Here is a 45,711-nt window from a genome sequence, read left to right on the forward strand (position 1 = left end):
TGCCGCCCGGGTGGCGGTGCGTGGCCCTGGGCTCGCGTCCGAGCGACCGCCGCTGGCGACTTCGTCGCGGACGCGTCGGCCGCTCGGACGCGAGCCGGGTCGCGAACGGGCAATGCCAGGTCTCGCTTCGCTCGGAACCGGGGGTGGGCCGATGTGGCTGCGTCAGGAGGTGGGGACGGTATCGTCTGGTCGGCATCCGGCACTCGACGGGCCCTGGTGGCATGGCGAGCTGGGAATTGTGTTTGTGAACGGCGGCGGGCGCGGGTCAGCATAGTTGGCTGAATGATCGCTGGTGGGAGCTTTCGGCGGGGACGGGTTCCCTCATGCGATCGACTGGGGCTGGCTTCTGATCAAATCTCGACAAATCTCGGCCCGCATCACGATCCAGTATCTGCGTGTTTTCGGGGAGACTGCGAATCCTGGGTGGCCGCGGCGCCGCCTCGGTGAGTGGGACCACACACGACCAAGTGTTCGAGATGCTGTCCGGCCTGAGCGCGAATCCTGGGGTGAGTGCCCGGTTCCTGCCATGAATGGAATATCTTGGGTTCCAACACGACATCACCGCCAGAACGCGATAGGGTCACCGCACCATCACATACTGCGAACGGCCGGATTTCGGCAGTTGAAAGCCCCGGGCCTTGCTTAGGCGAGGGGTGTCGAATATCGTCCACCGAGCGCAAGTGTGACCAGAACGTTGTAGCGCCATCACTAGTACCGAAATGTCGGGATTCGGTGCGCTGTGATGTGTGTCTCGTTGGCAGCACGGGTGCTGTTCGGCCCCACAAAGGTGGCGAGCGGCACCACAACAGCAGAAAGAGAGCAGAATTCATGCGTTTCGGCAGGGCGGCCGCGCCGAAGAGAACCAAGTCGGGACGGCGACGCGCACCTCGTGGTTGGCGTAATCGAATTCTGGCTGTCGGTGCCGCTGTAGTGGCGCTACCGATCGCCGCCGGGCTGGCGATCCCGACTGTCGCCACGGCGGCACCGTCGGTGCAAGCGCCGGTACTGCGGGCTCCCGCGGGCGGCTACGAGGACCTGATGGTCCCCTCCAGTATGGGCCCGATCAAGGTCCAGGTGCAGTGGGCTTCGCGCGGCGGCAACGCGGCGCTCTACCTGCTCGACGGTCTGCGGGCACGCGACGACCGCAACGCCTGGTCGTTCGAGACCAACGCGATGCAGCAGTTCGGCAACGACAACATCACCCTGGTGATGCCGGTCGGCGGCCAGTCCAGCTTCTACACCGACTGGTACGCGCCGTCGAACCTGAATGGCCAGAAGACGACGTACAAGTGGGAGACCTTCCTCACCAAGGAACTCCCGACCTTCCTGGAGGGCTACGGCGTCTCGCGCACCAACAACGCGGTCGCCGGCCTGTCCATGGGCGGTAGCGGGGCGCTGGCCCTCGCGGCCTACCACCGCGACCAGTTCAAGTTCGCCGCCTCCTACTCGGGCTACCTGAACATCTCCGCGCCGGGCATGCGCGAGGCGATCCGCATCGCGATGCTGGACGCGGGCCGCTTCAACGTCGACTCGATGGCCGCCCCGTGGAGCCCGGCGTGGCTGCGGATGGACCCGTTCGTCTTCGCGCCGCAGCTGCGGGGCCTGCCGATGTACATCTCGGCGGCCAGCGGTCTGCCGGGTCCGTACGATCAGCCGAATTCGGCGGTCGGCGTGTTCAACACCAGCACCGCGATGGGGCTGGAAGCCCTGTCGCTGGTGAACACCCGCGCGTTCCAGGCCCGCCTGAACTCGCTGGGCATCCCGGCCCGGTTCGATTTCCCGGCCGCGGGCACCCACACCTGGAAATACTGGGAGGGTCAGCTGTTCGCCTCGCGGAACATGATCCTCGACGCCACCGGCGGCTGGTGACCTAGTTCGCCGCTTCGCGCCTTCAGGCCGCACCGAATCGGTGCGGCCTGAAGCGCGTTTCGGGCAGGCTCGATCGAACCGGCTCGATAGCGTTCGGCACACGCAGGTGGATTCCTGGCCCAGCAAATCAGGCAATCCGGTCTGCTCGCAGCGCGTGTCTTCCCGAAACACCGCCAGTGCGGGAGTACAAAGCTCTTGTGGCAGGGATTACATGCGGTAAATGGGGGAGGCGCGTACCTCGCGGTGCTCGTCCGGCCCGCGGGCGGCTCATGCTGCTTGCCGCCGCCATGGTGCTACCGCTAGCCGCGGGTTTGCCCGTCAGCGCCCCCGCCACCGCGCAGCCCACCGTGGCCCTCGCTCCGCCGCTCGTCGAGAAGGTCGTGTGGCTCACCGACCGGAGGGTCTCGCTGTGGGTCAATTCGCCGTCCATGGGGTCGCCCATTCAGGTGCAGCTGCTGCTGGCGCGGGACTGGAACGCCCGTCCGGACGCTAGATTCCCGGTGCTACTGCTGCTCGACGGCCTGCGCGCCGCCAACGACGAGAGCGGTTGGACGAAGGACGCGGGCGCGGTCGACTTCTTCGCCGACAAGAACGTCACCGTCGTGCTTCCGGTCGGCGGCCAGTCCAGCTTCTATTCCGACTGGCTAGAGCCGAACAACGGTCACAATTACAAGTGGGAAACCTTCCTGACGAAGGAACTTCCTCCGCTGCTCGAGAGTAAGTGGCGGGCCACGGAAGTGCGTGGCATAGAGGGCCTGTCGATGGGTGGAACGGCCGCCATGTTCCTGGCCGCGCGCAATCCCGGCTTCGCGAAGTACGCCGCCTCGTATTCCGGTTTCCTGACCACAACGACACTGGGCATGCCGCAGGCCATCCAGTTCGCCATGCGCGACGCGGGCGGATTCGACTCGGCCGCCATGTGGGGTCCGCCGACGAGTTCGGAGTGGGAGGGACACGATCCGTACGCGCTGGCGGACAAGTTGAAAGGGATCAGCCTCTACATCTCCAGCGGCAGTGGCGCGACCGGTCCCTACGACCATGCCTCCGGAATTCCCGGGCTGAGCACCAACGTCGCGGGCATGGGCCTGGAGCTCCTGTCCCGACTCACCTCGCAGAACTTTGTGACCAAGCTGGGCAAACTTGCCATCCCAGCTCAGGTGAACTACCGCCCGTCCGGCACGCACTCCTGGCCGTACTGGGATTTCGAAATGCGCCAGTCCTGGACACATGCCGCGGCCGCGCTCGGCGTGGACCCGGGCAAGCTCGCCTGTGCGGCGGGCGGCGCGATCGGCGCGGCGGCCGCCGGGAACGGCTGGCTCGGCGAGTGTCTCACCGGCGAGTACCAGTTGGCCGGTGGCGTGGCACAGGACTTCAAAGGCGGCCGAGTGTTCTTCTCGCCTGACACCGGCGCGCACTCGGTGGGCGGCATGATCGGCGCCGGCTACCAGGCCGCCATGGGCCCGGCCGGTCTGCTCGGGCTGCCTACCGACGACGAGCGTCCGCTACCGGACGGCCGTGGCAGGCTGCAGACCTTCCAGAACGGCTCGCTGTACTGGACGCCGCAGACCGGCGTCCAGGCGGTGCGCGGCGCGATTCTGGAGGAGTGGGGCAGGCAGGGCTACGAGCGCGGCCCCGCCGGATATCCGATCGCACCGGAGATCCAGACGCCGAACAAGGCCGGCGCGGTGCAGGCCTTCGAGAATGGACCGTTTTACTACAACGAGAAGACCGGTGTGCATCGAGTCCAGGGCCTGATCTTCGGGAAGTACGCCCAGATGGGCTACGAGAACAGCTGGTTGGGGTTCCCGGTCGCCGAGGAAGAGCCCCTGAAGGATCTCGGCCGGTTCAGCCGCTTCGAGGGCGGCAATGTCTACTGGAGTCCGGTGTCGGCTGCCTGGGCCGTGCAGAACGGTTCCGTCATGGACGCCTGGCGCGACGCCGGATACGAGAACGGCAAACTCGGCTACCCGATCAGCGACCAGTTCCCGATTCCTGGCGGTGTGCAGCAGAACTTCCAAGCCGGATTCATCACGGTGCGCGACGGCACACCGGAAGTCCACAGCCTCTGAAAACAGACCGGTTTGTCAAGGATGGCTGCCCTTCTGGAGTGGCCACCACGAGCGAGCTGCAGGGGGTTGCTAGTACGCAGCGCCGCACGGGGCAGCCACCTCCACCAAGCGATCGCCTGCCGGGTTCCCGGTTCCGAGCGCAGCGAGACCGAGCATTGTCCGTTCGCGGCCCGGCTCGTATCCGAGTGACCGCCGCGTCCGCGACGAAGTCGCCAGCGGCGGTCGCTCGGACACGAGCCAAGAGGGGGCCGCGAACACGCAGTGCCGAAGGCGCTGCAAAACAAACACAGCTAGCCTTGTGGTCGACCCGACCCGCTTCGCGAACAGATCGAGGACAAGAATTCATGCATCGGACCCGTGGAAAGGTAGTCGGCGTGGTTGCCGCGATCGCAGCGACCGGCCTGCTCGCCGCGTGTGGTGACAATGATTCGACCGTATCGAGCACGCCGACGCGCACCACGACGGCGACGCAGCAGGCCACCTCGTCGACCACCGCGGTCGCCACTGGACAGCCCGCGCCGGAGCAGCCGCCTACGAGCGCGGAGACGCCCGAACGGCCGCAGCCGGTGCCTACCGAGGCCGCTCCACCCGCGGACACCTCGAAGCTCACCGACAAGGACAAGAGGTTCCTCGACGAGCTGCGGAAGCAGGGCATCACCCCGGCCACGCCCGACATCGCGCTGAGTATCGGCGCGTACGTCTGCCAGGGCACCGCCGCGGGCGCGTCCGATCAGGATCTGATGACCTTCGTCACCGCGATGGCCGGTTCGGATCCGTCCTTCGATCCGGCGAAGATGCCGGTCGAGCGGGCCGGGCAGATCTACATCGCCACCTCCAAGGCGACGTACTGCCAGTGAGTGCGCGCAGCCGTTCGACATCCCGCCGGTCCAAGCCGGCGGGATGTTTGATCTTGATCGGCATCGTCGTGCTGATCATCCTTGTCGTCCTGCTGCTGTGGTATCTGCTAGCGGGGCGGTTGCGGCCACCGGAGCCGGGACCGAAGCCGCCGGAGCGACCGACCTCGCAGCCGGCGAGTTGTCCTGACGTGCAGATGATTTCGGTGCCGGGCACGTGGGAGTCGAATAGCTATGATGATCCGCACAACCCGGCCGCGAACCCGCTATCGCTGATGCTCAACATCTCCGATCCGGTTGCGCAGAAGTTCCCGACCGAGCGGCTGGACGTGTACACCGTCCCGTACGTCGCGCAGTTCTCCAACCCGATAGCGATTCCGCCGGATGGCCAGCAGTCCTATAACAACAGCCGCTCCGAGGGCACGAAGCGGATGGTCGACGCGATGGTCGCCCGCAACAAGGAGTGCCCGCTGACCACCTATGTGCTCGCCGGATTCTCCCAGGGCGCGGTGATCGCAGGCGATATCGCCGCGCAGATCGGTGCGAACAATGGCCCTGTGCCCGCCGACCTGGTGCTCGGCGTGATGCTGATCGCGGACGGCAGGCGTACCGGCGACACGGGGCCGGGCCAGGCGATCCAGATCGGCACGCCCCCGCCGGGCGTGGGTGCCGAAGTCGCGCTGAATGGGCTCAACGTGCCGGGCATTACGATGACCGGTCCGCGTCAAGGGGGCTTCGGCTCGCTGGCCGACCGTACCTACACGATCTGCGCCCCAGGCGATCTGATCTGCGACGCACCGAGGGAGGCGCTGAGCCCATGGAACATCGTGGTCAGCGTGAACACCCTGGTCCGCGCGGTGGGCAATCCGGTGCACAGCCTCTACAACGGCTTCGTCGTCGACGCCGACGGCACCACCGCGACCCAGTGGACGGCCAACTGGGCCGACAGTCTCATCGAGACAGCGCCGCATCCGGCGCATCCGTGAAAATTCACAGCACGTGAGATACCCCGCAGGCGGATGGCGTGACAAGCGCAACTCGAGTTGGGCAGCACGCTGTAAAGTGCGCTGGTGATCGCGACGCTGGGCAACGCCGCAGGCACGGGCGTCGCGCCCGAATCTCCCCAGAGCCAGGAGCATGAGTTCATGACAGATGCCGCCGCTAGCGATCGCTTGCGGGTCGCTCGAAACGGCGCCGCACCGGCCACCACGGCGAGCCGTGAAGCGGACGCTGCGTTGACCGCGCTGGGCACTCCGTTGCGTCCGTTCCGCTTCGCGGCGGCGGGCGAGGGAAACAAGCAAGAGGGCGGTGCCCGCAAATTCGTCCAGACGGCACAGCAGGCCGAGGAGTACGGCTTCGACACCTTCGTCGTGCCCGACCACCTCGGTGAGCAGATCGGACCGATCGCCGCGCTCGGCGCACTCACCCAGGCCACCGAGAAGATTCGCCTGGGAACCTCCGTCCTGGCGAACGGTTTCCGGCACCCTGTCGTGCTGGCCAAGGACCTGGCCACAATCGACGTGCTGTCCAAGGGACGGCTCGAGGTCGGTCTCGGCGCGGGATGGATCAAGGAAGAGTTCGAGAACGCGGGCATCTCCTACGAGTCGCCCGGCATCCGGCTGGAGAAGCTGGACGAGGCGTTGACCATTCTCGACGTGCTGCTGCGTGGCCAGGAGTGCACCTTCGACGGCAAGCACTACCAGGTGCGCGGAATCAAGGGCACGCCACGGCCGCGGCAGGGCCCGCGCCCGCCGATCTGTACCGGCGGCGGCGGTCCGAAGATGCTGCGGCTGGCTGCCAAGCACGCGGACATCGTCTCTGTCGTTCCGGTCACCACAAAGAACGGCAAGGGCCTGCTGTCCGGCATCACCATCGAGAAGGCTGTGGAGAAGGTGAACTTGATCAAGGAGGCCGCCGGTGACCGGTTCGCCGACATCGAGCTGAACTGGGCCATCACCGCTGTCGTGATCACCGATGATCGCGAGAAGACAGCGGAGATGGCGCTTTCGGCGTTGGATAGGGGACTACACCCGAATCTCGAGGTGGATGTCCAGCTTTCCGTCGAGGACATCCTGAACTCGCCCTATGTGGCGATCGGCACATTCGAGGAGATTGCCGAGCAGATCCGACGTGTGCGCGACCTCACCTCGATGTCGTACGTGGGTGTATTTCCCACTCAGATGGACGCGTTTGCCCCCGTGATTCCCCTGCTGCGAGACGAGTGAGCCGGCCTGCTCTGTAACATGACTCTGATTTGAGTAAATCTAGCCGATAGCGGTCACCGCGCAGACCGCACAAAATCTGCAGGCCGGCTCTGCACTTGGAGCAACCCGCGGGCGAAAGCGAGTCGGGGCCACACAGGCAACAGCGGCGATCTCGCCGTCTTGCTGCGTGCGCCTCGGAGGAGAAGAAGGAATGGAAGAGACTTTCGACGACTACCTGGACGAAACCGGGAACATTCGCATTCCCGAGGATCACACCCTGGTTGATCACGTCGAGAAGCACACCCGGAACGACGCGAACACCCTGGCATATCGCTACATCGACTACTCGCGGGAGCGCGACGGCGAGGCGCAGGAGCTGACGTGGCGTGAGTTCGGTATTCGGCTGCGCGCGGTGGCCGCTCGATTACAGCAGGTGACCAACCCGGGCGACCGGGTCGCTATCCTCGCTCCGCAGGGCTTGGACTATGTGATCTCCTTCTTCGCCGCGATCTACGCCGGCACCATCTCGGTGCCGCTGTTCGACCCGGACGAGCCCGGCCACACCGATCGTCTGCACGCTGTGCTCGGCGACTGTGAGCCGTCGGCCATCCTGACCGCCAGCTCCTCGGCGGCCGGGGTCCGGCAGTTCTTCCGCTCGCTGCCCGCCGCGCAGCGCCCGCGCATCATCGCCGTGGACGCGATTCCGGACGGTGTCGGAGAGAGCTGGGTGCGTCCGGACGTCGCGGTAGACGACATCGCCTACCTGCAGTACACCTCGGGCTCCACCCGGGTGCCCGCCGGTGTCGAGATCACCCACCGCGCGGTGGGCACCAACCTCTTGCAGATGGTCGACGCGATCAACCTGGACTGGAACTCGCGGGGCGTCACCTGGCTGCCGTTGTTCCACGACATGGGCCTGCTGACGGTGATCCTGCCCGCTGTGGGCGGCAAGTACATCACCATCATGTCGCCGAGCGCGTTCGTGCGCCGCCCCTATCGCTGGATCAAGGAGCTGGCCGCCGCCAACGACGGCGCGGGAACCTTCGCCGCCGCGCCGAACTTCGCGTTCGAGCACGCGGCCGCGCGCGGTCTGCCGAAGAACGGCGAGGCGCTGGATCTGTCGAACGTCATCGGACTGATCAACGGCAGCGAGCCGGTCACGACCTCGTCGATGAAGAAGTTCAACGAGGCATTCGCCCCGTACGGTCTGTCCAAGACTGCCATCAAGCCGTGCTACGGCATGGCCGAGGCGACGCTGTTCGTCTCCGCCACCAAGGCCGAGGACGAGGCCAGGGTCACTTATGTCGACCGCACGGAACTCAACGCGGGGCGCATGGTGAAGGTCGAGCCGACCGCCGAGAACGCGATTGCCCAGGTGTCTTGTGGTTATGTCGCGCTCTCGCAGTGGGCCGCCATCGTCGATCCGGAGTCGGTCGACTCCGACCGCGGCGGCAAAGAAGTGCCCGACGGCCGGGTAGGCGAGATCTGGCTGCACGGCAAGAACATGGGCATCGGCTATTGGGGTCGTCCCGACGAGACCGCGGCGACCTTCCGGAACAAGGTCACCCAGCGCCTGACCGAAGGCAGCCACACCGACGGCACCGAGCCGGACGCGGACTGGATGCGCACCGGCGACTACGGCGTCTACTTCGAGGGCGAGCTCTACATCACCGGTCGCGTCAAGGACTTGGTGATCGTGGACGGCCGCAATCACTACCCACAGGACCTGGAGTTCTCCGCACAGGAGGCGAACAAGGCGCTACGGCCCGGCTTCGTCGCCGCGTTCTCGGTGCCTGCCAACCAGCTCCCCGCCGAGGTGTTCGAGCAGGGCAGCCATTCCGGCCTGAAGTTCGACGCCGACGACGCCTCCGAGCAGCTGGTCATCGTCGCCGAGCGCGGACCGGGTGCGGGCAAGGCCGACCCGCTGCCGATCGCCGACGCGGTGCGGGCCGCCGTCTCGCTGCGCCACGGTGTGACCGTTCGCGATGTCCTGCTGGTACCCGCAGGTTCGATTCCGCGCACATCCAGCGGCAAGATCGCCCGGCGAGCCTGCAAGGCCGCCTATCTGGAGGGAACACTGCGGGGTGGTTACACCCAGCAGGCGTTTCCCGATGCACTGGAAGAGTGATTGCCAAGGGCGGCCTCGGACCGACCATCGTTGCTCGGCGCCGACCTTCCCACGCCGAGCGTCAATTGACGGTACGCCCGGTACGTAGACAGGTAGCTTGAGGAATTGATGGCTGACAACGAGGGCACGCCCACACAGACGATCGAGACCCCGCCCGCCGAAGCGACCGCCCATGCGGCAGCCGGGAGTTCGGCCGAATCCCCGAAGGGCGGCACGCAGGCCGACCTGTCGGTGGCGGAGCTGCGCGAGTGGTTGCGCAGGTGGGTCTCCGAAGCGACCGGACAGCCGATCGAGCAGATCACCGTGGACCGGCCGATGGAGGAGTTCGGGCTCGCCTCACGCGACGCCATCGCCCTGTCCGGTGATATCGAGGAACTGACCGGCGTGATGCTGACGGCCACGGTTGCCTACCAGCATCCGACCATCGCCTCGCTCGCCGAGCGGATCGTCAACGGTGAGCCGGAGGCAGCGGAGGAATCATCCGACGACGCCTTCTACACCGCGGGCTACACGCCGGGCGCCGCGCACGACATCGCCATCGTGGGTATGTCGACGCGGCTGCCCGGCGCGGGCACCACGCCGGAGTCGACCTGGGAATTCCTGATCGGACGCGGCGACGCCATCCGCGAGCTCCCTGACGGCAGGTGGGCCGAGTTCTCCAGCGACCCGGTGGCGGCCAAGGCGATCGCCGAGGGCAATAGCTTGGGCGGCTATCTCGACCAGGATGTAGTGAAGGGCTTCGACGCGGAGTTCTTCGCGATGTCGCCGATCGAGGTCGAGCGGGTAGATCCGCAGCAGCGCCTCATGATGGAGTTGACCTGGGAGGCGTTGGAGCACGCGAGGATTCCGGCGAGCGAACTCAAGGGTGAGCCGGTCGGTGTCTTCATCGGCACCTCGACCAACGACTTCATGCTGATCGCCGCGCTCGGGCTCGGCGAGGAGGACCCGTCCGCGCCCGCGTCGGCCGCCGCGTACGGCTTGACCGGCAGCTCGTCGGGCATCATCTCCAACCGCGTCTCCTACTTCTACGACTTCCGCGGACCATCGGTCGCCGTCGACACCGCGTGCTCGTCCACGCTGGTCGCGGTGCACCAGGCGGTGCGTGCGCTTCGTGATGGCGATGCCGACGTCGCCCTGGCCGGTGGCGTGAACATGCTGCTCGCGCCGATGGCTACGCTCGGCTTCGACTCGGTTGGGGCGGTCGCGAAAGACGGCCGGATCAAAGCGTTCTCCTCCGACGCCGACGGTATGGTGCGTTCCGAAGGCGCCGGGCTGGTGGTGCTCAAGCGACTCGCCGACGCCGAGCGCGACGGCGACCGGATCATGGCCGTCATCAAGGGCTCCGCGGTCAACAACGATGGCCGCTCCAACGGCCTGCTCGCCCCGAACCCTGACGCTCAGGCCGACGTGCTGCGCCGGGCTTACCGGGACGCGGGCGTCGTGCCCTCGACCGTCGACTACATCGAGGCGCACGGCACCGGCACGTTGCTCGGTGACCCGATCGAAGCCGATGCGCTCGGTCGGGTGGTCGGCCGCGGCCGCGAGGCCGACAAGCCCGCGCTGCTCGGCTCGGCGAAGACCAACTTCGGTCACCTGGAGTCCGGCGCCGGTGCGGCGAGCCTGGCCAAGGTGGTGATGGCGTTGCAGCACAACGTACTTCCGCCCAACATCAACTACGAGGGGCCGAACCCGTACATCCCGTTCGAGCAGGCGCACCTGAAGGTGGTCACGGAGCCGACCGAGTTCCCGCGCTACAGCGGCACCGCCACCATCGGCATCTCCGGTTTCGGGTTCGGCGGCACCAATGCGCACGTCGTGCTGCAGGAGTACGTGCCGAGTGCGACGGAGGGCTCTGTCCCGGCGGCGGCGCCCGAGGTTGCCGACGTCGAGGCGGCGCTGGACGAGACCACCGATGTGGTCGCGGAAGCCGCCGCCGTCGTCGCGGACACCGAAACCTCCTCGTCCGTTGCCGAATGGACCGCCGAGCGCACCGAGCCGCTGCCGATGATCCTGCCCGTGTCGGGCTACCTGCCTTCGCGTCGTCGCCGCGCCGCCGCCGAGCTGGCCGACTGGCTGGAGTCCGAGGCGGGCGCGCGGACCCCGCTTGCCGATGTGGCGCGCTCGCTGGCCAAGCGCAGCCACTGGCGCTCGCGCGGTGTGGTACTCGCCAAGACACACGAGGAAGCGATCGCCGGACTGCGAGCCATCGCGGCGGGCAAGCCGGGCGTCGGCGTGTTCACCGCCGATGCTCCGGCCGCCATGGGCCCGATGTGGGTGTTGGCCGGTTTCGGCGCACAGCACCGCAAGATGGGTAAGCAGCTCTACCTGGAGAACTCGATCTTCGCGAACACCGTCGACGAGGTCGACGAGCTGGTGCTGGACGAGGCCGGATACTCGGTGCGCGAGATGTTTCTGGACGACAGCCAGGACTACGACGTCGGTACCTCGCAGGTCGGCATCTTCACCATCCAGATCGGTCTGGCCGCGCTGCTGCGCGCGCACGGCGCCGAAGCCCAAGGCGTGGTCGGCCATTCGATGGGCGAGGTCGCGGGTGCCTACATCGCGGGCGGCCTCGACCTCGCGGACGCGGTTCGCGTGATCTGCGCCCGCTCCCGCCTGATGGGCGAGGGCGAGCAGATGATCAGCGACGACGATGTGCGCAACATGGCGCTGATCGAATACAGCGCCGAGGACGTAGCGAAACTGCTGCCGGACTACCCGGACGTCGAGGTCGCGGTATACGCGGCGCCGACCAACACGGTGATCGGCGGTCCACAGGATCAGATCGCCGCGATCGTCGCGCAGGTGGAGGCCGCGGGCAAGTTCGCCCGCGTGTTGCAGACGCGCGGCGCGGGCCATACCTCGCAGATGGATCCGCTGCTCGGTGAGCTGGCCGCGGAGCTGGCGGGCATCGAGCCGACCAAACTGAAGCTCGGCCTGTACTCGACCGTGCACAAGGAGAAGTACATCCGTCCCGGTCAGGACCCCATCCACGATGAGGACTACTGGGTCAAGAACATGCGCCACAGCGTGTACTTCACCAATGCGGTGAAGCTCGCGGTGGACACCGGGCACACCACGTTCCTGGAGTTGGCGCCGAATTCGGTGGCGCTGATGCAGGTTCTGGGTACCACCTTCGCGGCGGGCGTGCACGACGCGCAGCTCATCCCGACGCTCAAGCGCAAGGAAGACGAGTCCGCGGGTGTCATCGCCGCACTCGCTCAGCTCTATGTGCACGGCCACACGGTGGATCTTCCCTCGCTGCTGCCCACGGGCGACTACGCCGACATTCCACGAACCACGTTCCTGCGCAAGGAATACTGGCCGAAGGCGAAGATGTCCGTGAGCGGCACCAGCCGGGTGCCCGGAGCGCACGTCGCGCTGCCCGACGGCAGGCACGTCTGGGAGGTGCAAGCGTCGTCCGTCACCGATCTGGTAGCACTGGTGAATTCCGCTGCGGCGCAGGTACTCAGCGATGTTTCGCTGAGCGCCTCGATCCCGCACGGCGCGATCCCGGCCGCGGGCACGCTCACCACGACACTCACCCCGCACCCAGGTGGTGCGTCGGTGCAGGTGCACGCCAATGAGAACGCCGCATTCCGGCTGCTGTTCGACGCGGTGGTTATCTCGAGCCAGCCCACCCACTCGGTGCCGCTGCCGGAACCCGTTGTAGCCGAGTCGGTTCCGGCCGCTACGGCGGTGCAGCAGGGCGACGCCGACATCGAGATCGTGGAGACCTTCGGCGCGCGGTGGGATCCGAACGGCACGCAGACCGTGGAGGAGCGGCTCGCGCTGATCGTCGCCGAGTCCATGGGCTACGCGGTCGAGGACCTGCCGATGGAGATCCCGCTGATGGAGCTCGGTCTGGACTCGCTGATGGCCATGCGGATCAAGAACCGGGTCGAGTACGAGTTCGACATCCCGCAGCTCCAGGTCCAAGCCGTGCGCGACGCGAGCCTCCATGAGGTCGGCAAGGTGCTGCGCTACGCCATCGAACACCGCGACGAGGTGCAGGCGATGGCTGACAAGCAGGCCGCCGACAAAGCCGCGGGCGGTTCGGGCGAGCTCACCGTCGACGGCGATTTCATGGCCGCGGCCAGGGCTGCCCTCGCCACCGGCGCGGACCCGGTCGCCGCGGTATCGGAAGTGGTGTCCGCGACGTCGGCCACCGAGACCACGACACCGGGCACTGCTGCCGCCGCATCGGACGCCGCTGTCGCGGCGCTGGAAAACGCTGCGCCCGAAGCCGACTCGGGCCAGGTCGCAGAGCCCGCTCCCGCGGTGGCAGCGGCGCCGGCGACACCCGCCGCGCTCTTCGGCGGCAGTCAGCCCGCCGATGAGGACAGCGTCCCGCCGCGCGACGCCGCCGAACGCCTGACCTTCGCCACCTGGGCGGTGGTGACCGGTAAGTCGGCCGGAGGGATCTTCGACACTCTGCCGATCCTGGACGAGGACACCGCCGAGAGGCTGGCGGCGCGTCTCAGCGAGCGGGTCAAGGCCGAGATCACCGTCGACGACGTGCTCGACTGCGAGACCATAGAGCAGCTGGCGGGCATCGTGCGCGAGCTGGAGGACAGTGGCGCCGATGTGGACGGTTTCGTCCGTCCGCTGCGCGCGCGGACGGAAGGCTCGACCGCGGTGCCGGTCTTCGTGTTCCATCCGTCGGGCGGCAACACACTGGTCTACGAGCCGCTGCTGAAGCGCCTGCCCGCGGACACACCCATGTACGGCTTCGAGCGAGTCGAGGGTTCCATCGACGAGCGGGCTCGCCAGTACCTTCCCGAGCTGCGCAAGATCCAGGGTGACGGTCCGTTCGTGCTCTACGGATGGTCGCTCGGTGCGGTGCTGGCCATGCAGGCCGCGCAGTTGCTGCGCGCCGAGGGCGCGGATGTGCGCATGGTCGGCCTGATCGATCTCGCCATCCCCACCGCGGGGGAGGACAACAGCCCTGACGAGCGTGTGCGCCGGATCGAGCGCTACCAGGCTTTCGCGAAGAAGACCTACGGCGTCGAGGGCGAATTGGACCGCGAGCAGTTGGAGACGCTGGCCGGGGCCTCGGACGAAGAGCAGTTCAAGATGATCAGTGATCTGATCAAGATCAGTGGCGCGAAGATCCCGGGCGGTGTACTCGAGCACCAGCGCACCTCATGGATCGATAGCCGTCATCTCGCCAGGACCCAACCGTCCCACTACGACGGGGATGTCGTGCTCTACCTCGCCGACCGCTACCACGACGGCATGATCGAGCTCGAGCCGCGCTTCGGCGAGCGAGTGCCGAACGGCGGCTGGGACGACTACCTGACGAACCTGGAGATCGTCCACATCGCGGGTGATCACCTGCAGATCATCGATGAACCGCGGATCGGGAAGATCGGGGCCGACCTGACCGCGAAACTCGCCGCGATCGAGGCGAAAGGGGCGAAGTGAGCACTACGGCCGAGAAACTCGCCGACCTGCGCAAGCGACTGGAATTGGCGCAGGAGCCTGCGGGTGAAGCGGGGGTGGCCAAACGGGCGAAGAAGGGAATCCCCAGCGCCCGCGATCGGATCAACATGCTGCTCGATCCGGGCACCTTCGTCGAAATCGGTGCACTCGTACGCAAGCCGGGCGATCCGGCAGCGCTCTATGGCGACGGCGTCGTCACCGGCCATGGCCTGGTCGAAGGCAGGCCGGTGGCGGTGTTCTCACACGACCAGACCGTCTACGGCGGTTCGGTCGGCGAGATGTTCGGTCGCAAAGTGGCCGGGATGCTGGAGTACGCGGCCAAGGTCGGGTGCCCGGTGGTCGGCATCAACGACTCCGGCGGCGCGCGTGTGCAGGAGGCGGTGACCTCGCTGGCGTGGTACGCCGAGCTGGGGCGGCGTCAGGAGCCGCTGTCGGGTTTGGTCCCGCAGATCTCGATGATCCTCGGCAAGTGTGCGGGCGGCGCCGTCTACGCCCCGATCAACACCGACGTAGTGGTGGCCACCGAAGAGGCGTACATGTTCGTCACCGGCCCGAAAGTGATCCGGGAGGTGACCGGCGAGGACGTCAGCCTGGAGGAGCTCGGCGGCGCGCGCAGCCAGGCCGAATACGGCAACATCCACCACGTCGCCAAGGACGAGGTCGCCGCGTTCGAGTGGGTGCGGGATTATCTGAGCTACCTACCGACCAGCTGCCAGGAGCCTGCGCCGATCGTGAACCCTGGTCTGGAGCCGGAGCTCACGGACAGCGACCTCGAGCTGAACTCGATCATCCCCAATTCCGACAACGCCGCGTACGACATGCACGACGTCTTGCTGCGCATGTTCGACGACGGCGCGTTCCACGAGGTCGGCGAGTCCGCGGGCCGCAACATCATCACCGGGTTCGCCCGCGTCGACGGGCGCAGCGTCGGTGTCGTCGCCAACCAGCCGATGGTCTATGCGGGCGCGCTGGACGCGCGGGCGTCGGACAAGGCGGCGCATTTCGTGCGGCTGTGCGACGCGTTCGAGATTCCGCTGGTGTTCGTCGTCGACACGCCCGGCTTTCTGCCTGGTGTCGAGCAGGAGAAAATCGGCGTCATCAAGCGCGGGGGGCGGTTCCTGTTCTCCTTCGTGGAGGCCACGGTGCCGAAGGTGACCGTGGTGATCCGCAAGTCCTACGGCGGCGGCTATGCCGTGATGGGTTCCAAGCAGCTGGGGGCTGACGTGAATCTGGCGTGGCCCACCGCGCGCATCGCGGTGATGGGCGCCGAGAGCGCGGTCAGCCTGATCGGCGGCAAGCAGCTGGAGGCCGCGCCGGAGGAGCAGCGGGCGGCCATGCGCCAGCAGATGATCGACTTCTACAACGCCACTATGGCGACGCCGTGGGTGGCCGCCGAGCGCGGGTACATCGACGCGGTCATCGAGCCGTCCACCACCCGGCTGGAGCTGCGCCGCGCGCTACAGCTGTTGCGGGACAAGAGTCTTGCCCGCAACCCGCGCAAGCACCACCTGCTCCCGTTGTAGCGCCGACGGACCACGATCGGGCCGCACCCATTGGGGCGCGGCCCGATTCGCGTTCTGTGCGAAGAAAGATCAACCGATGCTGGCGGATTCGATGACGACGTCGTCGACCGGAACATTTTGGTGCATGCCCGCCGAGGAGGTGGAGACGGCGGCGATCTTGTCGACCACCTCGGTGCCCTCGGTCACCGCACCGAAGACGGTGTAGCCCCAGCCCGACGGGGTGGGGGCGGAGTGGTTGAGGAACTCATTGTCGGAGACGTTGATGAAGAACTGCGCGGTCGCGGAGTGCGGGTCGTTGGTGCGTGCCATCGCGACGGTGTACTTGCTGTTCTTCAGGCCGTTGTTCGCCTCGTTCTGGATCGGTGCCTTGGTGCCCTTCTGGCGCATGCCGGGCTCGAAGCCACCGCCCTGGATCATGAAGCCGGGCATGACACGGTGGAAGATCGTGCCGTTGTAGTGGCCCGCGTTCACGTATTCCACGAAGTTGCGCACCGTGCCCGGCGCCTTCTGGTCGTCCAGTTCGAGGATGATCGGTCCGTAATTCGTCGAGAGATTCACCTTGGTCATACCCCCACCTTTCCATCGGTGTCGCTATCGGTCAGCAGTACGGGGTCCCTTACCGCGCCGGGGCGTGCCGGTAATGGCATTTTCCGGTCTGCCGGGCACGCCATTCTGGCAGTCGGCCGCGAATAAGCTGAGACCCCGCAAATTCTCCGGGCCACGCTCTGCCCGCGCGGAGACGCGGGCAGATAGCATTGCCAACCGTGCCCGACGCCGCTACAGCTGTACTGACGAAGCCGCCCGCCGTTCCGGCGGTCACGCCGAACGATTTCCGCACCGCGCGAATAATCGCTCTGGTCGCCGGGGTGCTCGGCGCGCTGTTCGCGCTGGCGACGCCGTTCTTACCGGTCACGCAGACCACCGCGGTGCTGAACTGGCCGCAGAGCGGGACGCTCGGCAACGTGCAGGCGCCGCTGATGTCGCAGGTCCCGATCGAGCTGAACGCGACGATTCCGTGCAGCACTATCGCGCAGTTGCCCGAGCGGGGCGGCATGCTGCTGGCGACCGCGCCGCCGCAGGGCGACCGGGCCGCGCTGGAGGCCATGTTCGTCCGCGTCTCGGAGAGCTCGGTGGACGTGATCGACCGCAACGCGGTGGTGGTGTCGGCCGACCGGGAGCGGATGGGTGAGTGCACGTCGCTGACCATCAGCTCGGACAGCGATCGCACGCGCGCGGTATTCGACGGGCTCACCAGGCAAGTCGAGCAACCGGTCGCTGGTGCGGCGCCGGGGGTGACCGAGATGGTCACGGCGCCGGTGGAAGGTCAGCTGAGCGGCGATCTGCGTCCACAGGTGGTCGGGGTCTTCTCCGACCTGAAGGGCGCGGCGCCGGAGGGACTGGCGTTCCACATGACCGTGGACACCCGTTTCTCATCCGGCCCGACCGCGATCAAGCTGATTGCGCTGATCGCGGCGGTGCTGTGCACACTGGTTGCGTTGGCGGCGCTGGCTCGGCTCGACGGCAGTGACGGGCGCGGGCACCGCCGGTTCCTCCCGGCGAACTGGCTGAAGCCGACCTGGGCGGACGGCGCGGTGATCAGCACGCTGGTGCTCTGGCATTTCGCCGGCGCGAACACCTCCGACGACGGCTACATCCTCAGCATGGTGCGCGTCGCTCCGCATGCGGGGTACATGGCCAACTACTTCCGTTGGTATGGCGTGCCGGAGGCGCCGTTCGGCTGGTACTACTACGTGATCCAGGTCTTCTCGGAGATCTCCACGGCCAGCCCGTGGGTGCGGTTGCCGGCGCTGGCCTGCGCGATTCTGTGCTGGATGGTGATCAGCCGCGAGGTCGTTCCTCGGCTCGGCCGCGGTGTGCGCAGCAGCAAGGTCGCGTTGTGGACCGGTGGTCTGGTCTTTCTGGCGTTCTGGCTGCCGTTCGACAACGGTCTGCGCTCCGAGCCGATCGTCGCGCTCGGCGCACTGCTGACCTGGGTGTCGATCGAGCGAGCCATCGCTACCGGCCGCCTGCTGCCCGCCGCCATCGCCGTGCTCGTCGCGGCGTTCACTCTCGCGGCGGCGCCGACGGGTCTGATGTGTGTGGCGGCGTTGCTCGCGGGCATCCGTCCGCTGGTGCGCATCGTGGTGCGCAAGCACCGGCGGTTCGCCGCCGACGGGGTGGGGCCGTGGGGCTCGACGCTGCCGCTGCTCGCGCCGATCGCGGCGGCCGGTGTTCTCGTGCTCACCGTGGTCTACAGTGACCAGACCTTCGCCGGTATCCAGGAGGCCAACCGGGTGCGTCAGGTGACCGGGCCGAACCTGGCTTGGTACGAGGACTACCTGCGCTACTACTACTTGTTCGTGGAGACCGTGGACGGTTCGCTGTCGCGCCGTTTCGCCTTCCTGGTGATGCTGTTGTGCCTGTTCACCACCATGCTGGTGCTGCTGCGCCGCAGGCAGGTCCCTGGCATCGCGAGCGGGCCGACCTGGCGGCTGATGGGCGTGGTCTTCGGAACCATCTTCTTCATGATGTTCAACCCGACCAAGTGGACTCACCACTTCGGCGCCTACGCGGGCATCGCGGGGTCACTGGCGGCGGTCACCGCGGTCGCGGTCTCGGCGAGTGCGCTGCGGGCGCGAAAGAACCGGGCGATCTTCCTCGCCGGGTTGCTGTTCGTGCTCGCGGTCGCGTTCTCCGGCATCAACGGCTACTGGTATGTGTCCAGCTTCGGTGTGCCGTGGTTCGACAAGCGCATCTCGCTGCACGGCTATCAGTCGAACACCGTGATGCTGGTCCTGTTCGGCGTGGCGCTCGCGCTGGTGGGTTGGTACGCGCTGCGCGAGGACTACACCAAGCCACAGCCGTCACCGAAGTCGCCGCGCGGCAAGCGGATTCGCAAGTTCGCCGCGATCCCGCTGACCGTGGTCGCCGCGCTGATGGTCGCGTTGGAGGTGCTCTCGCTGGTCAAGGGGGCGGTCTCGCAATACCCGGCGTACTCGCTGGCCCGCTCGAACATCGACGCGCTCGGCGGCAATACCTGCGGACTCGCCAACGACGTCCTGGTGGAACCGAACCCGAACGGTGGCAGGCTGGAGCCGATCATCGATCCGGCGCATCCGCCGACCGATCCGGCTGACCCGCTCGCGGGTGTCGATCCGGTCGGTTTCGACCCGAACGGCGTGCCGAACGATCTGTCAGCCGACAGCGTCGAGGTGAAGCCGGGCACCGGCAACACTTCCACCCAGTCGGTCGGCGCGGCGTTCGCCGAGGGGCAGAGTGCTGGTACCGGAGGTGGTCAGGGCGCGCGCGGCGTGAACGGCAGCACCGTCGCCCTGCCCTTCGGCCTCGATCCGGCGTCCACGCCGATTCTCGGCAGCTACCAGAACGGCGTGCAGCAGCCCGCCAACGTCACCTCCAGTTGGTATCAACTGCCCGCCCGTTCGGCGGACAAACCGCTGGTGGTGATCTCGGCCGCAGGTCGCATTCTCTCCTTCGACGACACCGGCGCGATGAAGTACGGTCAGTCGCTCACCGTCGACTACGGCAAGCACCTGCCCGACGGCAGTGTGCAGAAGCTCGGCACCTACCTGCCGCGCGACATCGGCCCGTTCCCGTCCTGGCGTAACTTGCGGGTGCCTCTGGACGAGATCGCGCCCGACGCCGACGCGGTGCGCATCGTCGCCAACGACCCCATCCTGATCGGTGACCAGTGGCTGGCGTTCACTCCGCCGCGCATGCCGAAGCTGCAATCGCTCAACAACCTCCTCGGTTCCGAGCAGCCGATCCTGCTGGACTGGGCGGTCGGCCTACAGTTCCCGTGTCAGCGGCCGTTCTACCATGAGAACGGCGTCGCCGAGGTTCCGGGCTACCGCATCCTGCCGGACCGCCCGCTGGCCATCAGCTCGACCAACACCTGGCAGGCCGAGGAGTTCGGCGGCCCGCTCGGCTTCGCGCAGATGCTGGGCAAGTCGACCACGGTGCCGACCTACCTGAAGGACGATTGGGCGCGCGACTGGGGTTCGCTGGAGCGGTACGACCAGTACGACCGCAACGCGGTCCCGGCCAGGCTGGACACCGGCACCGCCACCCGCTCCGGGTTCTGGTCCCCGGGCAGCCTGCGGGCGTTCTGACCCATTCCCGGCCCCCGAAACAGGCGACCATCCCGTCACACCACTCACGGCCAATATACACACCTAAGTGTGTATATTGGCCGTATGGCTCGGCTCAATGTGTATGTTCCCGACGAACTGGCTGAGCGCGCCCGTGAACGGGGGCTGAATGTTTCCGCGCTGACACAAGCCGCGATTCTCGCGGAACTGGAAAAGAGCGCGACCTCGGCTTGGTTGGCCGAGCTCGCAGACGACCGCCCCGAGGTCTCGCATGAGGCCATCCTTGCCGCCCTCGATTCCGCGCGCGACGAGTTCGGCCGGTGACCGATTCCGAACAGATCGTTCTAGATGCCAGCGCGATGGTCGATGTCCTTGTGCGCAACGACCGCACAGCCGCCGTAAGCGCGAGGATCACGACGACCGTCATGCATGTCCCAGCCCACTTCGACGCCGAAGTCCTCTCCGCACTGGGGCGACTGAACCGAGCCGGCGAGCTGACCGACACCGACGTCGAGACCGCACTGAGCCGCCTCGCCCGCGCGCCACTGACCCGCCACCCGCTGCTGAACCTGACCAAAGGTGCTTGGGCTCGACGGGCCGCGATCAGGCTGACCGATGCTCTCTATGTCGAACTTGCCGAACAGCTGGACATGCCGCTGATCACCACGGACGGACGGCTGGCTCGAGCGTCCTCACGCGCCGAGGACATTCGCGCTGCGGTGGAACAGCGAGAATGAGTTCGGTCGTGCGGACACCTACCTGATCCCGATCGGATCGTCGGTCTGCGAGCCTGCCGGTAGGCTCACGGCATGACGAGCGGCGGACCCAGTGACTGGTACCGCTGGATTCCGGAACAGATCACCGCGCGGGACTATGAATTGCTGCCTGCCGACTTCTGTCGAACTATCGAGGTTGTCGACGGCCATATCGTGAAGTGCGAGAGCCCATCACGGCTGCACAATAGGGTGGCGCGGCGTATGGCGGCGGGGATGGAAGCGGCACGGAAACCGGAGCCGTGGTTGATGGTCGAGACAAACGTGGACGTCCGGCTCAGCGACGTTCCGCTCAGCCTCCGTCGTCCGGACGTCATCGTGTATCGCTGTCTGGACGATGATGCGAAGCTCTACGCCGGTGACACCGTGCTCGTGGTGGAGATCGTCTCGCCTGACAGTTCGCACCACACTGATACGGTGGAGAAGAAGGCCGCGTACGCGGCGGCCGGTATCCCGGTATACCTCATAGTGTTTCTTACCGAGGCAGGCGACGGAATCGAGCAGATCGAGGAGTACCGGCTCTCCGAAGCTCGCTATCACCTTGTGTGCCTGCATACTCGCCGACTGACCCTGGACGTGCCGATATCCATCGACGTCGCTTTTGGCGAGCTGACGACAGGGTAGGAAGCCCGATACCCCGGACACAGGGCCGCCGCGCAGGTAACAACCCTGCGCGGCGGCCCTGCCATTTGCACCGGTGCGAAACCGGGCGCTCACACCTTCAGTCGAAGACCGAGTTCGCGCCGGAGCACCTCTTGCGAGGGGAGGCGGTTGAGCACGCGCAGCACCGCAGGCCGCAGCTCCCGTTGTTCCTCCTCGTTGAGCAGTCCGACAAGATCGCGCAGATCCATATCATCGAATGCCGTGGTCATGGTGCTCAGATTACGACGCGTTCAGTGATTCGTCCTGCATTGCATCACCACAGGTGGGAGCACTTTTGCATACCGTACAACCGGTTTGGTGCTAGGCGCCGTCGTAGCGCGCCCGCGCCGCGAGGACGTCGTCCATCCGCTTCTCGGCCCACGCTTTGACGGCGCTCATGACCGGCTGCAGGCTGTGCCCGAGCGGGGTGAGTTCGTAGTCGACGCGGAGCGGAACCTCCGCGGTCTAACTCGATTGCTGGTGGAATCGCCAAGCGTCGCGCACTATGTCGACGATGTCCAGCTTCTCCGGTTTCCATCCGAGTTCGGTCTGTGCCAGCTCCGATGACGCGTACAGTGTTGCCGGGTCGCCCGGCCGCCGCGGCGCGGTCTCGACATCGAACGGCATGCCCGTGACTTCACGAATCGCTTCGATCACTTGGCGATTCGAGAACCCGATGCCGTTGCCGAGGTTGTAGATCTTGTGCTCGCCTGGGTGGATGACATCCAGGGCGAGCAAGTGCGCGCGGGCGAGGTCGGTGATGTGGATGTAGTCGCGTACGCATGTCCCGTCGGCTGTCAGGTAGTCGTCTCCGAACAGGCTGAACTTGTCCGCGCGGCCGATCGCGGCGTCCAGCGCCAGGGGGATGAGGTGGGTTTCGGGGTCATGGCGTTCGCCGATCATGGTGCCGTCGCCACAGTCGTGTGCACCGGCGCCGTTGAAATAGCGCAGCGAGATAGCGCCGAAGGTCTCGCTGGCGCGCGTGAATGAGGCAATTGCGCGGTCGATGGCGAGTTTGGTGTCTCCGTATGTGTTGACCGGGTTGGTCGGTGAGGTCTCGACCAGAGGCAGCTCGGTCGGTTCGCCGTAGACGGCGGCGGTGGAGGAGAACACGAGCTTGTTGACCTGGGCGGCGCGCATTGCGTCGAGCAGGGCCAGCGAGGCACGCGTGTTGTTGTCCCAGTGCCATTCGGGATGATGCATCGACTCGCCCGCGGCGATGAGCCCGGCGAAGTGCAGGACCGCGTCGAACCCGGCCCCGGGGGTGAGGACTTCCGCGATGTCGTGCACGCGCAGTTCGATGAACTTTGCACCGTCTGGAATCTGCCGATCATCGCTGCGGGAGAGGTCGTCGACCACGACAAGCGCGGACGCGCGCCTGCGCGGATCCAGCCAGCGCCTACTCGAAAGGGCACTCGAGGACGCACCAAATTGCGTCGCGGCGAGGTTCGCGCGGGCTATGGGCAGCGAGCCTGAAGGCCCCAACGAAGCCGATCCACGTTTGCCCAGAGCGGTTACGCTGGCGAACGACACCCGCGGTCGGCTTCCATCGGTCGCGCTGGGTGTTGATGAACTTGATCAAGTCAGGGTGCCCGCCCGGACCGCCGCTGGAGAGGTCGTCCTCGTGTCACTCCCACGTCGCACAGTAGTCACCGGTATCGGGGTAGGCGCGCTAGCTGCGGCCGTCGGCGTCAAGCCCGCGGCCGTCCTTGCAAACACCCCCCAGATCGACCACGTAGAACACTTTCGCAAGCTGCGCCTGTCCCTCATCGAGAGCGACAACCTGTACGGATCGCGTGATGTGATCCCGCTGATGGAACAGGGCATCGAGAGGATGGGTCAGCTCGGGCGTGCTGGCGTTGGTGGTCCGACCGCGCTGCAGCGCATGCGGATCCTGTATGCGGAGACCACTGCGTGGCTGCATCAGGATTGCCGTTCGTGGGAGCGCGCTCAGTACTGGACGGATCGCGCGTTGACGTGGTCGCACCAGTTCGGTGACGACTACTTCATAGCGGCGACGCTCATACGGAAGGCTCAGATCGCAAACGATATGGGCGACGGCACCGAAGCGCTCGAGCTGGCCGAGGCAGCCGAGCGGGCCGCACCGCCTGGTACCCGGTTCGGTGCTGTCGCTGCGACTTTCGCTGGTTACGGCTCGGCGCTATCGGGTGATCGTGCAACTAGCGAACGCGCTTTCGACAGGGCGCGGGCTCTCGCCCACGATGCGAACGTTGATCCAACGTGGGGATTCTTCCTCGATAACGCGTATATCGACGTTCACCAGGCGCACGGACGAGCAGCACTCGGTGACTACCGAAACGCGATCGACCAGTTCGGCGCCGCGATCAACAATATGCGGTCGGGCTTCACCCGCGACCAAGCTGTGTATATCGCGCGCCAAGCGGTTGCTTATGCCAAGGCCGGCGAGGCCGAGCCCGCTGCACAACTGGGTCAGGCCGCGATGCAGGTTGGCGTCAGCACGGGATCGGAGCGAATCCTGCACAACATTCGCCAGCTCAACGACCTGCTGGACCCAGCGAGCGCCCGGACCGAGATTGTCGAGTTCCGTGCGGCGGCTAAACAGTGGGAAGTCGTCGCATGACCCGACCGTTCGTATTGCTGTCGGTGGCAGTCAGCGTTGACGGCTATATCGACGACACGAGCCCCGAACGATTGTTGCTGTCTAACGCTGACGATTTCGACAGGGTGGACCAGGTGCGCGCGGACTCGGACGCGATCCTGGTCGGCGCCGAGACGCTGCGGAGTGACAACCCGCGTCTGATCGTGAAAAGTGAAGCGCGACAAGCGCAACGCGTCGCGGCTGGAAAGCCGGCGCAGCCACTGAAAGTGACGGTCACCGCAAGCGGGAACCTCGATCCAGCCGCGAAGTTCTGGCACCACGGTACCGAGCAGCAGAAGCCGGTCGTCTACACCACAGCGGCGGGCGCGGAGACGCTGGCCGACCGGCTCACAACACTCGCCGATGTCGTACTACTCGGCACAGCAGTCGATTTCGGTGCGCTGCTCGACGACCTCGGAGCCCGCGGTGTCGACCGGCTCATGGTCGAAGGCGGCAGCCACATGCACACCGGGTTTCTGTCGGCCGGGCTCGCCGATGAGCTGCACGTCGCGATCGGCCCCAACCTCGTCGGCGACTCGGACGCACCGCGGTTCGTGAACCCCGCGACATTCCCGGGCGGACCCTCCCGCAGGATGCACCTGCTCGACGTCACCCAGATCGGTGACGTCGCCCTGCTGCGTTACCGGCCGAAGCAGATCGACGGGGGATCGACCTTGACCGCCACCACTGGATGAGTCGAGTCATCGTCGCGCGGGTCGCCGTCGGCGATCTCACCCTGTAGTCGACCGATACCGTGCCGTTGACTCCGATGGCGATCACATAGAAACGGTCGACGGCGTCCGGGGTCGTCTGGCACTCGTGCCTTGACCTCGCCGAGAACTGAACCGGAACAGCAGGGCGGGGCGCACGATTCGTGCACCCCGCCTGCTCGTCAGCGGACCCGGATCGGATCGTCGGTCGCCAGCCCGGTGCGGGTGTCGACGGTGACATTGACGGTGGCGGGTCTGGCGTTCGGATCGTAGGGCGTGAACTTCTCCAGCGAGCCCCAGTCTCGCGCCCAGTCGTGGCCGAGGTAGCTGGGTATGGTCTGCGACTTCAGCAGCAGGCCGGTCCAGCCGAGTGGTCCGCCGCCGATGTCGTCCTGCCAGGCGTTGGAGGCGTCGGAGCCGACCCGGTCGGGCAGAATGCGCCAGCCGGGGATCTCGGCGACACCGTCTTTGTGGTTGAACGGACGCTGGCAGGGGAAAGCCAGGCCGACGTGCCAGTCCAGCAGCACCGGCTCCTGGGAGCCGACCACGGAATTCAGCCTGGCCAACTTGGGCAGCCTGGGCGGCGTGACGGCCAGCCACTGCTTCTGGGTGATGTCGTTGTCGACCGCGACCAGCCGCACCGCGTTCACCTCGGCCGGCAAGCGGTCCAGCGGTACCCGTAGGTTGCGCCAGGACGGTGCCGGACCGATGTCCAGCGGGTCGATCGATCCGAGCGTGCGGACCTCGCCGTCCGCGCCGCGGACGCCGTATTCGAGATGCAGTTCCTGGCCGTAGGTGAGCACGCCGTCCGCGTCGACCGTCCGGATGCGGCCCGCCGCGGTGATCGACAGAACCTGGTAGGCGGGGTCGTTGCGCATGCTGTCGGTCAGGTCGAGTCGGTACCACTGCGTGGTCAACCCGGCCTGCTGCTGCTCGCCCTCCTGATAACTGCCGAGGACCGGGGTTTTGGCCGGGTCGAGCCCGAACGGCAGCGCGACGGTGCTTCCGTTGATGCCCGCCTGCGTGGTGGTGCCGCCTCCGGTACCCGCGCCGGTGGTCTTGGTGGTCTTGTTCTCCGAGTCCTTTTCCACCGAGTTCGCGCCGCCGCTGACCGTCTCCTCGGCGTCGGCGGTGAGGTCGCGCGCGACCCCGTTCGGCGTGAATCCTTTGTTCTGGGCGGCTAATCCATCCGCCGCGGAGCCGGAATAGGGCTGCAGCAGCGAGTCCGCGGTATCGGTCTCCACCAGCACCTCGTTCGCCATCGCGCACGAATCACCGCGCAGCGATTGCAGATTCGACTTGGTAATCGAGTACGCGGGATACTGCGTTGCCGCGGCCTTGGCCAGCGAGGCGACCTCGAACAGCACCAGAAGGGCGGCGGCGATGGTCAGCGGCGCCGAGGACCACCGGTCGAAATGCCGTGGCGCCGAGACGCTCTCGCGCCGGTACGGCTCGCGGTAGTGCTGCCAGACGGCCGCAAGCAGGGCCACCCCGCTGAGTCCGAGGAACAGCGTGGACAATCCCTTGCCCGCGATCAGCGGAGCCTTGTCCCACCATGGCACGCCGTAGCTCGAGACGTACCACCAGCCGTTCGAGCCGGTAAAGGTCACCGCGAGCAGGAAGAGCACCGCGGCCCCGAACAGCGCGCGGTTGCGCGGTGAGCGGATGCCGGTGCTGCCCACCGCGACCGCCGCGAGCGCGGCGAGCGACCCGGCAAGCCCGGCATAGACGCCGAAGTGGTGGGTCCATTTGGTCGGCGTGAACATCATCAGGAACAGCGACGCGAACACGATGCCGAGAATGCGCACCGACGGTCCGCGCGAGGTGCCTGGAATGCGTCCCTTTCGCAGCACCTGCAGCACGCAGACCAGCAGGCACAGCAGCATGACCAGCACACCGAACCGCCGCGCCAGCGAGCCGTCCGGCGAGAGCATCAGCAGCGAATCCCAGCGGGTGCGCTCATCGAACCATGCCACGTTCGGGCCGACGATCGTGCGCACCCTGGTCGCCTCCAGCACCGTCGACAAGGTCTGGTCGGCGAAGATCACTACAAGGACCAGCGTTCCCGCGGCCAGTCCCGGCGCGAGCAACGCGGCGAACCGGAAGACGGTCGTGGTGAAGGACGGCCGCCGCGCGCCCGCTGTGGCGTTCACCGCCGCGTCGGCCTCGACGGAACCGGCGGCCGCCGCGTCGGCATCCGGGCCGGTCCGCGCCGGGATGGCGCCGCGCGCCCGCTTGATGATGATCAGCAGCACCGGCCGCGAGCCCGCGATCAGCGCCGCGATGCAGATGAGGCCGGTCGGTCCCGCCGCGAGCGAGAAAGCGGCGATCAGCACGGCGACGGCGGCGGGCAGGAGGCGCCCGGTAGCGATGGCGCGTTCGATCGAGCACCAGGTGAGTAGTGCGCCCGCCGCGATCAGCGGCTCCGGGCGCAGGCCGTTGTCGTAGGGCAGCCAGAACGCCAGGAACACCAACCCCGCCGTCCACAGCGCCACCTTGTTCCGGCGGACGCGGGCGCCGAGCCGCGGCAGCACCTCCCTACTGATCACCAGCCAGCAGACGATACCGGCGGCCAGCGTCGGGAGCCGCATCCACGGGCTGGCGTCGGAGATCCTGGTCAGCCAGGCCAGCACCTCGTAGGACCAGCCGAACGGAGCTTCGGGCACCGCGAACCACCGGTAGTAGTTCGCCATATAACCTGCGTGGCCGGATGCGCGCGCCATGTTCAGGATGTAGCCGTCGTCGGAGGTATTGGCCCCGATGAAGTGCCACAACGCCAGCGTGCCGAGCACGACGGCGTCCGGGACCGTGACCCGCCACCAGTGCGCGGGCAGGAACCGCCGCGGCCTGCGACCGTCGCTGGTGTCGAGCAGGTGCAGTGCGACCAGTGCGATCAGCGTGAACACCGCGGCCGCGATCATCGCGGCCAGCTTCAGCCCTGCCGGCGTCGAGGAGAAGCGCGAGTCGATGTCCGCGTGCAACTGCGCGCCGCCGAGCCGGCCGGCGTCCAGGTCGGTGAATACGCCGACCACCTGCGGCCGGATGTCGCGGCCGACCGTGGACCGGAACGGCGTGCCGTCCTGTCGGGACACCCCGGTGAGTTCCGCGGTCGTCGCGGCCGCGCTCGACTCGACGGTGAGCGTCGCACACGAGCCGACCTCGGCCAGCGGCGCCGACAGCAGCGGGACGTCGCGGAGCACCACCGACAGCACACCGTCGGCGACCGAGACCACCAGTCCTTTGGTCGGTGCCTGGCCGGACGCCACCGGAACAGTGGAGAGCAGCGTGCCCGATGCCCCGGCCTCCCGAACCAACGCGCAGGGCAGCGTCGCGCTCAACCGCAGTGGCTCGTAGGACACCAGCGGCGCCTCGACGTTCGCGGTGCCCGGCTGGGGCCAATCCAATGTCGCCTGATCCTGCTGCACCGGCAACAGCGGTGTCAGCAGCGCCAGCACGAATCCGAGAAACCCGGAGACGAGGGCGATCAGGCGGTTACGGGTGAACGCTCGAGGAGATCGGTCCGGTCGCACGGTGGTTGATGCTATATACCGCGTACTGTGATCGGCGACTACCGCAGCGGGTGAACGTCCCACAGCCAGACATCCTGGACCCGGGTCGGCGCGTATCCGAGCAGCTGCGTGACGGTTTCGCGCAGCACATCACCATTCGGGGTCGCCGGTAGCACCAGCACGTCTGCCTGCCAGAACCGCAGATCGTCCAGCGCCAGCATGCGTGTGTCAGCGTCGATCGGCGGCACCGCACCGGTGTCCTGCGCGCTGACCAGCAGCGCGGTGGTCGGGCGGGTATCCGGGCCGTAGATTCCCTTCTTCGTCGTGCCGGTCGGCCCCACGAAGTAACCCCCCGCGAGCGGGAATGCGAAGTCGGCGTCGGCCTGCCAGCGCAGTGCCCGCGCGTCTGGCGGTCGCGGTGGCGGAACCATGACCACCGAACCGTCCGTGACGTACCGCCGTACCGTCCTGTCCGCGAAGAACTCCGGCGTCGGCGCCCGGTTGGTGACCGGGAGGATGGTGGGGGTCAGCGGCAGCAGCGCGCACGCGAGGACACCGAACCAGGCCAGCGGCTTCCAGTCGACCGCGGACTGCTTCCACGTCGTGACCGCCCGCTCGGTGGCCAGTGCGAGCACCGCCGCGATGGCGGGGATCGCGGCCATCGTCAGCCTGGTCTCCAGCACCGTGTTCAGCAGCGGCACATGTTCCGCCCAGCGCCACGGCAGCTCGATGCCGGTGGATTTCTTGCCGATCGTGGCGACCGCGCCCAGCGAAAGCACGCCGAACACGGCGATCACCGCGCCAGCGGCCCGCACCACCCGGTCGCGCCACAGCAGCGCCACCGTGATGACGACCAGGAGCAGCAGGGGCCATCCGAAGTACGCGTTCTGTTCGGTCGGATTGATCGCTACGTTCTGGCCTGGGGAGAACACACCACCCAGCGATTCGGACGGGAACTGCACCAGCGCGTCGACGTCGTTGCCCATCGGGCCGTGGTCGATCGACCGATAGCTCTGCGGTCCGAAGAATTGCCACCACAAAGGAATCTCGGTAAGCATCATCGTGATCACCCCGGCAAGCGCCACGGTAGGGGTGATCCCACGCAACACGCGCCCGGCGGTGCGCGGCGCGTGCGAGTAGTAGACGAGGGCGAACAGTCCGAAAGCCAGCGCGAAGATCAGCAGCGGCTCCTCGCCGAGCGCGATCTGCAGTGCGACGAGCAGGCCGAGCGCCACGGCATCGCGGACCCGCCTGCGCGGCCGATCCCAACCACTCATGACCCCGCCTCGCTGGCGCTCGGCCCCGTCATGCGCGCTGCGCGCGGTATCGATGATTCGCTCCCTCACAAGTGCTCGCCGCGCCATCCGGATCAGCTGACCGGCGATGATCGGAAGCAGAGCCAGCACAACGAAATTCGGGTGCGCACTGGCGTGCGAGATCATCGCGGGGGCGAACCCACAGAACAATCCACCGATTCCGGCCGCCACCCGCAAGTCGACGAGCTCGCGGGAGAACAGCCGATACCAGGCGAACGCGGTCCCGGCCAACCCGAGGGTGAGCACGAGCACGAATGTGACGGTGGGCCCGAAGAGCAGGGTGACCGGGGTCAGCGGAACGCCGACGCCGAAACTGGCCGTGTTGGCCATCATGTTCACCCCGGCCGGGAAGTTCTGCAGGTCGGTGCCGAGCGGGTTGCGCAGGGTCGCTACCGAGTGCGCGGTCACCGCGAAGAACCATTCCCACATCGTCTGGTCCTGACCGCTCTTGATCAGGTACCCGCTATCCGTATCGCGCCACTGACCCGACAGCACCGTGGCAGCCAGCGCCAGATACCCGGTCGCGACGAGCAGATCGATGCGGTGGAATCGGATTCGCGGGAGCGGACGCCTGGGCGGCGCGTGCAGCGGTCTGCCGAACACGCCGGTCGGTGTCGTTTCCTCGGTCGCGACCCCTCCCGCCGCCGACGCCGCCTGCCCGGCAGTTTCGACGTCCTGTGCCCGTTCCACCTGCAAATCGCTCCTCTATAGCGCTGGATCAGCCGCCCAACGTACCCAACCACGCCGTGCGTGGGCTGACAACCGGAGAGTCCGTCCATGGTCTCCGGATTTCGACCTCCTCATGTAGCAACGGATTCGCGGCTTCCTGCCGGAAACGCTTACCGGTGAACGGTGACGAGGGTGAACGGGCCGATATCGGTGGTGGTGAAACGCGGGTCGGCCAACAGCTTCTTCGGGAAGCTCACCGTGTAGCGCGCCACGTTCGGGTCGTTCGGGTACACATCCTTGGCCAGTCGCAGCGTGTAGGTATCGCCGGTAGACCGGAACAGGAACGCGTCCGGCGCGCGCCACGGGCTCGCTGCCAGTGCGTCCAGCAGCGCGTCCGGCGTCTTCAGCTTGCTCCAGGCCTCGATGGTCGCCGCCCGGCCCGCGAAGTCCGCGAGCGGGTTGGCGTAGTGCGAGGTGAGCGCTTGGAAGCCGAAGTAGGGATAGAAGGAGAGGAAACTGGTGTCCGCGGTGAGCACCACCGTGTCCGAGCGCGGACGGCCGGTCTGTGCCGTCAGTGCCGCGTCCACTTCGCGATAGAACGACACCGCCGATGGGGCGCGTTGGTCGGCGCGCTTCCCGTCGCCGTCGGTGTCGGTATATGCGGTGGTGATCTCTGCCGCGAGGATGTGCGGAATGTTCTGAGTGAACGCAAGCGCGCCGATGGTGGCGACGACCACCACCGTGAGGCGAAACCGGCCGGGTTCGTTCAACGCCTGATAGATCGCCCGCGCGCCCTCCACGAACCCGAACGCGCCCGCTGCGGCGAGCAGCACGAGCAGGATCGGCTCCAGCCGGAACGACAGCAGCGTGGTGCCCGCCGCGGTCGCCACCATGGACAGCAGCGTCCAGAGGTAGATCGCCAGTACGCCGATCGCCAGCGCCTGTGCCCGCCGTGACGAGGCCGCACGCAGCACCAGCCACACGGTGCCGAGCAGGCACAGCGCGCCGAGCAGGGAGAACTCGAACATCGGCAGCGGAAGTTCCGCACCGGACTCGGGCAGGTAGTGCAGTGCGGTGCCGGAGCTGGCGGTCGGGCCGCGCAGCGCCTTCAGCAGGTATGGCGTCCACACGATCAACGCGACCAGCCCGGCCACCACCCCGATCGCCACCAGCCGCACCAGCGGCGGCACTGCGGCGCGCCACGCCGAGCCCTTCGTGCTCTCGCCGCCGTGGTCGCGCTTCGGATGATCGGCCACGTGCTGTTCGCGTACCGCGAAGGCGGCCGCCACCAGCCCCATCAGCCCGATCGCGAACGCGGCGACACCGAAGTAAAGAGTGTAGAACGTGGCCGCCAGACCGAGGAAAAGGCCGGTGCCGATGACCGCGCCCCAGCCACCGGCGGTGCCGCTGACTCGCGCCGCCTGATCGCCATCCGACGCTGTCGTGCGGGCCCCGACGTTCTCCAGCGGCCGGTACAGTGCGCCCCAGGCCAGAACCAGCGCGGGCGGGAGCAGGATCACGATGACCGCGCTGTAGGCCTCCGGGGCGGCGTAGGCCACGGTGACCGCGGTGATCGCCGCGGCGACGCCGACGGCCCAGTCCGCGCGAATCAGCTTGGACCACAGCACGAGTGCCACGACCGCGGCCACCGCGAGGAAGCCGATCGCGTACGGCTTGAACACCTCCCAGCCGTCCATCCCGAGCAGGTTCGCCACGCGCCCGCCGATCCAGAACCAGCCCGACGGGTAGTACGGCGGCAGGTCCGCGTACGTCATGTCGCGCAGCGCGGCGGAGTCGGTGAGCCGGGTGAGGAACTCGGTGCGGAACTCCTGGTCCACCGACACGCCGAACAGATACAGCTTGGTCGCGGCAAGCGGCATGCCGAGGGTGACCGTGACGAACGTCGAAAGCCCCACCCAGGACAGTAGTTTCGCGATCCACGGCCACTTGTGCAGCCGCAGTAGGGCGATCGCCGCGGCCAGCAGCGCGGCCGCGACGACCTGCCCGACCGTGGTGAGCGCACGCGTCACGTTCGAGGAGTTGAAGGCGGGCCACTGCACCATCGAGAACGCGACCAGACCGACGGCGGCCACCGCGGCGGCGACCAGCGCCGCGAGCGCCGCCTCGCAGACACCGGAGGCGATCTGTCGCATGAGCGACGCCAGCCGTCCCGGCGCTGGTGCGGGACCATCGGAGCGCGGCGGCGCCGCGCCGGGCGCGGTCACCGTGGTCAACGGACCGTTCCGTAGCTGATTGCGGCGCTGTGTGCTCGCGGCCCTCTCGCGGCCCGCGTCCGACTGACCGAGACCAGCGCCTGCGGCGCATGCGCTTCGGTCGCTCGGGCGGGAGCCGGGCCGCGAACGTGCTCGTCGCACTCGATTACTCGCATGGCGCCTCCGGATTCACTGGGGTCGACTCCGTCAGACGATAGGTGCCCGCGTGATCGATGATCACGCGGGCACCTCGGTCCGAGTCCGATGGCAGGGATCAGATCGGCAGTCTGCGGAAGATCGGCCGCGGGATGTGCCGCAGGATCATCATCACGTAGCGGAAGGGCCCGGGTGCCCAGACCAGATTCTTGCCCTTCTGCGAGGCCGAGACCGCCAGCACCGCGATGTCTTCCTTGTCGATGGTGAGCGGAGCCTCTTTGACGTGCGCCGAGAACCTGGTCCGCACCATGCCCGGCCGGATCACCAGCACGCGCGGGCCGTGTGGGCGCAGCGCCTCGCCGAGTCCGAGGTAGAAACCGTCCAGGCCGGCCTTGGTCGACCCGTAGACGAAGTTCGAGCGCCGTACTCGTTCACCGGCGACGGAGGACATGGCGATGATCCGCCCGAAGCCCTGCGCCTTCATCTTCTCGCCGACCAGCACGCCGACGGAAACCGCTGCGGTGTAGTTGATTTCGGCGACCAGTACGGCCTTGCGCTGGTTCTGCCACAGTTCTTCCGGATCGCCGTCGATGGCGAACGCGACGATGGCGACGTCCACGTCACCGGTGTCCCAGGCCGCCTCGATGACCTTCGGGTGGCTCTCGGTGTCGAGCGCGTCGAAATCGATGACCTCGACTTGGCTCGCGCCCGCCGCCTTCATCTGGGAAACGGCTTCCTCGCGCAGCGGATCGCCCGGCAGTGCCGCGAGGATGATGCGCGCCGAACCCTTCCTCAGGTACTCCGCGCAGATTGCCAAGCCGATCTCCGAGGTGCCACCCAGCAGAAGAATCGACTGGGGATTACCAACGGCATTGATCACTGCAGCTCCAGTCTTCTCGCCATATCGGACATGAAAACGCCTGTGGGATCGACACTGCGGCGGATCTTGATCCACTCGTCGATCCGCGGGTACATCCGGTGGAACGTCTCCGCCGTGGTCCGCGAGTCCTTCGCGGTGTACAGACGCCCACCGAACTCGAGCACCCGCCGGTCCAGCTCGCCGACCAGTTCGTTCAAGCCCGGCTTGATCGGGAAGTCGACGCAGATGTTCCAGCCCGGCATCGGGAAGCTCAGTGGAGCCTGGTTACCCGGACCGAAAAGCTTGAACACATTCAGCGCCGAGTAGTGCCCAGACGCCTGGATGTCGACGATGATCCGCTTGAACTCCTCGACCGCCTCGGTCGGCACCACGAACTGATACTGCAGAAAGCCGTTGGAGCCGTAGCCGCGATTCCATTCCGCGATCATGTCCAGCGGGTGGTAGAACTGTGTCAGGTTCTGCACCTTGCCGGTGTAGTTGCCGCCCATCCGGTAATACGCCTCGCCGATGGACATGAGTGTCAGCTTGTTCATGGTCCAGTTCGGGAAGATGTCCGGCACCGTCATCAACTGCGGGGCGTCGAACTTCAGCGGCTTGCGCTGCAGTCGCTTGGGCAGCTCGTCGAGCTTCGCCAGCCTGCCGCGCGTGATGGTGGCCCTTCCCAGCTTCGGAAGCGGGCTGATCACGTCGAACCACGCACTCGAGTACGTGTAGTTCGCCTCGCTGCCGTCGCTGTGCGCGGCGATCGTCTCGTCGAGGGTCGTGGTCTTCACGCCGTCGTTGAGGAAGTAGGCGGTTTCGGTCGGCACCATCTCGATTGTCGCGCGCAGGATGATGCCGGTGAGCCCGTTGCCGCCGACGGTCGCCCAGAACAGCTTGGCATTGCGCTTCGGCGTGATGTGCTGCACCTGCCCGTCGGCGGTGAGCAAATCGATCGAGCGCACGTGGTTGCCGAAGCTGCCCTCGCTGTGGTGGTTCTTGCCGTGGATGTCGGAGGCGATGGCGCCGCCGATGGTCACCTGCCGCGTGCCGGGTAGCACCGGCACCCACAGCCCGAACGGTAGCGCTGCCTTCATGAGCTGGTCGAGGCTGACGCCGCCATCCACGTCCACGATCCGTGTGTCACGGTCGATCCGATGGATGTTGTTCAGTGCGGTCATATCGACGACCAGGCCGCCCGCGTTCTGGGCATGGTCGCCATAGGAGCGGCCGAGGCCGCGCGCGATCACGCCGCGGCGCAGGTGGGCGGGCTTGCTGTCATTGTCCTCGGCGACCATGGCCACAGCCTTGGCGATCAATTCGGGATCGCTGGTCGAGAGCACTTCGGATGAGGTTGGTGCGGTGCGACCCCACCCGGTCAACGTGCGGGTGCGCGTCGGAAGCGCTGACGCGTTCCTTGCGGCGGTGCCGTCGGTTGTGACGCCGGCGCCGTTGTCGTTCCCGGTTGTCGTGGTGGCGGTCGGAGCTTTCGTGGACATCGGCATAGAGGCTACAGGTATGACGGCGCATCCGGTCGTCGTCATCGAACCCACGGTGGTGACGTACGCGTCGGTTTAGAACCGGATCCCTGTGTCCGCCCCGGTCGGCGCTACGCTCGTCGGCGTGCAAGCCGAACCCCACCTGCCGCTTCCGGTCGAGCTTCCGCTGCTCGACGAGCCGGGCGGTACCGATGTCGACCTGAAGACGCAGATCGTCCGCTTCACCGTAACCGGGGGGCTGTCGGCTGTCGTCGACTACGGGCTCTACAGTCTCCTGCTCAACCTGGTCGGACTTCCGGTCAGCGTCGCGAAGTCGATCAGCTTCGTCGCGGGCACCACCACCGCCTACCTGATCAACCGCCGGTGGACCTTCCAGGCGCCGCCCAGCCGGATCCGCTTCCTCGCCGTGATCGCGCTCTACGCGCTCACCTTCGCGGTGCAGGTCGGCATCAACGCGGTGCTGTACCACTCGCTCGACGAGGTGTGGTGGCGGCAACCGCTGGCATTCGTCATCGCACAGGGCACCGCAACCGTGATCAACTTCGTCGTCCAGCGTCTGGTGATCTTCAGGATCTGATCGCGTACTCGTAAGGCTCGCACCCGACGGGGTGGTAGTGCGGTGAGCGGGGGTTTCGTGAGTGGTGGGCCGAGATTCGCGCTGCGTCGCGTGCGCGGCGGTTGCTCGGACGTGAGCCGGTTCGTGGACAGGCGCTGGTCAGACGGTCGTCGTAGCAGCGCTCGCTCGGTCTTGGACACCGTTCCAATCCGGTAGTTCGCACGCGGCATGGGTTCGGTCGCGGTGCCGAGCGCCAGCAATTCGGCGTAGTCGGGTTCGCGGAGGGAAGCCACTCGTGTACCGGGCAGGTATTCCGTCTGGTCGCCGGAATCCGGTTCCACGAGGATCAACACCGGACCGCGATCGCACCGAAGCCGTGGCAATCCAAGGTCTCCCCGGCCGAGTTTTCTCCAGCCGGTCGGTGGTGCATGTGCGCTGAATAGTGGCTCAGGTCGGGATCAGGGTGACCGGTACTCCGTTGAATACGGCGTTGCCGGAGGGCATGTCGACCACGGAGTCGTCGGTGAGCACGTTGGCGTTGACCCCGGCATGGGCGCGGGCGACCGTTTGCGCGCTGTCGGTGTGGCCCCAGCCGTGCGGCAGGCTTACCACCCCCGGCATGATCGCCTCGGTGGGCTCCAGCGGAACCGTCAGGGTCCCCGCGGCGGATTTCACCACGGCCTGGTCGCCGAGCCCGAGCCGCGCCACATCGGCCGGGTTGATGTGCAATGTGCAGCGATTGGAACCGCTCACCAGTGGCGCGATGTTGTGCATCCAGCTGTTGTTGGACCGCAGCTGGCGCCGTCCGATCAGAACGATATCCGGCGCGGCGTCGGCGAGCCGGGCCCGCATCCGCACGACGTCCGCGAGTAGCGGCCGCGGCGCCAGGTCCACCTGCTTCGTTACCGTGCGCAGTATGCCGGGCAGGCGTGGCTGCAAAGGGCCGAGATCGATGCCGTGCGGATTGTCCAGCAGCGCTTGGAGATTGAGCGTGCCGCCATTCCATTCGCCATACGGCCCGAGACGCAGCATCGAGTCGATGCGCTGTTCGGTGCTGTTCTCGCCGATCAGCTCGGCGCGCCGGTCCGCGAGCCCGGCCTTGCGCAGGGCACCCGCGATGACGAGTTCGTCCGCGGCGGTGAGCGGGTCGGCTCCGTCGGAGCCGTCGTGCGGCCTGCCGGTCAGCGCCGCGGCGAGACGGGCGAGGACCGCGGGCTCCGACGGCCGGTCGCCCAGCGGCACCAGCGGGCGCGAATAGCGGGCGTAGTTTCGGACGGCGAATTGCAGCAACGCGAAGTCGTAGTGCGCGGACTGGGTCGGGCGCGGCGGCGGCAAGATCACATCGGCGTGCCTGGTGGTTTCATTCAGGTACCGGTCCACGCTGACCATGAAGTCGAGCTGGGCGAACGCGGCGTCCAGTCGCGCGCCGCTCGGTGCCGAGAGCACCGGATTCCCCGCCACTGTCACCAGCGCGCGGATCTGTCCCGCGCCGGGGGTGGTGATCTCGTCGGCCAGCGTCGCCACCGGCAGCTCGCCCATGGTCTCGGGCAGTTCGCGGACCCGGCTGGTCCAGCGCCCGGTGCGGAACGGTCTGGTCCGCACGATGCCGCCTGCCGCCGCGCTGGCGAACATGGCACCGCCGGGGGTGTCGAGATTCCCGGTCAGCGTGTTGATCGCGTCGACGAGCCACTGCGTAATCGTGCCGAATTCGGCTGTGCAGGTGCCCATTCGGGCGTAGACCGCCGCGGTCGGCGCGGCGGCGAGCTCGCGGGCGAGCCGGACGATAGTCGGCGCGGGCACGCCGGTGCGCGTCGCCACCGTCTCCGGATCGAATGCGGTCGCGGCCGCGCGCAGTTCATCCAGTCCGGTGACCTCGACCCGGACGTCGATCAGATTCTCCGCGAACAATGTGCGTATGATGCCGAACAACAGATACGCATCGCTGCCCGGACGGATGAACAGGTGCTCGTCGGCGAGCTTCGCGGTGCGGGTCTCCCGGGGATCCACCACGACGAAGCGGCCACCTCTGCGCCGCAGCGCCTTCAGCCTGCCGGGAAAGTCTGGTGCGGTGCACAGCGAACCGTTGGATTCCAGCGGGTTCGCCCCGAGCATCAGCAGGTAGTCGGTGCGGTCCAGGTCGGGCACCGGAACGGTCAGCGGATCGCCGAACATCAGCCCGCTGGACACCTGCTTGGGCATCTGATCTGCGGTGCTCGCCGAGTAGATATTCCTGGTGCCCAACGCGCGCAGCAGAATCGGCACGTACAGGCCACCCGCCACGGTGTGCGCGTTCGGGTTGCCCAAATACACTCCGGCGGAGTGATTTCCGTGCTCGGCCACGATCGAGGGGAACCGCTCGGCGATGAGATCGAAGGCCTCGGTCCAGGACGCGGTGCGCCAAGTGCCCAACGCGCGGTCGCGGATCAGTGGTTCGGTCACCCGATCCGGGTCCTCATCCAGGTGGCCGAAGCTGGCTCCTTTGGGGCAGAGGAAGCCTTTGCTGAAGGGATCCTGTCGATCGCCGCGGACCGAGGTCACGTGGTTGTCGGCGTCCAGCGTGAGTTCGAGTCCGCAGACCGCCTCACAGAGGGGGCAGGTCCGCAGCAGAGTGCGCGATTCTGTGATCGGTGCCATACCTCATCTTGGGCCCTTGCGGTGGAACTGAAAAGAGAACGACCGACATCCGCGACGCCGAACGACCGGTACTCGCCGAGCGCTTCGGAGGTGGGAGTCCGGAGCGTCGGCGCGGATACCGGTCATTACCAGGCTGATCAGCTGGTTGCCTCGCCTTCGCTCGGCTTGGCGCGGCGGACGGCGCCCGGCTGTGTCGTAGATGCGGCGGGGCCGGCGTTCAGCAGGCGAACTCGATCACGAACGCGCTGTTTTCAGCAGGCGATGGTGAGCTTCGCGGGGTGCGCGGTGGTCGCGGCTCGCACGGCGGCGCTGATCGCGACGACTGGCGGCACCCAGCGGGCCTCGGCGGGAGCGACTCCCCAGCAGGCCGAACCGGCCGAGAGCTGGGTGGGTGGCAGGGAGATGCCGGCGCCGTCGGTGTAGACGGTGGCGCCTGCCTCGCGCAACGCCGCGAACGCCAGTGCGGCCTTGCGGACGCCGGTGACCAGGTGGATCTCGCGACGCTCCGCGCCCGGGATCTCGATCACCGGGCCGGACAGGTTGTTCGCACGCAAGAAGCGGCGGACCTCGGCGGCCAGCTCGCCGGTGACCTCGATGGCGGACAAGTCTTCATCCGTGATCAGGCTGAGACCGTTAGCCGTTTCGGCGACCGTCCATCCGCGCTGGGTGTAGTCCTGCGCTGCGGCGGTCATGTCGGCCGCCGAGACGGAAGTCGGAAACGTGGTGCGCACTGTCTTCTCCATTCCCCAGTAGATCTAGGTCCTGCATTCATGGGTCGTATCGCCGGGAGACGCCGGGAGCGTTACGCGATCTACGAAACAATTTCCCGAGTGTCGCCTACGTCTCATTTCTGGGCGTGGTCGACCACGTACCGCCTGGTGTCCCGAGGTGGCTCGCAGTTATTGCCACGCAGCTACTTTCGGCCTCCGACCTGATCACTCGCTGTGCCGATGCTGCGAGAGTGCTGTGGATGGTGTGACTGTTGTTGCAGGAGCGATAACTTCCTGTTCGCGCGCATTTCCAGCTGGATCGCGCCGATGCGAACGGGGAGGATTTCGGCATGAGCGAGCGAACGATGAGCACAGCCGCGTTCTCGATCATGGTGGAGCCGAGCGCTAGCGAGGTAAAAGCATGAGCGATGAATCCAGAGGTAGGAGCGATGAATCCAACGGCATCGGCGCGCCCACGGGAAGTGCGGTGCCGGACGCGGAGGAGTACGATGCCGAATCGCGTTGGATCGCATGGAAAGAGTCGGCGGCCAAGCGGTTGTCTCGCGGCGATGTCGACGACGAGGGGACCGCCGAGCCGTTCCGGGGCCCGCGCGCCTTCCGGCTCTGGGGTGTGGCTGCGGCGCACGCTCTGCTGGATGTTCAGTTCCACCGCCCGGCCACCCGCACGCTGCTTCCGCTGGCATACATCCTCGGGCTGGTGTTCGCCTTCGCTGGGCCGATCGCGGTGACCGTCGCGATGTGGCGGGAGTCCGCGGTGCTCGGCATGCTCGCCGCGGTGATCGCGGTTCCGCTCGGTCTGGCCATCGCCGCGGCCGTGCGCCTGATGCTCGAGTTCCTTGTCAACGCGTCCCGCCTCGCGACCAAGGTGGAACACATCAGTGAACTGGCCGACGATCTGTTCCAGGCGTTGTCCGACGTCGCCGAGCCGGTCAACCAGCTTTCCGAAGACGTTCGGGCTGTGCAGTTCTGGCGCTTCCGCAGGCGCGGCCCGCGCAGGTAACGTGCGAAACCGCGCCGCATGGAAGGATGTCGGCGCACTCTACCCGGCAACCTGATACGACGCTACCGTGACCGACGTCAATTCTGCTGTGCCGCAAGGCTATTCGGCACCGCGCCAGGTCTCCCGCGGGATGGTCGTACCCGCTCCGCATGATCCGATGGACGCAAGGGCATCGACGGTACGCGCGGATCGCTGTGATCCGGATATCTCGGCCGACTTGGTCGTGTCCTTACCCAGATGCTCGCGGCACGCGTCAGCACCTCGGCGGGCCGGGCAATTTCCAGGTGTCGTTCAATACGGCACGGTGGGTCGGCAGGGCCTGTTCGTAGACCTCGCGGCCCTTCTCGGTGAGGCAGACGAACACGGCGCGACGGTCTTCGGCACACATGGTTCGCCGCACCAGTCCATCGCGCTCCAGCCGGGCCACGGCCCGTGACAGCGCGCTCTGACTCAGGTAGATGTCGTTGGCCAGGTCGCTCATGCGGTAGTCGCCGCAGTTCGCGTCGATCAGCCGATCCAGCGTCTCGAACTCGCTGAGCCCGATCCGATGCTGACCCTGTAGCGCTTTCTCGAGTGCGCAACTTACCGCCGCGTGCCGATCGAGCAGCTCACGCCACTCCTCAACCAGCCCGGTCGGCGCGACGGTGCGCCGGGCTGTGTCCATGGTCGACGGCTTCGACATGGCCTCATCCTAGTGGTCGCGCCATGTACATGCAACTGCATTAGATGTGTTGGCATTTAATGCAGGCGCATGTAATGTACCCCGCATGACTTCACCAGCAACGCTCTCGGCCGCCCAGGCGACCGATCCGACCAGATGGCCGACCCGGCTTTGGGCCATGCTGATCACGCTGTGCATCGTGCTGTTCCTCGATGGTCTCGACGTGTCGATGATCGGTGTCGCGCTGCCGTCCATCGGCGCGGAACTCGATCTGTCGACCTCTACCCTGCAGTGGCTGATCAGCGGCTACATTCTCGGTTACGGCGGCCTGCTGCTGCTCGGCGGACGCACCGCCGACCTGCTCGGCCGCCGCAAGGTCTTTCTCATCGCGCTGGCGGTCTTCGCGGTCGCCTCGCTGGCCGGCGGCCTGGTGACCTCTGGCCCGCTGCTGATACTCACCCGTTTTGTCAAGGGCCTCGCCGCCGCGTTCACCGCACCGACCGGACTGTCCATCATCACCACCAACTTCGCGGAGGGACCGGCAAGGAACAAGGCGCTGTCCATCTACACCGTGTTCGGCGCGGGCGGTTACTCCTCCGGGCTGCTGTTCGGCGGTCTGATGACCGGTGTCGGCTGGCGCTGGACTTTCCTGCTTCCAGTGCCGATCGCACTCGCCGCGTTGGCCGCTGCCTATGTGCTGGTGCCGAAGGACAAGCCCGCCGAGGGCGGCGGACACGACCTCGTCGGTGCGCTGCTGTCCACCGCGGCCATGCTGTTGCTGGTCTACACCGTGGTCACCGCGCCGGACGCGGGCTGGGCCTCGGCACGCACCATCGGCTCGTTCGTCGCGGTCGCGGCCCTGTTCGGCGGGTTCATCGCGGTGGAGAAGCGGGTGCGCTACCCGCTGGTGCGTCTCGGCATCCTGCGCAAGTCTTCTCTGGTGCGGGCCAGCCTCGCGATTATCGCGGTGGCGGGCTCCTACTTCAGCTGGCAGTTCATCGTGACGCTGTACCTGCAGGACACCCTGGGCTGGTCGCCGCTGAAGCTGGCGATGGCGCTGCTGCCGGTCGGCCTGCTGGTCGTGCTGTCGGCGTTCTTCTCCGACAAGCTGGTCGATCGGTTCGGCACCGGACCGATCATCGCGGTCACCATGGTTGTCATGGCCGTCGGCTACCTGATGTTCCTGCGGCTGGACACCGCGCCGTCCTACCTGACGATGCTGCTGCCCGCGGTGCTGCTCATCGGCATCGGCTGGGTCGGCTTCCCGGCCATCAACATCCAGGCCACCAATGGCATCGATGACGATGAGCAGGGCCTCGCGGCGGGCGTACTGCAAACCTCCATGCAGGTCGGTGCGGCCATCGTGCTCGCCGTGACCACAGCGATCATTTCCTCCGGTGCGCACGCCGACATCTCCGCGACCGGGATGCTCGACACGTACCGACCCGGTCTGGAGTTCGCCGCTGGTGTCTCCCTGGTCGGCGCGCTCGTCGCTCTGCTGGCCTTCGCGCCGAAGTACCGCAGACAGCAGCGGGCGGTCGAAGAACGGGAGCAGGAGATGCAACTCGTCGGCTGACCCGGCCGCTGGCGCTCGGTGTTTCAGGAAAAAGGCGGGGCTGCGGTGTCTTTGGCGGAGCGGATGAAGGTGAGTTTGTTACCGTTGCGGTCCGCCTCCGGCCACTCGATGCCAAGCGTGGCGTCGAAGGCGTCGATGTCGCGGTCGAACTCGGGCTGGTACTCGAGCGAACACAGGTAGGTGACCGTCGACCCGTCCTCCAGTGCGAGGATCGCGTGCCCGAGCCCCTCGGACAGGAACACCGAGCGCCGATGGACGTCGTCGAGCAGCACGCTGTCCCAGCGGCCGTAGGTCGGTGAGCCACGGCGCAGATCGACGACCACGTCGAGAAACGCGCCGCGCACACAGGTCACGTACTTCGCCTGACCCGGCGGGTCCTCGGTGTAGTGGATGCCGCGTAGCACGCCTGCCGCGGACACCGAGCAGTTGACCTGCTTCAGGTCGAACGGCCGCCCGGTCGCCTTCTCGAACTCCGAGGCCTTGAAGCCCTCGAGGAACATGCCGCGATCGTCACCGAGCTGGCGTGGGGTGATCACCCACGCGCCGGGCACCGCGAGCTCCCTGAACTCCATGTTCACCAATCCCGTCCGCGTTCGAGCAGGTCGAGCAGGTAGGTGCCGTAGCCGGACCGGATAAGCGGTTCGGCGAGGGTCCGCAGCTGCTCGTCGTCGATGAAGCCCATCCGCCAGGCCACCTCCTCCGGCACGCCGATCTTCAGGCCCTGCCGCTCCTCGATGGTGCGCACATAGTTGGCCGCGTCCAGCAACGAGTCGAAGGTGCCGGTGTCCAGCCAGGCGGTGCCGCGGGCGAGCACGTCCACCTGCAGCCGATCCTGTTCCAGGTAGGCGCGATTGATGTCGGTGATCTCGTATTCGCCGCGTGCCGAAGGACGCAGCGAGCGGGCGATCTCCACGACGTCGTTGTCGTAGAAATACAGCCCGGGAATGGCGTAGTTCGAGCGCGGCGCCTTCGGCTTCTCTTCGATGGAGACCGCGCGGCCTTCGGTGAATTCCACGACGCCGTAGGCCGTCGGGTCCGACACCCAGTAGGCGAATACCGCGCCGCCGTCGATCCGGTCGAAGCGGTTGAGGCTGGTGCCCAGGCCCGGACCGTGGAAGATGTTGTCGCCGAGCACGAGTGCGGCGCAGTCGCTGCCGATGTGGTCGGCACCGAGGACGAAGGCCTTGGCCAGCCCGTCCGGCTCCGGCTGGACCACGTACTGGAGTGCGAGGCCGAACTGGGCGCCGTCGCCGAGCAGCCGCGCGAATGCGGCGGCGTCCTCCGGAGTGGTGATCACCAGGATGTCCCTGATTCCCGCGAGCATCAGCGTGGAGAGGGGATAGTAGACCATGGGTTTGTCGTAGACCGGGACCAGCTGCTTACTCACCCCGCGCGTGATCGGGTGCAGCCGGGAGCCGGTGCCGCCCGCCAAAATGATTCCGCGCATGCCTTGGAGTCTGCCAGTCTCATCGCGCCGGGATTCGGCGAGGTTCCGAGATCTGCTCGATTCGATTACGGCGGGTCTAGCTTCGGTACCGATCGGGCGATTCTGTTGCGTAGATCACGTTATGCGTGGTTTTGTCGAACGACACTGTGTGAGATGTCAGCGCCGACAGCTCGCCTGTACCCCGGTCCGGTCGTGACTCGGCGCGCCAGTTGTTTAGGTAGGTGCGCGATGCCAGCGACCGAAGTCGGCGAACCCGGCCTTGTGATGAATCCGGAGGGGCCGAGCGCACAATCCCGCCTGCTGCTGGCGACCTTCATGGGTGTGGTGCGACCGGTGCTGCGAACTGTCCCGGTCACCAGGGCGACTATTCCGATCGGCGCCGCGGCGGTGCACGGGCTGGCGGGGCTGCGTCCCCGGCCACGTGGCGTCGACCGGGAGCAAGTGTCGCTCAACGGTTTCCATCTGGAGATCATTCGTCCCGCCGGGGCCTCGCGTGCGCTGCGGCACGGCGCAGTGCTCTACATGCACGGCGGAGGGTTCGCGATCTGCAGCACCCGCAGCCACCGCCCGGTCGCGGCGAGCCTGGCCCGTCGCACTGGGCTTCCGGTGGTCAACGTCGAGTATCGCCAACTGCCCGGCCGACGTATCACCCAGTCGGTGCGGGACTGTATGACCGCCTACCGCTGGCTGCTGCGGCACGGCGCGGACCCGGCGCGGATCGTCTTCGCGGGCGATTCCGCGGGCGGGTATCTGGCCTTCGCGACCGCGCTGCGCGCGATCGAGTCAGGCCTGTCCGCGCCGGCCGGGCTGGTCGGACTGAGCCCCTTGCTCGACTTGGATTACGCAGCGAAGCGGGGCTACGTGAACGTGACGCGGGATCCGTATATCCCGCTGTCGGCGTTGGAAGCGGTGGTGCGAATCGGAGCCGAGGTGGGCGGCATGCTCGATCCGCTGCTGTCACCGGTGAACGCGGGGTTGTCCATGCTTCCGCCAGTGCTGTTGATCGCCGCCGAGGACGAGGTACTGCGGTTCGATTGCGAGCTGATGACGCAGCGGCTCACCGCGGCGGGCGTGCCGAATGCGCTGGAGCTTTGGCGTGGACAGGTGCACGCTTTCATGAGCATCGCGCCGAACCTGCCGGAGAGCAGGGCGGCACTGGCGCGGGTGTCGCGGTTCGTGCGCTCCCGCATCGAGGAGGGACAGCAGGCGCGGACGGCGTGAACCGTCCCGCCTGGCCAGGCGAGCCCCGCCCCGCAGCGGCCGGGACGGGGCTCGCGTCTGTGCGGACGGGTCGATCGCGGGATCGCCTCCGGCCACTTCGATCGCAGAAATCACGCCTGATGAATGTCCGAATCGAAATACTCGGCCCTCACTACGACTGGTGGCTCTACGGCGAGGGAGGTATCACGAAGCAATAACTGTGCGTCCCTGTGCGGTAGAGCAACTGTTCACCTGGCGATTATGGCTCGGACAAGCGGGAAACCCCCTCCACGCTGTTGCGCGGACGGGGTTTCCCGACTTGGTTCAGTTGTGCGAATTCAGTTGTGGCATTTACTTCGGCGCGACGAACGGCTGGTTGATCGTCGTGAAGTACTGGATCGCGGCGCCGATGGCGACCGGGGCGGTGACCAGCAGCTGGCCGGCGAGGGTGCCGAGGGCACCGACCGCGATGATGCCGCCGAGGCAGCCGATAGCGGCGGCCGGGATGAACGCGCCGAACAGGCCGACGATGGTCGCCGCGGCGACGGTCGCACCGGCGATACCGCCGAGGACGCAGCCGACGGCTCCGCCGCCGAGGCCGCCGATCATGGTGCCGATGGTGGCTCCGGTCGCGATGGTGTCCTTCATGCGGGAGAAGGCGGCCTGCTCACGGTCGTATTCGGTCTTCCACGGCGCCTTGTCCTCGAAGGGGAGGGCGACCGGCTTGTAGGTCGCGTGC

Annotated in this window: 32 protein-coding genes and 2 pseudogenes; 19 read left to right on the forward strand and 15 right to left on the reverse strand. The window is 67.0% G+C overall.

Features of this window, described 5'->3' with window-relative positions; translation table 11 throughout:
* The first annotated feature begins 828 nt into the window (after positions 1-828).
* The 8 genes from AB0H00_RS29080 to AB0H00_RS29115 all read left to right on the forward strand — a co-directional run bounded on the left by AB0H00_RS29080 (position 829) and on the right by AB0H00_RS29115 (position 16,092).
* Entirely contained in the window at positions 829-1,869 is a 1,041-nt protein-coding gene (locus tag AB0H00_RS29080; protein WP_357272522.1) for an alpha/beta hydrolase family protein, read from the forward strand.
* A gap of 269 nt (positions 1,870-2,138) precedes the next feature.
* Positions 2,139-3,938 carry an alpha/beta hydrolase-fold protein gene (locus AB0H00_RS29085; RefSeq protein WP_357272524.1) on the forward strand — a complete coding sequence of 600 codons (1,800 nt, stop codon included), beginning with the start codon at positions 2,139-2,141 and terminating at the stop codon, positions 3,936-3,938.
* Positions 3,939-4,282: 344 nt separating this feature from the next.
* On the forward strand, positions 4,283-4,795 hold the full coding sequence (locus AB0H00_RS29090) for a DUF732 domain-containing protein (protein ID WP_357272526.1): 513 nt from the start codon (positions 4,283-4,285) through the stop codon (positions 4,793-4,795).
* The gene (locus AB0H00_RS29095) at positions 4,792-5,778 is read left to right on the forward strand and encodes a cutinase family protein (protein ID WP_357272529.1); all 987 of its coding nucleotides are present in this window, start codon (positions 4,792-4,794) and stop codon (positions 5,776-5,778) included. Before AB0H00_RS29090 ends, AB0H00_RS29095 begins: the two co-directional genes overlap by 4 nt.
* Positions 5,779-6,027: 249 nt before the next feature.
* Positions 6,028-7,017, forward strand: coding sequence for an LLM class F420-dependent oxidoreductase (locus AB0H00_RS29100; protein WP_357272576.1), 990 nt, complete (start codon positions 6,028-6,030; stop codon positions 7,015-7,017).
* A 190-nt stretch (positions 7,018-7,207) separates the two neighbouring features.
* Positions 7,208-9,124 carry a long-chain-fatty-acid--AMP ligase FadD32 gene (gene fadD32, locus AB0H00_RS29105; protein ID WP_357272530.1) on the forward strand — a complete coding sequence of 639 codons (1,917 nt, stop codon included), beginning with the start codon at positions 7,208-7,210 and terminating at the stop codon, positions 9,122-9,124.
* A 108-nt stretch (positions 9,125-9,232) separates the two neighbouring features.
* Positions 9,233-14,551, forward strand: a complete 5,319-nt coding sequence (gene pks13, locus AB0H00_RS29110; RefSeq protein ID WP_357272532.1) for a polyketide synthase Pks13 — start codon at positions 9,233-9,235, stop codon at positions 14,549-14,551.
* Complete coding sequence (locus AB0H00_RS29115; RefSeq protein WP_357272534.1) at positions 14,548-16,092, forward strand: acyl-CoA carboxylase subunit beta; 1,545 nt, start codon at positions 14,548-14,550, stop codon at positions 16,090-16,092. Before pks13 ends, AB0H00_RS29115 begins: the two co-directional genes overlap by 4 nt.
* Positions 16,093-16,161: 69 nt before the next feature.
* Here AB0H00_RS29115 and AB0H00_RS29120 read toward each other — a convergent pair whose 3' ends face one another.
* Positions 16,162-16,659 carry a peptidylprolyl isomerase gene (locus tag AB0H00_RS29120; protein ID WP_357272537.1) on the reverse strand — a complete coding sequence of 166 codons (498 nt, stop codon included), beginning with the start codon at positions 16,657-16,659 and terminating at the stop codon, positions 16,162-16,164.
* Positions 16,660-16,856: 197 nt separating this feature from the next.
* On the opposite strand from AB0H00_RS29120, the gene AB0H00_RS29125 reads away from it, so the two are divergent.
* From AB0H00_RS29125 to AB0H00_RS29140, 4 genes are all read left to right on the forward strand, one after another.
* Complete coding sequence (locus tag AB0H00_RS29125; protein WP_357272539.1) at positions 16,857-20,222, forward strand: arabinosyltransferase domain-containing protein; 3,366 nt, start codon at positions 16,857-16,859, stop codon at positions 20,220-20,222.
* A gap of 84 nt (positions 20,223-20,306) precedes the next feature.
* Positions 20,307-20,525 (forward strand): type II toxin-antitoxin system CcdA family antitoxin, encoded by a 219-nt coding sequence (locus AB0H00_RS29130; RefSeq protein ID WP_357272541.1) that lies wholly within the window; start codon positions 20,307-20,309, stop codon positions 20,523-20,525.
* Positions 20,522-20,938: a type II toxin-antitoxin system VapC family toxin gene (locus tag AB0H00_RS29135; RefSeq protein ID WP_357272543.1), complete on the forward strand. Its 417-nt coding sequence runs from the start codon at positions 20,522-20,524 to the stop codon at positions 20,936-20,938. The genes AB0H00_RS29130 and AB0H00_RS29135 overlap by 4 nt, the downstream gene beginning before the upstream one ends.
* Positions 20,939-21,010: 72 nt before the next feature.
* Positions 21,011-21,598, forward strand: a complete 588-nt coding sequence (locus tag AB0H00_RS29140; RefSeq protein ID WP_357272545.1) for a Uma2 family endonuclease — start codon at positions 21,011-21,013, stop codon at positions 21,596-21,598.
* 89 nt (positions 21,599-21,687) lie between these two features.
* Here AB0H00_RS29140 and AB0H00_RS29145 read toward each other — a convergent pair whose 3' ends face one another.
* The 3 genes and pseudogenes from AB0H00_RS29145 to galE form a co-directional block, all read right to left on the reverse strand.
* Positions 21,688-21,846, reverse strand: coding sequence for a hypothetical protein (locus tag AB0H00_RS29145; protein ID WP_357272548.1), 159 nt, complete (start codon positions 21,844-21,846; stop codon positions 21,688-21,690).
* A 91-nt stretch (positions 21,847-21,937) separates the two neighbouring features.
* Positions 21,938-22,066 (reverse strand): annotated as a pseudogene (locus AB0H00_RS29150) (winged helix-turn-helix transcriptional regulator); the annotation flags it as partial.
* Between the two features lie 15 nt (positions 22,067-22,081).
* A complete protein-coding gene (gene galE / locus AB0H00_RS29155; protein WP_357272578.1) occupies positions 22,082-22,975 on the reverse strand; it encodes a UDP-glucose 4-epimerase GalE in 894 nt (297 codons plus the stop codon).
* Between galE and AB0H00_RS29160 the strand changes: the two genes are divergently transcribed.
* Both AB0H00_RS29160 and AB0H00_RS29165 read left to right on the forward strand, forming a co-directional pair.
* Entirely contained in the window at positions 22,896-24,218 is a 1,323-nt protein-coding gene (locus AB0H00_RS29160; protein ID WP_357272582.1) for a hypothetical protein, read from the forward strand. The genes galE and AB0H00_RS29160 overlap by 80 nt on opposite strands.
* A complete protein-coding gene (locus AB0H00_RS29165; protein WP_357272550.1) occupies positions 24,215-24,931 on the forward strand; it encodes a dihydrofolate reductase family protein in 717 nt (238 codons plus the stop codon). Before AB0H00_RS29160 ends, AB0H00_RS29165 begins: the two co-directional genes overlap by 4 nt.
* 197 nt (positions 24,932-25,128) lie before the next feature.
* On the opposite strand, the gene AB0H00_RS29170 is transcribed toward AB0H00_RS29165, so the two are convergent.
* The 5 genes from AB0H00_RS29170 to AB0H00_RS29190 all read right to left on the reverse strand — a co-directional run bounded on the left by AB0H00_RS29170 (position 25,129) and on the right by AB0H00_RS29190 (position 35,011).
* Positions 25,129-28,476, reverse strand: coding sequence for an arabinosyltransferase domain-containing protein (locus AB0H00_RS29170; protein WP_357272552.1), 3,348 nt, complete (start codon positions 28,474-28,476; stop codon positions 25,129-25,131).
* A 38-nt stretch (positions 28,477-28,514) separates the two neighbouring features.
* Positions 28,515-30,461, reverse strand: a complete 1,947-nt coding sequence (locus AB0H00_RS29175) for a glycosyl transferase (protein ID WP_357272555.1) — start codon at positions 30,459-30,461, stop codon at positions 28,515-28,517.
* A 149-nt stretch (positions 30,462-30,610) separates the two neighbouring features.
* Positions 30,611-32,593, reverse strand: coding sequence for a galactan 5-O-arabinofuranosyltransferase (locus AB0H00_RS29180; protein ID WP_357272580.1), 1,983 nt, complete (start codon positions 32,591-32,593; stop codon positions 30,611-30,613).
* Positions 32,594-32,927: 334 nt separating this feature from the next.
* Positions 32,928-33,689 carry a decaprenylphospho-beta-D-erythro-pentofuranosid-2-ulose 2-reductase gene (locus AB0H00_RS29185; protein WP_357272557.1) on the reverse strand — a complete coding sequence of 254 codons (762 nt, stop codon included), beginning with the start codon at positions 33,687-33,689 and terminating at the stop codon, positions 32,928-32,930.
* Positions 33,686-35,011, reverse strand: coding sequence for an FAD-binding oxidoreductase (locus AB0H00_RS29190; protein WP_357272559.1), 1,326 nt, complete (start codon positions 35,009-35,011; stop codon positions 33,686-33,688). Before AB0H00_RS29190 ends, AB0H00_RS29185 begins: the two co-directional genes overlap by 4 nt.
* Positions 35,012-35,030: 19 nt before the next feature.
* Between AB0H00_RS29190 and AB0H00_RS29195 the strand changes: the two genes are divergently transcribed.
* A complete protein-coding gene (locus AB0H00_RS29195; protein WP_357272561.1) occupies positions 35,031-35,246 on the forward strand; it encodes a hypothetical protein in 216 nt (71 codons plus the stop codon).
* A gap of 45 nt (positions 35,247-35,291) precedes the next feature.
* Positions 35,292-35,744, forward strand: coding sequence for a GtrA family protein (locus tag AB0H00_RS29200; RefSeq protein WP_357272563.1), 453 nt, complete (start codon positions 35,292-35,294; stop codon positions 35,742-35,744).
* 426 nt (positions 35,745-36,170) lie between these two features.
* Here AB0H00_RS29200 and AB0H00_RS29205 read toward each other — a convergent pair whose 3' ends face one another.
* Entirely contained in the window at positions 36,171-38,357 is a 2,187-nt protein-coding gene (locus AB0H00_RS29205; protein WP_357272565.1) for a molybdopterin-dependent oxidoreductase, read from the reverse strand.
* Positions 38,358-38,608: 251 nt separating this feature from the next.
* On the reverse strand, positions 38,609-39,088 hold the full coding sequence (locus tag AB0H00_RS29210) for a hypothetical protein (RefSeq protein ID WP_357272567.1): 480 nt from the start codon (positions 39,086-39,088) through the stop codon (positions 38,609-38,611).
* Positions 39,089-39,488: 400 nt separating this feature from the next.
* Between AB0H00_RS29210 and AB0H00_RS29215 the strand changes: the two genes are divergently transcribed.
* Positions 39,489-40,088 (forward strand): DUF4282 domain-containing protein, encoded by a 600-nt coding sequence (locus tag AB0H00_RS29215; RefSeq protein ID WP_357272570.1) that lies wholly within the window; start codon positions 39,489-39,491, stop codon positions 40,086-40,088.
* 253 nt (positions 40,089-40,341) lie between these two features.
* Here the strand turns inward: AB0H00_RS29215 and AB0H00_RS29220 are convergent, their stop codons facing one another.
* Complete coding sequence (locus AB0H00_RS29220) at positions 40,342-40,770, reverse strand: MarR family transcriptional regulator (RefSeq protein ID WP_357272571.1); 429 nt, start codon at positions 40,768-40,770, stop codon at positions 40,342-40,344.
* An 85-nt stretch (positions 40,771-40,855) separates the two neighbouring features.
* Here AB0H00_RS29220 and AB0H00_RS29225 point away from each other — a divergent pair, with 85 nt between their 5' ends.
* Positions 40,856-42,325, forward strand: a complete 1,470-nt coding sequence (locus tag AB0H00_RS29225; protein WP_357272572.1) for an MFS transporter — start codon at positions 40,856-40,858, stop codon at positions 42,323-42,325.
* A 23-nt stretch (positions 42,326-42,348) separates the two neighbouring features.
* On the opposite strand, the gene rfbC is transcribed toward AB0H00_RS29225, so the two are convergent.
* A complete protein-coding gene (rfbC, locus tag AB0H00_RS29230) occupies positions 42,349-42,897 on the reverse strand; it encodes a dTDP-4-dehydrorhamnose 3,5-epimerase (RefSeq protein WP_357272573.1) in 549 nt (182 codons plus the stop codon).
* 2 nt (positions 42,898-42,899) lie between these two features.
* A complete protein-coding gene (gene rfbA, locus AB0H00_RS29235; protein WP_357272574.1) occupies positions 42,900-43,772 on the reverse strand; it encodes a glucose-1-phosphate thymidylyltransferase RfbA in 873 nt (290 codons plus the stop codon).
* A gap of 228 nt (positions 43,773-44,000) precedes the next feature.
* Between rfbA and AB0H00_RS29240 the strand changes: the two genes are divergently transcribed.
* Entirely contained in the window at positions 44,001-44,993 is a 993-nt protein-coding gene (locus tag AB0H00_RS29240; protein WP_357272575.1) for an alpha/beta hydrolase, read from the forward strand.
* 330 nt (positions 44,994-45,323) lie between these two features.
* Here the strand turns inward: AB0H00_RS29240 and AB0H00_RS29245 are convergent.
* Positions 45,324-45,711, reverse strand: a pseudogene (locus AB0H00_RS29245) (hypothetical protein); the annotation flags it as partial.

Source organism: Nocardia sp. NPDC023852 (assembly GCF_040639505.1).
GTDB lineage: Bacteria > Actinomycetota > Actinomycetes > Mycobacteriales > Mycobacteriaceae > Nocardia.

Coding starts and splice junctions, on each gene's coding strand:
- AB0H00_RS29080 (WP_357272522.1), top strand. CDS start 829: ATGCGTTTCGGCAGGGCGGCCGCGCCGAAGAGAACCAAGTCGGGACGG.
- AB0H00_RS29085 (WP_357272524.1), top strand. CDS start 2,139: ATGCTGCTTGCCGCCGCCATGGTGCTACCGCTAGCCGCGGGTTTGCCC.
- AB0H00_RS29090 (WP_357272526.1), top strand. CDS start 4,283: ATGCATCGGACCCGTGGAAAGGTAGTCGGCGTGGTTGCCGCGATCGCA.
- fadD32 (WP_357272530.1), top strand. CDS start 7,208: ATGGAAGAGACTTTCGACGACTACCTGGACGAAACCGGGAACATTCGC.
- pks13 (WP_357272532.1), top strand. CDS start 9,233: ATGGCTGACAACGAGGGCACGCCCACACAGACGATCGAGACCCCGCCC.
- AB0H00_RS29120 (WP_357272537.1), bottom strand. CDS start 16,659: ATGACCAAGGTGAATCTCTCGACGAATTACGGACCGATCATCCTCGAA.
- AB0H00_RS29130 (WP_357272541.1), top strand. CDS start 20,307: ATGGCTCGGCTCAATGTGTATGTTCCCGACGAACTGGCTGAGCGCGCC.
- AB0H00_RS29140 (WP_357272545.1), top strand. CDS start 21,011: ATGACGAGCGGCGGACCCAGTGACTGGTACCGCTGGATTCCGGAACAG.
- AB0H00_RS29145 (WP_357272548.1), bottom strand. CDS start 21,846: ATGACCACGGCATTCGATGATATGGATCTGCGCGATCTTGTCGGACTG.
- AB0H00_RS29160 (WP_357272582.1), top strand. CDS start 22,896: ATGTCGTGCACGCGCAGTTCGATGAACTTTGCACCGTCTGGAATCTGC.
- AB0H00_RS29165 (WP_357272550.1), top strand. CDS start 24,215: ATGACCCGACCGTTCGTATTGCTGTCGGTGGCAGTCAGCGTTGACGGC.
- AB0H00_RS29180 (WP_357272580.1), bottom strand. CDS start 32,593: ATGCGACAGATCGCCTCCGGTGTCTGCGAGGCGGCGCTCGCGGCGCTG.
- AB0H00_RS29205 (WP_357272565.1), bottom strand. CDS start 38,357: ATGGCACCGATCACAGAATCGCGCACTCTGCTGCGGACCTGCCCCCTC.
- AB0H00_RS29215 (WP_357272570.1), top strand. CDS start 39,489: ATGAGCGATGAATCCAGAGGTAGGAGCGATGAATCCAACGGCATCGGC.
- AB0H00_RS29220 (WP_357272571.1), bottom strand. CDS start 40,770: ATGTCGAAGCCGTCGACCATGGACACAGCCCGGCGCACCGTCGCGCCG.
- AB0H00_RS29225 (WP_357272572.1), top strand. CDS start 40,856: ATGACTTCACCAGCAACGCTCTCGGCCGCCCAGGCGACCGATCCGACC.
- rfbC (WP_357272573.1), bottom strand. CDS start 42,897: ATGGAGTTCAGGGAGCTCGCGGTGCCCGGCGCGTGGGTGATCACCCCA.
- rfbA (WP_357272574.1), bottom strand. CDS start 43,772: ATGCGCGGAATCATTTTGGCGGGCGGCACCGGCTCCCGGCTGCACCCG.
- AB0H00_RS29240 (WP_357272575.1), top strand. CDS start 44,001: ATGCCAGCGACCGAAGTCGGCGAACCCGGCCTTGTGATGAATCCGGAG.